Genomic DNA, 55,360 nt, shown 5'->3' with positions numbered 1-55,360 from the left:
CCTCGTACAGCTTCTCGTTCTGCTCGCGGAACAGCTCCGCGGACTCCTTCTCCCGCCCGAAGACCTTCACCAGCGAGTGGCCGGTGTACATCTCCTCGATATGGGCGTTGAGCTTGCCCGTGGTCTTCCACTGACTGACGAACTGCGGCTGGGCCCGCTTGCCGATCCTGGTGGCGACCACCACCGACACCGGGACGGTGACCAGCGCCACCAGCGCCAGCAGCGGCGAGATCCAGAACATCATCGTCAGCACCCCGACGATGGTCAGCAGCGAGGTCATGACCTGGCTGAAGGTCTGCTGGAGCGTCTGCTGGATGTTGTCGACGTCGTTGGTGGCGCGGGAGAGCACCTCACCGCGCGGCTGCCGGTCGAAGTACGACAACGGCAGCCGCGCCAGCTTGTGTTCGACGTCCTCGCGCAGCCGGAAGACCACCCGCTGGACCACCACCATGGCCACCCGCGCCTGGACCAGGCCGAGCAGCGAGGCGAACACATAGATCGCCAGCACCCACAGCAGCACATCGCCGACCGCGCCGAAGTCGATGCCCTGGCCGGGGTGGACGTCCATGGACGCGACCATGTCGGCCAGCGTGTCCTGGCCGTCGTGGCGCAGCCGCTCGACGGCCTGCTCCTTGGTGACGCCGTCGGGCAGCTCGCGCCCGATGATGCCCGCGAAGATCAGGTCGGTCGCCCTGCCGAGGATCAGCGGGCCCAGCACCGACAGGGTCACGCTGACCGCGCACAGGGCGAGCACGGCCAGCACGATCCCGCGCTCGGGGCGCAGCCTGCCCAGCAGTCGGCGGCCGGAGCCGCGGAAGTCCATGGACCGCTCGGTGGGCTGGCCGCCCATGAAGCGGGCGGGCCCGGCGGCGGGCGCCGGACCTCTGCGGGGCGCCGGGGTACTCATGCACGGCCCTTCGACGACACATACGGGAACGGCGGACGGCGGAAGCGGCGGAGGGCTCGCGACGGGCCGCTCATGCGGCTTCCCGCTCGGTGAGCTGGGAGAGCACGATCTCGCGGTAGGTCTGGTTGTCCGCCATCAGCTCGGTGTGGGTGCCGGTGCCCACGACCCGCCCGGCGTCGAGGACCACGATCTGGTCGGCGCCGCGGATGGTGGACACCCGCTGGGCGACGATGACAACGGTCGCGTCCCGCGTCTGGTCCGCGAGCGCCGCCCGCAGCCGGGCGTCGGTGGCGTAGTCGAGCGCCGAGAAGGAGTCGTCGAAGAGGTAGACCGAGGGCTTGCGGACCAGGGCGCGGGCGATGGCCAGCCGCTGCCGCTGGCCGCCGGAGACATTGGAGCCGCCCTGGGCGATGGCGGCGTCGAGCCCGCCCTCCATGGCCTCCACGAAGTCCCGGGCCTGGGCGGTCTCCAGGGCCCGCCACAGCTCCTCGTCGGTGGCGTCCGGCTTGCCGTAGCGCAGATTGGAGGCGACGGTGCCGGAGAAGAGGTACGGCTTCTGCGGGACGAGCCCGATGGTCTGCGACATCACCTCGGTGTCCAGGTCGCGTACGTCCACACCGTCGATGTGGACGCTGCCGTCGGTCGCGTCGAACAGCCGGGGCACCAGCCCCAGGAGGGTGGATTTTCCACTGCCGGTCGAGCCGATCACGGCGGTGGTCCGGCCGGGCCGGGCGATCAGCGAGATCTCGCGGAGCACCGGCTCCTCGGCGCCGGGGTAGCGGAACTCCGCGCCCCGCAGCTCCAGCAGACCGCGCCCGCCACCGGTGGCCGCGGGCGGGACCGGCACCAGCGGCGGGGCCACGCTGGTCCGGGTGTCCAGCACCTCCTGGATGCGCTCGGCGCACACCTCGGCGCGCGGCACCATCATGAACATGAAGGTGGCCATCATGACCGCCATCAGAATCTGCATCAGATAGCTGAGGAACGCGGTCAGCGCGCCGATCTCCATTCCGCCGCTGTCGATCCGGTGTCCGCCGAACCAGACCACGGCCACGCTGGAGACGTTCACCACCAGCATCACCGCGGGGAACATCAGCGCCATCAGCCGCCCGGCGCGCAGCGAGATGTCCATCAGGTCGCTGTTGGCGCCGGTGAAGCGGTCGCGCTCATGGCTGTCGCGGACGAAGGCGCGGATGACCCGGATCCCGGTGATCTGCTCGCGCAGCACCCGGTTGACGGTGTCGATGCGCTCCTGGACGCCGCGGAACAGCGGACGCATCCTGCGGATGATCAGGCTGACGATGACCCCGAGGACCGGGACGATCAGCAGCAGCAGCGCGGAGAGCGGAACGTCCTGGTTGAGCGCCATGATCACGCCGCCGATGCACATGATCGGCGCGGAGACCATCAGGGTGAAGGCCATCAGGCACAGCATCTGCACCTGCTGGACGTCATTGGTGGTCCGGGTGATCAGTGAGGGCGCCCCGAAGTGGCCCATCTCACGGGCGGAGAAGGACTGCACCCGGTCGAAGACCGCGGCCCGTACGTCCCGGCCGAGCGCCATGGCGGTGCGGGCGCTGAAGTAGACGGCGCCGATGGCGCCCACGATCTGGGCCAGGGTGACGGCGATCATGAAACCGCCGATGCGCAGGATGTAGCCGGTATCTCCCTGCACCACTCCGCCGTCGATGATGTCGGCGTTGAGCGTGGGCAGATAGAGCGTCGCCAGCGTCTGTACCAGCTGCAACAGCACGATCAGCATGATCGTTCGGTTATGGGGTCTGAGATACACCCGTATGAGTCGGACCAGCACACCGAAACAGTAAGCGAGAGCACCGGCACCGGGCCCGCCCTTTTCGGGGCCGCCGTTGGTCCCGGACCGGTGCCCGCACCCGTCATCATGGAGGCGGCAGAAGACGGGAAGGGATCGCGATGGCGATGAAGAACGCGCCCGCCGGCACCATCCGGTACTGGGCCGCGGCCCGCGCGGCGGCCGGTACCTCCGAGGAGCCGTACGCGGCGGCGACGCTGGCCGAGGCGCTCGACGCGGCCCGGCGGCGGCACACCGCGCGCCCGGAGTTCGCGCGGGTGTTGATGCGCTGTTCGTTCCTGGTCGACGGCACGCCCGTCGGCACCCGCGACCACAAGACGATCCAACTGGCCGAGGGCGGCACGGTCGAGGTGCTCCCGCCGTTCGCAGGAGGGTGACCCCGAGGTCATGAGCAACCAGCCGCACAACCCGCAGAACCCGTACGAGCCCTCTGATCCGTACGGGTCCCCGGAGACGCCGTACGGGGGACCGCAGCCGCCCGCCGATCTGTACGGAAGCTGGGACCAGGGCTGGTACGACCCGGGCCACGACCAGGCCGGGCAGCAGCAGCCGCAGCAGGGGCAGGGGTACGGCGGCCAGCACGGCCAGCACCCGCAGCACCACGGCCACCAGGCCCAGCAGCACAGTCAGCACGGCCAGCACGGCCACCAGGCCCACGCCGCCCAGCACGCCCCGCACACCCAGCAGCAGGGTCACGCCCCACACCCGGGTCACGCCCAGCAGCAGGCGTACGGGCAGCAGCAGGCGTACGGGCAGCACCCGCAGCCGTACCCGGACCCCTACGCCGCCGCGCAGCAGGGGCATCAGCAGGGATACCCGCAGCAGTCGTACACCCCCGGCTGGGACCAGCAGCACCAGCAGCCGCACCACCATCAGCAGCAGCCCGCCGCCGCGTTCGCCGCGCACGGCCCCCAGGGCCCCGCGCCCGCCACGGCGGCCCCGGCGGGCATGGCGGACCCGGGCGGTCCGGAGCACCCGTCCACCGGAGCGCCCGCCCCGTCCGAGGAGGAGTCCCGGCCGCTCACCGCCGCCGAGAAGGCCCGTGCCGAGGGCCGTCCCCAGATCCTCCACCCGGGTCTCGTCCCGGCCGCCCTGACCGCCGCCATCGCCGCGGCTCTCGCGGGGGCCGCGCCGCTGGGCCGCCCCGCGGTCGCCGTCGTGGTGGTGCTGCTCCAGGCGGTCACGGCCGCGGGCTGGTTCCGGCTGAACGGCATGTGGCCCGCCCGGCAGGGCATCGCGCTCGCCTTCGCGGGCGGGCTCGCCGCGACCGCCGGGCTGCTCGCCACCGAGCGGGTGCACGCCCCCACGGTGGTCATCGGCACGCTCGGGGTCTGGCTGCTGCTGGTGCTGGTGCTCCAGCTGCGCAGCCACAGCGCGCCGGACGAGCGGCTGTACGGCCTGACCGCCACCGTGGCCTCCACCGCCCTCGCCGTGATCGCGGCCGGATACCTGGCCACGGCCGCGGAGTCGTCCGACGCCGTGGTGGTGGGCGCGGCCGGAGTGGCGGTGGCCGTACTGGTGCGCGCGGTGCCGCTGCCGATCGCGGTGTCCGTGGTCGTGGCGCTGCTCGCCGCGGCGGGCGCGGGCGCCGGGGCCGGACAGCTCACCGGCACCGGCGCCACGGACGCCGCGGTGCTGGGCCTTGCGGCCGGGGTGTGCGCGCTGGTCGGCCACCGGGTGGCGAGCTACGACTACCCCTCCCGCTTTGTGCACATGACCGCCGGGGTGGCGCTGCCGCTCGCGGCCGCCGCCCCGGTCGTCTATGTGATCGGCCGCGCACTGGTCTGACATTCCGGGCCCCCGGCTCATCGCTCCGGTTAGGCTCACAACCTCAGGCGAGCGCCTGACCGAGAGCCAGGGGGACCCACAGCACATGCGCGCACTACGCATCACACTGATCGTCGCCGTGATACTCGGCGGTCTCTTCGTCGCCGCGGACCGCATCGCGGTGAGCATCGCCGAGTCCAAGGCCGCGGACAAGATCAAGAGCTCTCAGGGGCTGATCGGCACGCCCGATGTCTCGATCAAGGGCTTTCCGTTCCTCACCCAGGTCGTGGGCAAGGAGCTGGACGAGGTCGACATCAGCATGGAGGGGCTGACGACGGACGCGGGCAACGGCCGCAGTGTCCGGGTCTCCGAACTCGACGCCCAGCTGCACACGGTGGGCGTCTCGAGCGACTTCTCGTCCGCCACCGCGGACCGCGCCACCGGCACGGCCCACATCAGCTATGCGGACCTCTCACGCGCCGCGGGCCCCGGGATCACGGTCTCCTACGACCCGTCGGGCAAGAACCGGGTCAAGATCACCGGCAGTCTGCTGGGCTTCACCCTCACCGCGCACTCCACCATCACCGTGGTGAACGGGGACACCATCAAGCTGCACGCCGACTCCATCCCCGGCGGCACCATCCCGCGCTGGGAGGAGAAGGTCCGGGAGCGCACCGACATGGAGCGCAAGGTGGGCGGGCTGCCGACCGGGATGCGGCTGGACACGGTGAAGACCGACAAGGACGGCATGGACATCTCGGTCGCGGGGAACAACGTCGAACTGGCGGGCTGAGCCGCACGCCCGGGGCGCCCCGGCGTCCCCGGCACCCCCGCCCGCATGCGCCGAAGGACCCCGGTCCATGCAGTGAGACGATCCCGTCCGCGATAACAGATGCCCACCGCCGCCACCTGGCGCGCCGACGCCTCCTCCGGGGTGCCCTCCGATCACCATCCCACATAGCGGACAATCGCGTCTCACCATCCGACACGCCGGTGACACGCCCACCCGTCCGTCCCTACGATCGGACCCATGAAGCGACAGGCGGATCTCACGAAGCGGCGGGCAGTCGACCTGTGCCGCGTCGCCGCCATGCTCTGTCACGCCGTCTGAGACGAGGATGCGTGGCCGCCGACGAGATGCCCCGGCCCGCCCCGCCTCGGCCCGTCAGCCGGATCTTCCCGCACTTCGCTCGTACGCTCGCAACCGAGCCCGCTTCGCGCCGTCCGAGCGTGCCCTTACCGCCACCGCCGCAACTGCCCCGGAGGAGAGACACATGAGCCGCAGTGACGTCCTGGTGGACGCCGACTGGGTACAGGCCCGCCTCGATGACCCCAAGACGGTCATCGTCGAGGTCGACGAGGACACCTCGGCCTACGACAAGAACCACATCAGGAACGCCATCCGGATCGACTGGAAGAAGGACCTCCAGGACCCGGTGCGCCGTGACTTCGTCGACCAGGCCGGCTTCGAGAAGCTGCTGTCCGGGAAGGGCATCGCCAACGACGACACGGTCGTCCTCTACGGCGGCAACAACAACTGGTTCGCGTCCTACGCCTACTGGTACTTCAAGCTCTACGGCCACCAGGACGTGAAGCTGCTCGACGGCGGACGCAAGAAGTGGGAGCTGGACTCCCGCGACCTGGTCGCCGAGGTCCCGACCCGCGCGGCCACCCAGTACAAGGCCAAGCCGCAGGACGCCTCGATCCGCGCGTTCCGCGACGACGTCGTCGCGGCCATCGGCTCGCTGAACCTGGTGGACGTCCGCTCGCCCGACGAGTTCTCCGGCAAGCTGCTCGCCCCGGCCCACCTTCCGCAGGAGCAGTCGCAGCGTCCGGGCCATGTGCCCACCGCCCGCAACATCCCGTGGTCCAAGTCGGCCAACGACGACGGCACCTTCAAGTCCGACGCGGAGCTCAAGGAGCTCTACGAGGGCGAGGGCGTCGACCTGGCCAAGGACACCATCGCCTACTGCCGCATCGGTGAGCGCTCCGCCCACACCTGGTTCGTCCTGCACGAGCTGCTCGGCCAGAGCAACGTCAAGAACTACGACGGCTCCTGGACCGAGTACGGCTCCCTCGTCGGCGTTCCGATCGAGCTCGGCGCCAACAGCTGACCCCCTCCCCCCCCGACGTAAGGACAGACATCCATGTGTGGAGCCCAGGCCGGCGGTCCCGACGCCTCGACGATCAAGCCCGGTGAGACCACGATCCAGGGGTCGGTGACCCGCGACGGTGAGCCGGTGACCGGCTACGTCCGCCTGCTGGACAGCACCGGCGAGTTCACCGCCGAGGTCCCCACCTCCGCGACCGGACAGTTCCGCTTCTACGCCGCCGAGGGCACCTGGACGCTGCGCGCCCTGGTCCCCGGCGCCACCGCGGACCGCACGGTCGTCGCCCAGAAGGGCGGTCTGGCGGAGGTCGCCATCACCGTCTGACGCCACACCGCGCGTCGTACGCACGGCGGGAGGGCCGTACCCCGGGGTTGGACGCCTCGGCGGGGTACGGCCCTCCCGTCTGTCCGCGGCATCGGCTCAGGCCCGCAGGGAGCGCTGCGCATCAGCTGCCCGCGCGGCGCCCCCGGACGTATCCTGGGGATATGTACGCGCGACGCCGCCACGCATATTTCTTCCTGATGGGCGCGTGTCTGACGCTCTTCATCTCGGCGTGGGCCTTTGTCCGTCTGTGGTCGGTCCCGGCCGCCGTCGTGATGTGCATCGTCGCCATGGTTATCCCCCCGCTCGCGGCCATCGTCGCCAACCGCCGGGGCCCGGACGACCGCTGGTGGGACGAGTCGGGGGACGAGGAGTCCGACCGGTGGTGGCGGGAGCTGGACGAGCACAACCACCGCCACTGACCCGGCATCGGCCTCAGTAGACGACCGCCTGTACGCCGTCCTGCATGATCTCGCTCACGAAGACCTGGGAGCCCGCGATCCGCGCCCCCTCGATCAGATCCTTCTCCTCGATCTCCCGGCGGGCCGCGCACTGGGTGCACACCGTGATCGTGCCGCCCGCGAGGATCCCCTCGATCAGCTCCGGCAGCGGTGCCGCGTGCGGCAGCTCGAACTCCGCCGCCCGCCCCGGGAGCGCGAACCACGTGGACTCACCGGTCAGCCAGAGCGAGACCGCCACCCCGCTCGCCACGGCCACCGCCGCCACCGTGAACGCCTGAGAGCACCGCTCGGGCGCGTCCGCGCCCGCCGTCACCTTGATCACCAGCTTCTTCGCCATACGGCAAGCCTAGGGTCGGGGCCGCGCGACGCCTCCCGCCGGACCGCCGACTAGACTCGGCCCCGGTCCGTCATCCGTTCCACCGTCCCTCCGCCGCCCGCGGAGCCGGGGGACACCGTTCGAGGAGCGCGCTCGTGCTTGAGGCAGTCTTCACCACGCTGATGATCCTGGTCGCCGTCGCCACCCTTGGCTTCTGCGCACTCACCTGGAAGAAGCTGTTCCAGGGCCAGCGCTGATCCGCGCTCCCGCACCACCGCCACCGACCGCCCACCGACAGATCGCCTGAGTCCATGATCGAGATTCCCTCCGACCTCCACCCTGACCTGGTACCGCTCGTCTTCCTCCTGGGCAACTGGGAAGGGGCCGGCGTCTCGGACTTCCCGGGGGCCGAGAAGTGCAACTTCGGCCAGGAGGCGACCTTCAGCCACGACGGGCGCGACTTCATCGAGTACGTCTCGCACACCTGGGTGCTGGACTCCGAGGGCAAGAAGGTCCGCCCGCTGGAGTCCGAGACCGGCTACTGGCGGATCGACAAGGACCGCAAGGTCGAGGTCGTGATGTGCCGCGACCAGGGCATCGTCGAGGTCTGGTACGGCGAGCTGGCCGAAGGCAAGCCGCAGATCGACCTGGCCACCGACGCCGTGGCGCGCACCGCCGCCGCCGGACCCTACTCGGGCGGCAAGCGGCTCTACGGCTATGTCAACAGCGATCTGATGTGGGTCGGCGAGAAGGCCACCCCCGAGGTGGAGCTGCGGCCGTACATGTCGGCGCATCTGAAGAAGGTCGTCGACCCGCGCGAATGGGCCAAGGACCTCAAGGACCTGCCGGACGACGGCATCGCCTTCTTCCGCTGAGGCTCCACCGGCCCCCGCCTACACTGGCTTCGTGGCGACCACCGACTGGAAGACCGATCTGCGGGAGCGCGGCTATCGGCTGACCCCGCAGCGTCAGCTTGTGCTGGAAGCCGTCGACCACCTGGAGCACGCCACTCCGGACGACATCCTCACCGAGGTCCGCCGCACCGCGAGCGGGGTCAACATCTCCACGGTCTACCGCACCCTGGAGCTGCTGGAGGAGCTGGGCCTGGTCAGCCATGCCCATCTGGGCCACGGTGCCCCCACGTACCACCTCGCCGACCGGCACCACCACATCCATATGGTGTGCCGGGACTGCACGGATGTGATCGAGGCCGATGTGTCGGTGGCCGAGGCGTTCACCCGGCGACTGCGGACCGACTTCGGTTTCGACACCGACATGAAGCACTTCGCGCTCTTCGGCCGGTGCGCCGACTGCACGGCCAAGCGGGGTGCCGAGCAGGGCTCCGACGACTCCGCCAAAGGCCGAGCGGCCAAGTCGTAGGCTGAAGCTCATGAAGAGCCCTTTGCTGTCGCTGCCCGGCGCCGTCCCCGGCGAGGGCCCCGACGAAGGCGTCGCCGCCCACTACGGCGACCTGTTCCGCGAGCAGCGCACGCTCGCCGACGGATCCGGTTTTGTGGACCTCTCGCACCGCGGGGTGGTCACCGTCTCCGGAGCCGACCGGCTGAGCTGGCTGCATCTGCTGCTCACCCAGCATGTCCAGGAACTCCCCGCCGGACAGGCCACCGAGGCGCTGATCCTCTCCGCTCACGGCCATATCGAACACGCGCTCTACATCGTCGACGACGGTGAGACCACCTGGGCCCATGTGGAACCCGGGAGCCAGGGCGATCTGATCGCGTACCTGGAGAGCATGAAGTTCTTCTACCGGGTCGAGATCGCCGACCGCACCGAGGAGTACGCGGTGGTCCACCTCCCGGCCGGAAGCATCACCGAGGCCCCCGAGGACACCGTGGTGCGGGAGACTCCGCACGGCCGTGATCTGTTCCTGCCGCGCGAGCGGCTGGAGTCCTTCGCCGAGACCGCCGGACCGCCCATCGGTGTGCTGGCGTACGAGGCACTGCGCGTCGAGGCGCACCGGCCGCGGCTGGGCCTGGAGACCGACCACCGCACCATCCCGCACGAGCTGGGCTGGATCGGCAGCGCCGTCCATCTCCAAAAGGGCTGCTACCGCGGCCAGGAGACCGTGGCCCGGGTGCACAACCTGGGCAAACCGCCGCGTCGGCTGGTCTTCCTCCACCTCGACGGCAGCGAGGTGAAGCTGCCCGGCCACGGCGCGCCCATACGTCTGGCCGCGGATGGCGAGGAGGGCCGCCAGCTGGGCTTTGTCACCTCCTCCGCCCGCCATCACGAACTGGGGCCGATCGCGCTGGCGCTGGTGAAGCGGAACGTTCCGGTGGACGCGGAGCTGCTGGCGGACACGACGGCGGCGGCGCAGGAAGTGGTCGTCGAGCCGTAGCCGCTCCGCGCGGTGCGGTGGCTTTGGGGCCGTCCTTGCGGCCGCGGCTGAGTCGTGGCTGATCGCGCAGTTCCCCGCGCCCCTTTGGGCGCCCCTGCGGGGGCACCAGCAGCCTCAGCCGTAGCCGCTCCGCGGGGTGCCCCGGGATGCCGTCCTGCGTCCGCGGGCGCGCGGTGGCTGGTCGCGCAGTTCCCCGCGCCCCGGCGGGGCGCGGTCAGAGCACGTCGCTGGCGGTGTCCGCGAGTCGGCTGCGGGCGGCTCGCGCGGCCGGAAGGGTCGCCGCGGCCACCGCCCCGGCCACCGCCCCGGCGCCGATCAGCACCAGCACACCCAGCGGCGGGGCCTGGGCGATCCCCGCGCCCATCCCGCTGCTGCGGCCCTGGAGGTCGATCATCCAGCCGGAGGCGAACGTCCCGATCACCGTGCCCGCCAGGGCCGCGGCCAGGGCCGTGAACCCGGTCCCGGCCACGATCACCGCGGCGATCTGGCGCGGGGTCAGCCCGATCGCCTTGAGCGCGAGCAGATCGCGGCGGCGGTCGCGTACCGCCGCGCCGATCGTCGTCGACAGTTCGGCCAGGCCGATCAGCCCGAGCACCGCGATCAGTCCGAGGGTCACCCCGCGGACGGCGGAGAGCCGGTCGGCCGGGTTGGGGATCTCCCGCACCTCCATACGGCCGTGCGAGGCGTCGGCCAGCGAGGCGCTGACCGCCTCGGGACTGGCGCCGGGGCGCAGGCCCAGGTGGTAGAAGTCCGGCTCCAGCTTCGGGTCGCGTTCGCGGAGGGTGTCGATCGAGGTGGAGATCACCCGGCCACCCTGCTCCGGCTCGATGCTGCGCCCGACGATATGCAGCACCTGGGGGCTGCTGCCGACCGTCATCCGGACCCAGTCGCCGACCTTCACATCGAGCAGGTCGAGCAGACCCTGTCCGGCCACCGCCTCGTCCTCGCCGTGGGCGGGGCGGCCTTCGGCGACGGAGAACGGATAGGGGTGCCGGTCGGTGCCCAGCCCCTGGAGGGTGATCGTCCCGGTCTGTCCGGGGACCAGAGCCTCGGTCTCGGTGCCCGGGTAGACGGCGGTGACCTCGGGGTCCTTGCTGAGCAGGGCGCGGATCCGGGCGTCGGAGAGCCCCTCGGCGCGGGCGGCGAGCGGGGCGGCAAGACCGATCTTCTCCGGGTGGCTCTCGAACCGGTCCAGGGTGGTCCAGGTCCCCACGGCGACCGTGATCAGCAGCAGCGGCAGGGCGAGCCGCCCGATGGACGCGAGGGAGCGCACCGGACGGTGGAAGGCACCGCGCCAGCCGAGCACCAGCGCGGGCGGCAGCCGCATCCCGAGCGCCCGCCGGGCGGTGCCGGACATCCGGCGGCCGGGGTCGGTGGCGGCGCGGGCGACCGGCACCGGCGGCACCCGGCCCGCGCGCCAGGCGGCCAGGCAGGTGGCGGCGGCGATGAAGACAACGGCGCCGCCCACGATCGCGAACGGGGCCCAGCGGTGCTCCGGAAGCGCCTGCCACAGCGCCACCGCCTCCCCGATCCGGCCGGGCAGACGCGGGCCCAGCACCTCGGCGAGGACCGCGCCGCAGACCACACCCAGCAGTGACAGACCCAGATGCTGGACCAGGAACATCCGCACGACCTGGCCGGGGGCGAAGCCGATCGCCTTGAGCACCGAGATGTCCCGCAGATGGCCGCGGACCCGGGTGGTGATCGCACCGCCCACCGCCAGCGCCGCGGCCAGCAGCGCGCCGAGCCCGAACAGGCCGAGCAGCTGGCCCAAGAGCCGGTCGTCGCCCACCGCCTCGGCCCGCGCCCGCTGCCACAGGGAGATTCCGGTGACCTGGTCGGCGCCGAGTTCGGTGACCGCCCTCTGCACCGCGAAGTCGGTGTCCGTCGGGTCCTGCAACCGCAGTCCGATGGCCTGGCCGAGGTGGTCGGGGCGCGTTTCGACCGAGCCGAGGGTGGTGGGCAGCACCCAGCCGACCCCCGGGGTCTCGCCCGGGTCGAAGCCCGGTTCGGCGGTCTCCGCGACGCCCGCGACCCGCAGCGTACGGGCCTTCTCCCCGGGGGCGCGGACGGAGAGCGCATCGCCCGGTTCGGCCCACAGCGCGCGGGCGACCGAGCTCTCCAGCACGATGCCGTCGCGTGCGCCCGCGGAGAGCCAGTGGCCGTCAGTGATCAGCGGACGGGCGGTCTCCGGCTCCTCGGGTCCGGCGGCGCGCAGCTCCAGGGAGGCGCGGGCACCGCCGCGTTCGAGGGTGGCGCGGGCGGTACGGAACGGTCCGGAGGCGGCCTCGACCCCGTCCTGTTTTGCCAGTGCTGCGGCGTCGGCGGCGGCCCGGGTGTGGATCCACACATGGGCGCCGGAGGACTGGGTGAACACCCGTTGCCAGGGGTTGGCCGCATAGGCGAAGAACGCGCTCGCCAGCAGCAGCGAGACGATGATCCCGGCGGTGGCGAGCACGGTGAACAGGGCCGCGCCGCGGTGTGCCCGCAGATCGGCGTGTGCCCAGCGCAGGGTGGCCCGCACCGTGGTCAGCCCTTCAGCTCGAGGACGTCGGCCACTCCGCCGCCACGGCGTCCGCCGCCGCCCTGGAGCGCCACGTCGTCGACGACCTGGCCGTCGAAGAAGCTGATCACGCGGTCGGCGGCGCTGGCCATCCGGGCGTCATGGGTGACCAGCACGATCGTCTGGCCGCGCTGGTGGAAGCGGGACAGCAGCCGCAGCACCTCCCGGGTGCCCTTGCTGTCCAGGCTGCCCGCGGGCTCGTCGGCCAGCAGCACGCTCGGGGTGTTGACCAGCGCGCGGGCCAGGGCGACCCGCTGCTGTTCACCGCCGGACAGCTCGGCGGGCATGCTCTGCTCCTTGCCCGCCAGGCCCAGCTCGGCGAGCAGCTCCTCGCGGCCCGCCCTGGCCTGCCGCGGGGTGGACCCGGCCAGCAGCGCGGGCAGCTCCACGTTGTCGGCGACGGTGAGGTTGGAGACCAGGTTGAAGAACTGGAAGACGATGCCGATCTTCTTGCGGCGCAGTACGGCCCAGCGGGCCTCGCTGTAGGCGTCGACCTGGCGGCCGTCCAGCCAGAGGGAGCCGCTGTCGGGGCGGTCGAGGCCGCCCAGCAGATGGAGCAGGGTGGACTTGCCCGCTCCGGAGGGTCCGGTGACCGCGACGAACTCGCCGCGCTCGACATGCAGGTCGACTCCGCGGACCGCCTCGACCGGGGCGGTGCCCTCGGTGCGGTAGGTCTTGACCAGGCCCTCGGCCCGCAGGATCGAGTCCGCGGACGGCCCGGCGGCGGACCCGGTCCGGTGGGCCGATTCCTCGCGGCTCATCTCTGCTCCTCCTCCAGATCCTCCTGGCAGCGCTCCAGCCAGTCGAGGTCGGCCTGGAGGTGCAGCATGGCCCCTTCTATGAGCAGCTGGGGGATCCGGTTGTCCCGCTCCTCGGCCGCGGCCAGCCTGGACAGGTCGCGCATGGCATTGAGGTAGTGCCGGCGCTGCTTGTTGATCAGGCCGATCTGGTCGACATCCCCGGTGTGGGGGGCGAGGGCGAGCTTCATGAAGAACTCGTCCCGTACCCGCGGCTCATCCGTCGGCTCCTCGAACCATAGGGCCAACGCTTCGCGCCCGGCGTCGGTGAGCCGGTAGATGCGCTTGTTGGGCCGGGTCGACTGGGCAACATCCTCGCCCTCGATCAGACCGGACTTCTGGAGCCGGTTGAGAGTGACGTAGATTTGTCCGATGTTGGGCTGAGGGTACGCGGAGCCCAGGAGCTTCTCAAGAGCCTGCTTCAGCTCGTAGCCGTGGGCGGGTCCGCGCGAGAGTAGCGCCAGCAGCGGGAGCCGCACCCCTGCCCTCCTCCGCCGAGCCGTACATGTCCGTTAGGGGCCATTTCCGACTGTGTGCCGGATCGCCCTCGTATCTTCCTGCAACGTCTAGTATCCCGCATGCCTAACAGGTATACAGGTGGCCGGATGCCGGTAGCCGGATCCGGCCGGCTGTACGCACGCGCAAGGAGGGACCGATGCGGTGGACACACGCCGCCGGCAGGGCCCTCCTCGTCACCACGCTGCTGCTGGCGGGCCAGGCGGGCGCGCGGGGCCCGGACGGGGAACCGGCGGCCGCCGAAGGAGGCGGCCGCGGTCCGATCACCCTGGTCACCGGAGGTGACCTCACCAGCTATCTGCGCGGAGTGCTGGACGGCTGGAACCGTGCGCACCCGGCGGAGAAGGCCACGCTGATCGAGCTGCCGGACGCCGCCGACGAGGTGCGCGCGCAGATGGTCAGCGGACTGCGCTCCGGGAGCGACCGCTTCGATGTGCTCAACATCGACGTGGCATGGACCTCGGAGTTCGCCGCGGCCGGATGGATCTCCCCGCTGAACGCCGACCGCTTCCCGCTGGACCGCTTCCTGCCGCCGGTGGTGAACACCGCCACCTTCGGCGGGCGGCTGCGCGCGGTGCCGTATGTGACCAACGCGGGGCTGCTCTACTACCGCAAGGACATCCTCGCCCAGGAGCATGAGAAACCGCCCCGGACCTGGGCGGAGCTGAAGCGTCTCGCCAGGACCGCCGCCCCGGCGCACGGCCTGGACGGCTACGCGGGCCAGTTCCTGCCGTACGAGGGGCTGACCACCAATGTCACCGAGGCCGTGCAGTCGGCGGGCGGGACCATCCTCGGCGACGAGGGCGCCAAGGTCACCGTGGACTCCGCGGCCACCCGCCGGGCGCTGGACTTCCTGACCGGTGGGGTGCGGGACGGCTGGATACCCAAGGAGGCCCTCCGCTACAAGGAGGAGGAGTCGCGGCGGGCGTTCCAGAACGGCCGGCTGCTGTTCCTGCGCAACTGGCCCTATGTGTACTCGCTGGCCAACGCCCCGTCCTCACCCGTCGCCGGCAAGGTCGGCGCGGTTCCGCTGCCGGGCCCGGACGGCCCCGGCTCCAGCGTTCTGGGCGGCTCCAACCTCGCCGTCAGCGCGCATTCCAAGCACCAGAAGTCGGCCACCGACCTGATCGCCTATCTCACCAGCGAGCGGGTCCAGCGCCAGGTCCTCGCCAAGGGGGCACTGCCACCGGTGTGGGCCGATCTGTACACCGATCCCGCACTGGTGCGGAAGTACCCGTATCTGCCGACGCTCCGCAAGAGCGTGCTCACGGCCAAGCCGCGCCCCAAGAGCCCCCGCTACGACCAGGTGAGCCTGACCGTCCAGGCCGTGGTGCACGACGCGCTGGCGCAGCGGCAGTCCACCGAGCAGACGGTGGCCCGGCTGCGGCGCGAGCTCGGTGACGTCGTCCGCGAGGACTGACCCTCCGGCTGCCCTCCCCGCGCTTCCCCGTCCGGGACTCCGCTTCCTAGTTACGTGTTAGGTATGCGGGGCGCCCTGAAGTGCCGGTCAAAATACCGCATACCTGGACAGCTGTTCGTTACTTCTGTGATTTTCGTTGACACCCGTTCGCCATGCTTACTTAACATGCATGCATAACAGCCGACAATGGCGTGCGGCGCACGCCCGCTGAGAACGGGTAAACGGCACGATGCTCACAGCCACGGCCGCGAACGGCCCCTCGCCCTCCCCTGCGGACCTCTCGCAGCGGCACTGGTGGCGCGACGCGGTGATCTACCAGGTCTACATCCGCAGCTTTCTGGACAGCACCGGCGACGGCATAGGCGATCTGGCCGGGGTCCGCGCCGGACTGCCGTACCTCAAGAAGCTGGGTGTGGACGGCATCTGGCTGAGCCCCTTCTACCCCTCGCCCCAGCACGACCACGGCTATGACGTCGCCGACTACCGCGATGTGGACCCGATCTACGGCGATCTCGCCGAGTTCGACACCGTGGTGACCGACGCCCACCGGCTGGGCATGAAGGTCCTGGTCGACATCGTCCCCAACCACTGCTCCAGCGAGCACCCCTGGTTCCGGGCCGCGCTGGCGGGCGCCCCCGGCGGCCCGGAGCGGGAGTACTTCCACTTCGCCGACGGCCGCGGGGAGAACGGCGAACTGCCGCCCAACAACTGGCGCGCCATGTTCGGCGGCCCCGCCTGGTCCCGGGTCCGGGAGGCCGACGGCAGCGAGGGCCAGTGGTACCTGCACCTGTTCACCCCCGAGCAGCCCGACCTCAACTGGCGCAACCCGGCCGTCGGCGAGTACTTCCTCGACGTCCTGCGGTTCTGGCTGGACCGCGGTGTCGACGGCTTCCGCATCGACGTGGCCGCGGGCCTCTTCCGCCACCCCGAGCTCCCCGACTCCCCCGACCCGGAGGCCGATGAGCGCACCCGCGACTCGGTCAACCCGCTGGCCTGGAACCAGCCCGAGGTGCACCAGGTGTGGCGCGACTGGCGCGCGGTGTGCGACGCGTACGCGGAAGCCGACGGCCATGACCGGCTGCTGGTCGGCGAGGTGTCGGTGCCCACCGCCCGGGAGCACGCCGCCTATGTCCGCCCCGACGAGCTGCACCAGGCGTTCTTCTTCCATCTGCTCAGCGCCCGCTGGGATGTGGACGCCTTCCGGAACACCATCACCGAGGCGCTGCGCGACATCGCCGGGACCGGCTCCACCGTCACCTGGGTGCTCAACAACCACGACCAGGTCAGGACCGTGACCCGGTACGCCTCCGGCCCGGCCGGGGAGGGCGACACCACCACCGACCACGGTCCGGCGCGGGCCCGCGCCGCCGCCCTGCTGATGCTGGCGCTGCCCGGCGCCGCGTATGTCTACCAGGGCGAGGAGCTGGGCCTGCCCGAGGTGCTGGACCTGCCCGACGAGGTGCTCACCGACCCGATCTTCCGCAGGACCGGCAGCCGCCGGCACGTCCGCGACGGCTGCCGGGTGCCGCTGCCCTGGTCCGGTCTCGCCTCCCCGTTCGGCTTCACCCCCGCCGAGGGCGGCGCCCGGCCGTGGCTGCCGCAGCCCGAGTGGTTCGCCGAGCACGCCACCGACCGGGCGCTGGCCGACACCCGTTCGTTCTGGCACCTCTACCGCGACGGGCTCCATCTGCGCCGCAGCCTCCCCCAGCTCGGCGAGGGCACCCTGCGCTGGCTGGAGTCCCCGCCCCAGGTCCTCGCCTTCGTCCGGGGCGACGGCCTGGTGTGCGCGGTCAACTTCGGCACCGAACCGGCCCCCGCGCCGGTCTCCGGAACCCCCCTGCTGGCCAGTGGCGACTGCCCGGTCGGCATCCTCCCCGGCTCCACCGCCGCCTGGTGGATCAGCGACCTCGACCCCCGATAGCTCCAGCGAAAGGACATCCCCGATGAGACGCATAGTGACCGCAACCGCGACCGTCCTCGGTCTCGCGCTGACCGCGACCGCCTGCGGCGGTGGCGACGGCGACTCCGCCAAGGGCGAGCAGAAGCTCAAGGGCCAGACCGTGAACGTGGCGGGGGTCTGGACCGGTGTGGAGATGAAGAACTTCAAGAAGGTGCTGGACGCCTTCTCGGAGAAGACCGGCGCCAAGACCAACTTCGTCCCCACCGGTGACAACGTCTCCACCGTCATCGGCAGCAAGATCGAGGGCGGCAAGGCCCCCGACGTGGTGATGGTGCCGCAGGTCGGCGTGCTCAAGCAATTCGCCAAGAAGGGCTGGCTCACCCCGCTGTCGGAGAAGGTCGGCGCCAAGGCCGGAGCCACCTTCGCCACCGTGTGGAAGAAGTACGGCACCGTCGACGGCACCTACTACGGCCTGTACTTCAAGGCGTCCCACAAGTCCACGGTCTGGTACGCCCCGCAGGCGCTGGAGCAGGCCGGGGTGCAGCCGCCGAAGAGCTACGACGAGATGCTCAAGATGGCCAAGACCGTCTCCGACTCCGGGACACCGGCCTTCTCCGTCGGCGGTGAGGACGGCTGGACCCTCACCGACTGGTTCGAGAACATCTACCTCTCGCAGGCCGGTCCCGAGATGTACGACAAGCTGGCCTCGCACAGCATCCCCTGGACCGACCCCACCGTGGTCAAGGCGCTGACCACCCTGGGCAAGCTGTTCGGCGACAAGAACCTGGTGGCCGGGGGCAGTGCGGAGGCGCTGCGCACCGACTTCCCCGAGTCGGTGGAGAACGTCTTCGGCAGTGAGCCCAAGGCGGGCATGGTCTACGAGGGCGACTTCGTGGGCGGTCTGGTCTCCGGCCAGTTCAAGAAGAAGGTCGGAACGGACGCCAGGTTCTTCCCCTTCCCCGCGGTGGGCGGCAAGAAGGCCCCGGTGGTCAGCGGCGGCGACGCCGCGGTGGTGCTCAAGGCGGGCAAGAACCAGAAGGCCGCCATGGCGTTCCTGGAGTACCTGGCCAGCCCCGAGGCCGCCGAGGTGTGGGCCGAGGCGGGCGGATTCGTCTCCCCCAACACCAACCTCAAGCCCACCGCCTACAAGGACGAGACCACCCGCGCGATCGCCGAGTCGCTGGTCGACGCCGGGGACAACGTCCGGTTCGACATGTCGGACCAGGCCCCGGCCGCGTTCGGCGGGACCGTGGGCACCGGTGAGTGGAAGATCCTCCAGGACTTCCTGAAGGACCCGTCGGACCCGAAGGCCACCGCAGCGAAGCTCGAGGCCGCGGCGGCCAAGGCCTACAAGGACTGAGTGCCCGTCATGTCTGCCACTGACCGCAAGGTGCTGCCCGCGACCGCGGGCAGCACCCCGTCCGGGCCCACGCCCCGCAGCCGTGCGGCCCGCCGGCGGAAGCTCATCTCGCTGGCCTTCCTGCTGCCGGCGCTGCTGATCCTGGGCGCCCTGGTCGCCTACCCGATCCTCTTCTCGGTCGGGCGCAGCTTCTTCGACGCCTCGGGCGACACCTTCGTCGGTGCCGACAACTACACCGAGATGTTCCAGGATCCGGCGACGATGAAGGCGATCCGCAACAGCGCGATCTGGGTCATCGTGGCTCCGGTCCTGCTCACCGGTCTCGGTCTGATCCTCGCGGTGCTCACCGAGAAGATCCGCTGGGCGACCGCCTTCAAGCTGCTGATGTTCATGCCGATGGCGATCTCCTTCCTCGCCGCGGGCATCATCTTCCGCGTCGCCTATGAGCAGGACCCCGACCGGGGCGTGCTCAACGCGGTGACGGTCGGCGTCCACGACGCGTTCTCCGGGGACACCGCCGGATACCCGACGGCCCACCCGCAGAACCCCCGGACGATCCCGGCACAGAAGGACGGTTCGTACCGGACGGCGAAGACCGCCTCCCCCGGTGACACGGTCAACCTCGGTCTGGTCGGCGTTCCGCCCAAGGACGTGCCCAAGGAGGCCAAACCCGCCCGCCAGGCGTCCTCGGCCCCCGCGGCCAAGGGCGAGCTGCGGGGTGTGGTCTACATCGACTTCACCCTCGGCGGCGGCGGCAAGCCGGGCCGGGTGGACCCGACCGAACGCGGACTGCCGCAGCTCGCGGTGGAGGCGGTGCGGGACGGCAAGGTCGTCGCCACCGCCACCACCGGGAACGACGGCGCGTACCGCTTCGAGGACCTGCCGCCCGGCGACTACGCACTGCAACTGCCGAAGAAGGACTTCGCCGAGGCGTACCAGGGGATCTCCTGGCTGGGCCCGTCGCTGATCACCCCGGCGATCATCGGTGCCTATCTGTGGATCTGGACCGGCTTCTCCATGGTGCTCATCGGCGCGGGTCTTGCCTCGCTGCCGCGGGACGCCCTGGAGGCGGCCCGGATGGACGGCGCGAATGAGTGGCAGATCTTCCGGAAGATCACCGTCCCGCTGCTCAGCCCGGTGCTGGGCGTGGTCTTCGTGACCACGGTGATCAATGTGATGAAGGTCTTCGACCTCGTCTACATCATCGCGCCGGGGCCGGTGCAACAGGACGCGAGCGTACTGGCCACCCGGATGTGGCTGGTCTCCTTCGGCGGCGGCAACAACCAGGGTCTCGGCAGCGCGCTCGGCGTTCTGCTGCTGGTGCTGGTGGTCCCCGCCATGGCCCTGAACATCCGTCGCTTCCGCAGGAGCCAGTCATGACCCTCCACGACACCGCCGGACGGGAACCCGGCGCGCCCGTGGCCGCACCGGCCACCGCGACCCCCGCGAAGACACCCGCGGCTCCCCGCCGGTCCGGGCGGGGGCCCGCCGCCTGGCTGACCAAGAAGCTCAGCAACGGTCTCATCCAGGCGTTCCTGCTGCTGATGGGGCTGATCTGGCTCACTCCGGCGGCCGGGCTGTTCCTGTCCTCGCTGCGTTCGGAGGAGGACAACGCCACCTCCGGCTGGTGGAAGGCGTTCTCCAGCCCCGGATCGCTGTCCTTCGACAACTACTCGGCGCTGCTGAAGGATTCGGGCATCGTCCAGGCGTTCTGGAACACCGTGTCGATCTCGGTGCCCGCCACCGCGCTGGTCGTGGTGATCGCCGCGCTGGCCGGATACGCCTTCGCCTGGCTGGAGTTCCCCGGCCGGGACTGGGTCTTCCTGGTGGTCGTGGCGATGCTGGTGGTGCCGGTGCAGATCGGTCTGCTGCCGGTGTCCAAACTGTTCGGCTCGCTCGGTCTGTTCGGCACGATCCCCGGTGTGGTGCTCTTCCACGTCGCCTACGGACTGCCGTTCGCCATCTTCCTGCTCCGCAACTACTTCGCGGAGATCCCCCGGGAGATGCTGGAGGCGGCCCGGATGGACGGCGGCAGCGAGTGGCGGATCTTCACCCGGCTGGTGCTGCCGCTGGGCCGCCCGGCCATCGCCAGCCTGGCCATCTTCCAGTTCCTGTGGGTGTGGAACGACATGCTGGTCGCGCTGATCTTCGCCGACAATGAGTCCCAGCCGCTGACCGTGGCGTTGCAGACCCAGATGCGGCAGTTCGGCAGCAACATCGGGGTGCTGGCACCGGGGGCGTTCCTGTCCCTGATCGTGCCGCTGGTGGTGTTCTTCGCCTTCCAGAAGCACTTCGTCCAGGGAGTGATGGCGGGGTCGGTGAAGTAACGGGGGGCGGGGCCGGTGCGCCGTCGTGCGCTCCCGGCCCCGACCGCAGACTTCCCCGGGCTGACGGGGTCCTCCGCTCCGCCGGCTTCCTCAGACCTCGACGATCACCGTGAACGGGCCGTCGTTCGTGAGCGAGACCTTCATGTCCGCTCCGAACCGGCCCGTTTCCACATGTGCGCCCAACTCCCGCAGCCGTGCCACGACCTCGTCCACCAGCGGTTCGGCGATCTCGCCCGGCGCAGCCGCGTTCCAGGTCGGACGGCGGCCCTTGCGGGCGTCCCCGTAGAGCGTGAACTGGCTGATCACCAGCAGCGGGGCGGCCAGGTCCGAGCAGGACTTCTCGCCCTCGAGGATCCGCACCGACCACAGCTTGCGGGCGAGCTGGGCGGCCTTCTCGGGGGTGTCCTCATGGGTCACCCCGACCAGGACGCACAGCCCCGGGCCGACGATCTCCCCGACCGTCTCGCCGTCCACGACGACGCTCGCCCCGTTCACTCTCTGTACCACAGCACGCATACGGACCATCATGCCGTGCGTCCATCCGGGGCCGATCGGGTGGACAGCCGCTGCACAAGGTGCACCTGCGGTGGCACGATGCGTGCAGGCGGTGCAGGTGGGCAGGAACTGCGGGAATGACGCATCGCTGGAGGGGACGGACACAAATGATCACACCGGGCACCGAGCAGCACACGGCCGCCGAGGGCCTGCTGCCGCCACGACCGCCGAGCCAGCGCGGCGGCCGCCTGGCCGACTCCGTGGCGCTGACCACGACCGCCGCAGACGCCGGGGCCGCCGGGGCCGCCGGGGCCGCCGGGGCCGCCGGGCAGAGCCTGGCCGGGCTGCGGCTTCCGGAGCTACGGGCGCTGCGCCGCACCGCCCAGCGCGAGGAGGCGGATCTCAGCTATGTACGCAGGCTGTTGCAGGGGCGGATCGACATCCTCCGCGCCGAACTGGACCGCCGCCGCGACCCGGCGCCCCCGGTGGTGCCGGACGCCCCGCCCGCGGCCCTGGTGGACCTGCTGCCGGAGATCCTCGCGGATGTCCCGTCCCGGCACCGCTCCTCCGCCCGCCATGTGACCCTCGGGACCCCGCAGAGCGCGGAGTACGAGCGGCTGGCCGAGGAGATGCTCGCCGAGGTCGGCCTCTCCGACCCGGGAGCCCGTACCGACGAGGAACTGCACGGCGCGATGGGCCGTCTGACCGGGTACGAGCAGCAGGTCTCCCGGCGGCGGCAGGAGCTGCAACGCACCGCCGACGGCTGTAGCGCGGAGATCGCCCGCCGGTACCGCGAGGGCGAGGCGCAGGTGGACGACCTGCTCGGGTAGGAGCGGGCAGGAGCGGGGGTTGTACGCGGCGGGGCGGGCCGGAAAATCCGCGTGCGCCCGGTCGCGGGGCGCACCTAGCGTGGCCCCATGGCCATCGAGATCCGCACTCCGCTCGCCGACTCCGATCTGACCTCGTGGACCCTCGCGCTCAACACCGGCTTTCTGCGACCGCCGGAGGCGTCGAAGGAGGATGTGGAGCTGCGCCGGGCCCAGACGGATCTGGACCGGACGCAGGGTGCGTACGACGGGGACCGCTGCATCGCCACCTTCCGCAGTTTTGCGCAGCGGCTGACGGCGGTCGGCGGAGCCGAGGTACCGGCCGACGCGATCAGCAATGTCACGGTCTCGCCCACCCATCGCCGCCGCGGTCTGCTCAACCGGATGATGGACCACGACCTGCGGGCGGCCAAGGAGCGGGGCGAGGTGGTGGCCAGCCTGATCGCCGCCGAGTACCCGATCTACGGGCGGTACGGCTTCGGACCGGCCACCTGGGTCACCGAGTGGCGGGTGGACGTGGCGCGGGCCGGTCTTGACCCGCGGTACTCCGGGCCCGCGGACGGCGGCCGGGTCGACCTCGCCGACGGCGACGAGGTACGCGAGCTCGGCCCCACGCTGCATGAGCGGCTCCGTGCCCGGCTGCACGGGGTCATCGACCGGTCCGAGGTCTGGTGGCGGCGCAACACCGGCCTCCAGCCGACCCCGTCCTTCCCCTGGTCGGAACCGTTCTACGCGGTGTACCGCTCTCCCGAGGGCACCGTGGACGGGCTGCTGAGCTACACCGCCGATGACCGCTGGGAGGCCAAGCGGGCGCAGAACACCGCGACCGTCAGCGGCCTGATCGCGGTCACCCCGGCCGCCGAACGCGCCCTGTGGCACTTCCTGTTGTCCATCGACTGGGTCATGTACGTCAACACCGGGCTGCGCGCCCCGGACGATCTGCTGCCGCTGCTGCTGGGTGATCCGCGCGCGGCGCAGACCACCACCTGCGCCGACTTCCTGTGGCTGCGCCCGCTGGACGTACCCCGGCTGCTGACCGCCCGTACCTATCCGGCCGAGGGCTCGCTCGTCCTCGAACTGCGCGACCGGGCCGGGCTGGCGGGCGGACGCTTTTCCCTGGAGGCGGGGCCGGACGGCGCCGACTGCGCCCCGACCACCCGCGCCGCCGATCTGACCATGGACATCGCCGAGTTGGGGACGCTGTGGCTGGGCGACGAGTCGGCGGTACGGCTCGCGGCGCTGGGCCGAGTGACCGAGGAGCGCGAGGGCGCGGCGGCGCTGGCGGAGCGGCTGCTGCGGACGGCCCGCCGCCCCTGGTGCCCCGACATCTTCTGAGAGCCCGGATCGTCTGCGACCCCGACAGGAATCCGCTCAACCGGGCTTCGTTCAGTCGGATTTGAGGTACCGGTGCGGGCCCGCGCCCCTTTCGCCCATCTGGTCATAGGGGTTGGCCAGTGCGCACTTGTCGATCGACAGACAGCCGCAGCCGATGCAGTCGGTGAGGTGGTCGCGGAGGTTCTCCAGCTGCTCGATGCGCTCGGAGAGGTCCGCGCGCCAGCACTCCGAGATCCGGGCCCAGTCCTCCTTGGTGAGCACATGGTCATCGGGGAAGAGCGCGAGCACCTCCCGGATCCGGGCCAGGGGGATGCCGACCCGCTGCGAGGAGCGGACGAAGGCGACGCGGCGCAGCGTGTCACGGGTGTAGCGGCGCTGATTGCCGCTGGTACGGCGGCTGTGGATCAGCCCTTCGCGCTCGTAGAAGCGCAGCGCCGAAGCCGGGACCCCGCTGCGCCGGGAGAGATCGCCGACCGTGAGCTCATGGGTCTTCCAGGTCAGTTGCGTCATACCGCCGAGAGTAGCTTGACTTAAACCAATGTTTAAGTCCGAGGCTCTTCCCATGACCTCACAGACCGCGGTTTCCACCGCTTCCACCAGCACCGTCACCACCGCTCCGCTCCGGCTCGCCGTGGTGGTGGGCAGCACCCGCGAGGGCCGCTTCGGGCCGAAGGTCGCGCGGTGGTTCACCGAGCGCGCCGCGCTCCGCGACGACATGGACGTCGAGGTGATCGATCTGGCCGACACCCCGCTGCCCGCCGATCTCACCCATACGCCCGGCCCCGAGGAGAGCAAGGCCCTGGAGGCCGTGAGCCCCCGACTGGACGCGGCCGACGCATACGCCGTGATCACCCCGGAGTACAACCACAGCTATCCGGCGGCCCTGAAGAACGCGATCGACTGGCACTACAGCCAGTGGCGGGCCAAGCCGGTCGGCTTTGTCTCCTACGGCGGGATCTCCGGCGGACTGCGCGCGGTCGAGCATCTGCGGCCGGTGTTCGCCGAGGTCCACGCGGTCACGGTGCGCGACTCGGTGAGCTTCCACCACGCATGGGATCTGTTCGGGCCGAACGGGCGGCTGACGTCCCCCGAGGCCCCGGACGCCGCCGCCACCACGATGCTCGACCAGCTCGTCTGGTGGGGCAGGGCCCTGCGCACCGCCCGCGAGACCAGCCCGTACGGAGGCTGATCCGCGGACGGCTCCCGGCCCGGCCCCGGCCGCGGCCTCAGACCGTACGGCGGCGGAAGAGCGCTCCGGAGCAGGCGATCGCCACCGCCAGGATGCCGCCGCACCAGACCAGAGCCCGCCAGGCGCTGTCGCCGACCGGCTGGTCCAGCAGCAGCGCCCGCAGGGTCTCGATCACCGGGGTGACCGGCTGGTTCTCGGCGAAGCCGTGCAGCCAGCCGGGCATGGTGCCGATCGGCACAAACGCGCTGCTGGGGTACGGCAGGAACATCATCAGGAAGGTGAAACCACCCGCCGCCTCCGGCGATCTGGCGATCAGACCGAAGCAGGCCGACAGCCAGGAGATCGCGAGGATGAACAGCAGCAGGACCCCCGCCACCGCCGACCACTGGAGCGGATCCGCGTCCGGCCGGAAGCCGATGAGGAAGGCGACCCCGAAGACGATGGCGGTCGCGACCGCGTTGCGCAGGACGCTCGCGGCCACATGGCCCGCCACGATCGCGGTGCCTCCGATGTCCAGCGAGCGGAAGCGGTCGATGATGCCACCGGTCATGTCGTTGCTGACGGTGACCGCGGTGTTGGCCGAGCCGAACCCCGCACACAGCAGCATCACCCCGGGGACGACATAGGTGACGTACTCCGTACCGGTGTTGATGGCGCCGCCGAAGAAGTAGACGAAGACCAGCATCAGCATCACCGGCAGCAGCATCGCGGTGATCACGGCGTCGAGATTGCGCCTGCTCAGCCGGATGGCCCGGCCGGTGAGAACGATCGCGTCAGACACCGCTGGTCTCCTTGTCGTGGGTGGTGGCGTGCCCGGTCAGGGCCAGGAAGACGTCGTCGAGCGTCGCGCCGCGCACGGTGAAGCGGTCCACCGCGCGGCGGCCGGGGTCGAGTTCGTCGAGCAGTGCGCGGATCTGCGCGGCGCTGCCGTCGGTGGCGACGCCGAGGGTCAGCCGGTCGGCGTCGCTCCGCACCAGCCGGGCGCCGAGGCGGCGTGCGGTCTCCTCGAACGCGTCGGGGCCGCCCAGCACCAGTTCCAGCCGCTGTCCGGCGACCCGCTCCTTGAGCTGGGCGGAGGTGCCCTCGGCCACCACCCGGCCACCGTCCACCACGGCGATCCGGTCGGCGAGTTGATCGGCCTCCTCCAGGTACTGGGTGGTGGGAAAGACCGTCACCCCGTCCCCCACCAGCCCCTTGACCACCTCCCACATCGCCTGGCGGCTGCGCGGGTCCAGCCCGGTCGTCGGCTCGTCCAGGAAGATCACCTCGGGGCGGCCGACCAGCCCGGCGGCAAGATCGAGACGGCGGCGCATCCCGCCGGAGTAGGTGCCGACGGTGCGGCGTCCGGCGCCGGCGAGGTCGAACCGCTCCAGCAGTTCCTGGGCGCGGCGGCGGGCCTCGGCGCGGCCGAGCCGGGTCAGCCGCCCCATCATGCGCAGGTTCTCCTCGCCGGTCTGGTTCTCGTCGACGGCCGCGTACTGGCCGGTGAGGCTGATGGCGCGGCGCACTTGGTGGCGTTCGGCGACCACGTCGAAGCCCGCGACCCGGGCGCGCCCGGCGTCGGGGGCGGTGAGGGTGGCCAGGATGCGCACGGTGGTGGTCTTGCCCGCCCCGTTGGGGCCGAGCAGGGCAAAAACACTGCCGCGCGCGACGCTCAGATCGACGCCTCTGAGGACGCTCACCTCCCCGTAGGACTTCGTCAGGCCCCGCGCCTCGATGGCCGGTTCGCTGGTCATGGCCCCCCGCTCCTCTTCTGCGTATGCCATACACACTACTGCGTAGGGTATACACAGTTTCTAGGATGGCAGTCAACCGGGCGGATACCAGCGGATGAGACAGACGGAGGTCTGAAGGCCATGGCCACGGAGCGGAACGGCGGCGGCACCGGCCTGCCGACCAGCATCGAGGCCGCCTGGGGGCGGCGCGAACGCCCCGCCAAGGGGCCGCGCCCGGGGCTGACCCTGGCCCGGATCGTCGACGCCGCCGTGAAACTGGCCGCGGCGGACGGCCTCGGCGCGGTCTCCATGAGCCGGGTCGCGGCCGACCTCGGCGTCTCCACCATGTCGCTGTACCGCTATGTCTCGGCCAAGGACGAACTGCTGCTGCTGATGGAGGACGCGGCCTTCGGCACCCCGCCGCCCGGCCCCGGCCCGGACGAGCACTGGCGGACCGGGATCAGCGGCTGGGCCCGGTCGCTGCGCGCCGCGCTCATCCGCCACCCCTGGGCGGTGCGGATCCCGATCAGCACCCCGCCCTGCACCCCCAACTCGGTGGCCTGGATGGAGCACGGGCTCGCCTGTCTGCGCGGCACCGGCCTCGGCGAGGGCGAGAAGATCTCCACCCTCATGCTGGTCAGCGGCTTCGTCCGCAATGAGGTACGGCTGATGGCCGATCTCCAGAACGCCGCCGAGCGCTCGGGGAACAGCCCCGAGCAGTCGATGCTGGCCTGGGCCCGGCTGCTGGAGAAGCTCACCGACGCCGAGCGCTACCCCGCGGTGACGGCGGCACTGCGAGCGGGCGAGCTGTACACCCCGGGCGGCCCGGACGACGAGTTCATCTTCGGCCTGGACCGGATCCTCGACGGAGTGGAGGCCCTGGTCAGCGCCCGGAGCTGAGCCACCCACCGGCCCGACTGGCCAGATCCTTGCACATCATGTCCGTCCGGCCACTCGTTGCCGCCGGGCCGGTTTTCCACGATGGACGCATGAACGTGCTGTGGATATTCGCCCATCCCGAACCGCGCTCCCTGAGCGGCGCCCTGCGCGACGAAGGACTGCGCGCGCTGCGGGAGCTGGGCCATGACACCCGGCTGTCCGATCTCTACGCGATGCGCTGGAACCCCGTCGTCGACGGCAAGGACTTCCGCCATGACGGCGAGCAGCGCCTCATCGTCGGCACCTCCTCCCAACGCGCCTACACCGAGGGGACGCTGAGCGAGGACATCCGCGCCGAACAGGAGAAGCTGGCCTGGGCCGACGCGCTGATCGTCCAGTTTCCGCTGTGGTGGTACGGCATGCCCGCGATCCTCAAGGGCTGGTTCGACCGCGTCTTCGTCAAGGGCTTCGCCTACGGGGTGACCGGCCCCGACGGCCGCACCCTGCGCTACGGCGACGGCGCGCTGTCCGGCAAGCGGGCCATGGTGGTGCTGACGGCCGGGGCGCCCGAGGACTCCATGGGCCCGCGCGGGATCAACGGCGACCTCGGACAGCTGCTCTTCCCGCTCCAGCACGGCACCCTCTGGTACAGCGGGATGTCCGTCCTGCCGCCCCATGTCGTCTACGGCGCGGACCGGCTGTCGCCGGACGCCTACCGGGCCCGCGCCGATGAGCTGCGGCAGCGGCTGCGCACCCTGCCCACCACCGAGCCGCTGCCCTTCCGCCGCCAGAACGGCGGGGACTACGACGAGCGGCTGGTGCTGCGCCCCGAACTGCTGCCGGGGCGCTCCGGCCTCGCCGTGCACTACGTCTGAGAGCCGCGCCTGCCGAGGAGCTCCATGTCGTCCTCGTCGAGGACCAGCCGCGCCGCCGCCATGTTCTCTTCGAGATGGGCGAGCGACGCGGTGCCGGGAATCTGCACGACCGAGGGCGACCGGGCCAGCCCCCAGGCCAGCGCGATCTGGTGCTCGGTCGCGCCGTGCCGCCGCGCGACCGTTCGCAGACCCTCCCCCTCCAGGGCGGTGTGTCCCCCGCCGAGCGCGAAGAACGGCAGATAGGCGATCCCGGCCTCCGCGCACAGGTCGACCAGCGCGGCGTCCCCCTGGTCGAGCACCCCGAACCGGTTCTGCACCGCCGCCACCGGTGCGACGGCCCGCGCCTCGGCCAGCTGCTCCGCGCTCACATTGCTCAGCCCGAGCTGCCGGATCAGCCCCTCCTCCCGCAGCGCGGCCAGCGCCTCGAACCGCTCACCGATGGACACCCCGCCCACCGCCCCGAGCCTGCCCACCCGCAGATGGACCATGTCCAGTGCGTCGAGGCCGAGCTGACGCAGGTTCTCCTCCACCAGCCCCCGTATCTGCCCGGGCGCGGCCTCCGCGTACATCTCCCCGTCCGCGTCCCGCAGCGGGCCGACCTTGGTGGCGATGGTGACGTCCGCCGGATAGGGATGCAGCGCCTCGCGCAGGATGTCGTTGGCCCGGGCGCGGGGCGAGAAGTAGAACGCGGCGGTGTCGATGAACCGCGCGCCCAGCTCCACGGCCCGCCGCGCCACGGCGACCGCCGTGTCCCGCTCGACCACGCGGGTCCAGCGTCCGGGCAGCTGCATCGCGCCGAAGCCCAGCCGGGGCACGGCGATCTCGCCGCCCAGCGCGAACGTGCCCGGCAACGAAGGTGAAGGTGCTGAAGGTGAGGTCATGGGGCAGCATGCGCAGCTTTCCGCGCGAATCACAAGATCGCCAGGGCGTTCACCCCGCTGCCGCGTGGCACACACCACTATTGCAAGCATTTGCTTGCAATAGTTAGCGCCGATGGGGCAGCATCGAAGCATGGCATCACTGAACGTCGGCAATCTCGGCGAGTTCCTGCGGGAGCAGCGCCGCAGCGCGCAGCTCTCGTTGCGGCAGCTCGCCGACGCGGCCGGGGTGTCCAATCCGTACCTGAGCCAGATCGAGCGCGGGCTGCGCAAGCCGAGCGCCGAGATCCTCCAGCAGCTGGCGAAGGCGCTGCGGATATCCGCCGAGACCCTGTACGTGCAGGCGGGGATCCTCGACGAGCGCGATCGGGAGGAGGCGGAGGTGCGCAGTGTGATACTCGCCGACCCCTCCATCAACGAGCGGCAGAAAGCGGTGCTGCTCCAGATCTACGAGTCCTTCCGCAAGGAGAACGGACACCCGACCGCCTCGGACAGCACCCCCACCGCAGACGCCGACGTCGCCCCACCCTCGACCTGATCCGGGAGGACCATCAGATGGCCATCACCGACGACGTACGCAAGACCCTCACCGACCCGACCCCGCTGTACTTCGTGGCGGGCACGGCCGACCTCGCCGCCCAGAAGCTCAAGGAGGTGCCGTCGCTGGTCGAGAAGATCGTCGCCGAGGCCCCCGAGCGCATCAACGCGGTGCGCAACACCGACCCCAAGGCCGTCCAGGACCGGGTCACCCAGCAGGCGAAGGAGGCGCAGGACAAGCTGACCGAGCTGCTCGGCACGCTGGACACCGACCTCAAGCGGCTGCGGGACACCGCGCAGGACCTCGCCCTCCAGGGCGTCGGCCGGGCCGCCGAGCTCGCCGTCAAGGCGCGGGAGCGCTACGACGAGGTGGCCGAGCACGGCCAGGAGGTCGTGAAGACCTGGCGCGGCGAGGCGGCCGACGAGGTCGTGGACATCGCCAGCGCGATCGAGCCCAAGGACGACAAGCCCACCAGTGCCGCTGCGCAGACGAAGACCACGTCGCAGTCGGTCACGGTGGACTCCTCCAAGGAGGCGCCGAAGCCCGCGGCCAAGCCCGCCGCGCAGAGCGGCCCGGCCAAGAAGGCCCCCGCCCGCAAGCCCACCACTGGCAAGAAGACGGACCCGAAGTCGGCAGACTGACGCACGAGCGTCCCACGGGAGGGCCGGGCTCGCCCTGCGTGCACGGCCCTCCCACCGGGTACGGTGGCCCGAGAGACGCTCCCCTTCATCTCTTCTAGGCGGTGGACAGCGTGCTGGTGCAAGGTTTCGGCGAGTTGCTGTACTGGGTCTCCTGGGGCCTGCTCCTTTTCAGCCTGTTCGCCTTCGTGGACTCCGCGATCCGCCGGGAGGACGCCTACCGGGCGGCGGACAAGCAGACCAAGCCCTTCTGGCTGATCATCCTCGGTCTCGCGGCCGCGGTGAACTTCTTCATGGGCATCATGAGCTTCCTGCCGATCATCGGGCTGATCGCGACGATCGTGTACATCGTGGACGTCCGGCCCGCGCTGCGGCAGGTCTCCGGGGGCGGCGGTGGCCGCTGGAACCGGGGCCGCGGCTCCAGCTCCGACGGCCCGTACGGACCGTTCAACGGCCGGTGACGCGGGCCCTTCGACGGCCGGTGTCGGCCGGTGACCGGGCCCCGTCGACCGCCACGGCCCCTTCGACGGCCGGTGAGCGGCTGACGGGGCCGCCCGACGGCCCCCGCGCGGCGCGCCTCAGCCGCGGTCGAGCAGCAGCACCGCGAGATCGTCGGTCAGCTCTCCGCCGTTGAGCGTCCGCACCTCGGTGACGGTCGCGTCGAGCAGATCCTCACCGCGCAGCCCCTCGCCGAGCTGGCGGGCGACGATCTCGACCATCCCCTCCTGCCCGAGCCGCTGCACACCGGGTCCGACACGGCCCTCGATCAGCCCGTCGGTGTACATCATCAGGCTCCAGGCGCCGCCGAGCAGGATCTCCCGGCGCGGCCAGCGGGCCTTCGGCAGCAGGCCCAGCGCCGGGCCGTTCTCATCGGTCGGCACCAGCCGGGGCGCCATTCCGGACCGGATCACCAGCGGTGCGGGGTGTCCGGCCAGACAGACCCCGGCCCGCCGCCCGTCCGGGGCGATGTCCACGGTGCACAGGGTCGCGAAGAGCTCGTCGTCCGGGCGCTCGTTCTCCAGCACCTGCTGGAGAGTGCCCAGCAGCTCGTCGCCGCAGAGCCCGGCGAAGGTCAGGGCGCGCCAGGCGATCCGCAGCTCCACCCCGAGGGCGGCCTCGTCCGGGCCGTGGCCGCAGACATCGCCGATCATCGCGTGGACCGTGCCGTCAGGGGTGCGCACGGTGTCGTAGAAGTCGCCGCCGAGCAGGGCGCGGCTGCGGCCGGGCCGGTAGCGGGCGGCGAACCGCAGCCCCGAGTCCTGCAACAGCGGGGTGGGCAGCAGTCCGCGCTCCAGCCGCGCGTTCTCCTGGGCGCGCAGCCGGGACTCGGTCAGCTGGCGCTGGGCGAGGTCGGAACGTTTTCGCTCCACGGCGTAGCGGATGGCACGGCTGAGGATGCGGCCGTCCAGCTCGCCGCGGAAGAGGAAGTCCTGAGCACCCACGCGGACCGCCTCGGCGGCGCGCTCGGCGTCGTCCTCGGCGGTGAGCACGAGCACGGCGTGCGAGGGCGCCAGTTTCAGCACCGCGCGCAGGGTGTCCAGCGCGTCCGCCCCCTCGCGGCCCGGACCCGGCAGGGCCAGGTCGAGGAGGATGCACTGCACACCGTCGGTGAGCAGCCGGGTGGCCTCGGTGAGGTTGCGGGCCGTGCGGATACGGACCCGATTGCCCTCGGTGTCCAGCATGTCGGGGACAGTGAAGGCACCGGACGGATCGTCCTCGATCACCAGCAGGGTGAGCCCGCTGTCGGACAGCGGGGCGGGGCGGGCCTCAGTGGCCGACGCCTCCCGTTGCCTCGGCACGGGTACGGACATCGCTCGATTCCTTCCCTCCCCCCGAGGACGCGGCGCCCGCCACCGATCGGCGGACCGCACAATCCCCGGCACGCACACCGACTGGTCGGTTTCGGAGGTCTCACAGGCGCGGTGCCGGATACTGCCAGGCGACCTTAGCGCCAGGGCCCTGCTCTACGGAACGTCCTTCAGGCATCGACTTTTGTCATATGCCGCACGCCATGCGGCACTTGGCAGACAACGGGAGAATCACGGAATGACGAACATCACGCTGGTACTGGGCGATATCACTCAACAGGACACCGATGCCGTGGTGAACGCGGCCAATTCGTCGCTTCTGGGCGGGGGTGGGGTGGATGGCGCCATTCATCGCCGGGGCGGATCCGACATTCTGGACGAATGCCGCGCACTGCGCGCCTCCCACTACGGCAAGGGACTCCCGGCGGGCCAGGCGGTCGCCACCACGGCCGGCCGGCTGCCCGCCCGCTGGGTGATCCACACCGTCGGCCCGGTGCACTCCACGAGCGAGGACCGCTCCGCGACCCTCGCCTCCTGCTTCCGGGAGTCACTGCGCGTCGCGGACGAACTCGGCGCCCGCACGGTCGCCTTCCCGGCGATCTCCACCGGCGTCTACCGCTGGCCGCTCGACGACGCGGCACGGATCGCGCTGGAGGCGGTCCGCGCCGCGGATACCTCGGTCACCGAGGTCCGCTTCGTCCTCTTCGACCAGGCCGCCTACGACACCTTCGAAGCGGCCCTGCGACTGCGGGACTGAGCACCGGCTACACCCCGCCCGGGCGCACCACGCCCAGGATCGGCATGGAACCCGCCCCCGCCACCGTCACCTGGCGGCCGGGGCGCGGGGCGTGCACCATCGCGCCGTTCCCCACGTACATCCCGACATGGCTGGCGTCCGGGAAGTAGATGATCAAGTCGCCCGGGCGCATGTTCCCGACGCTCACCTTGGGCAGCAGCCGCCACTGCTCCTGCGAGGTCCGCGGGATCGACCGCCCGGCCACCGCCCACGCCCGCTGCGTCAGCCCCGAGCAGTCGTAGGTGTCGGGGCCCACCGCGCCCCAGACGTAGTTCTTGCCGATCTGGGCCGAGGCGAAGGCCACCGCCCGTTTGCCCGTCGCGGTCGCGCCCGCGCCGAGCTCCCGCAGTATGCCGGTGTCCAGCCACTTCGCCTGGGAGGCGCGGGCCTTGTCCTCCTCCAGCCGGCGCAGCCGCTCCCGCTCCTTCTTCTCCAGCCGGGACTCCATCCGCTGCGCCTTCGCCAGCTTCGCCGTGATCTGCTTCTTCGCCGACGCCTTCTTCTTCCGGCTCCCGTCCAGCCGCTCCCACTCCTTGGACGCGGACTCGGCATAGCGGTCGAGCGCGACCCGGGTGCGCTCCAGCCGGCTCATCAGGCCGTGGGTCGCCTGCTGGCCCTTGCGGGCGAGGGTGACACCGTCGAGGAAGTCGCCGGGATCGCCGTTGAGGAGCAGCCGCGCCTCGGCGGGCATACCGCCGCCGCGGTACTGGGCACGGGCCATCGCCCCGGCCCGTTCGCGTAAATCCGCCATCTCCTTCTGCGCCTTCACCACGGCCCGCGCGATCTTCACGATCGCCCTCTCCTGCCGTTTCTGGCGCTCCCGCGCCAGGTTGTAGGCGTCGGTGGCCCGCTCGGCCTTGCGGTAGAGGCCCTCGATCTCGGAGCGGACCTCCTCGAGACTCTTGCCGCCGGGCCCACCCGACCCGCCCGGGTCCGGCCGCGGTGCCGGTTCACCCGGCGCCGCCTGCGCCGCCTCCGGCACCGCCGTCATACCCAGCGCGCATACGAGCGCGGTGGCCGCGGCGGCGCTCGCACCCCTCCCTCTCCCGTCCCGCCTCACCCGCCGTCTCCTCTCGTCCGCCGAGGCCGTACGCACAGCCGTGCCCATCGCGCACCAGACCTGACGTACCGGCACGTAGAGCGGGATAGTGACATGCCGTACCGCAATCCGACAGAGACACGCGCGAGTTACCCCGCAGCCGCCCGGATCCGGGGCGCGGCAGGCATTCCGTACGGAAGTCACACGGCTGTCATCCGGACGACGCACCCGCGTAGGGCGGTGGCGGGGCGCACGCGGCACGGTGGCGCGCCGGTCGGCGCCCCGCCATCCGGTGGCCGCGGGGGAGCAATCCGGCCAGGTCCACGGCGGTGGAGCCGGGCCTTACGCCATGGACGGAGTGCCCGGGAGGCCGTCTGTCCGGGCCGCGACCACGCCGTGACCTGGCCGTGACCTGGCCACCACACTGACGGCCGAGGTTCACCATCCGTTAACTCACCCCCTGAGGCCGCTTCACCTGTTCTGCCTAATTTCAGCCCTACTGGGAGTGAGCCGGGGCTTGAATCCGGCCCGCTCACACAAGCGCCGCTCAACAGTGCGCATCATCCGTCTCGCGCGCCGTCCCCACCGGCGGCAACTGGAAGGAACTCCCGAAAGTGAAGCAGCTTCAGCGCAAGAACCGGCTTCGCGCCGTCGCCGCCGGTGCCCTCGCTGTCTCCAGCGCCCTGGTCCTCACCGCCTGTGGCTCGGACGACAACTCCGGTGGCGGTGGCGGCGGCAAGGCCGCCAAGGCCGGCAACATCAAGTGCGACGGCAAGGGCAACCTGCTGGCCTCCGGCTCCTCGGCGCAGAAGAACGCCATGGACCTGTGGGTCAAGAACTACGGTGCCGCCTGCAAGGACACCAAGATCAACTACAAGGCCACCGGCTCTGGCGCGGGTGTCCAGGAGTTCCTCCAGGGCAAGACTGCCTTCGCCGGTTCCGACTCGGCCCTGAAGCCCGACGAGGTCAAGAACTCCAAGAAGGTCTGCACCGGCGGCCAGGGCATCGACCTGCCGATGGTCGGCGGCCCGATCGCGATCGGCTTCAACGTCCCCGGTGTGGACAAGCTGGTCCTCGACGCCGAGACCCTCGCCAAGATCTTCGACTCGAAGATCACCAAGTGGAACGACCCGGCGATCCAGAAGCTCAACAAGGACGCCAAGCTCCCGAGCCTGAAGATCCAGGCGTTCCACCGCTCCGACGAGTCGGGCACCACCGACAACCTCACCAAGTACTTCAAGGCCGCCGCCCCCTCGGCGTGGCCGCACGAGCCGGGCAAGGCGTGGGAGGGCAAGGGCGGCCAGTCGGCCGACGGCTCCTCCGGTGTCTCCTCCCAGGTGAAGCAGGTCTCCGGCGCGATCTCCTACTTCGAGCTGTCCTACGCGACCGCCAACAGCATCAAGACCGTGGACCTCGACACCGGCGCCTCCGCCCCGGTCCAGGCCACCGTCGAGAACGCCACCAAGGCCATCTCCGAGGCCAAGATCAAGGGCACCGGCAAGGACCTGGCCCTGGACCTGGCGTACGACACCAAGGCGGACGGAGCCTACCCGATCACCCTGGTCACCTACGAGATCGCCTGTGACAAGGGCAACAAGCCCGGCACCCTCGCCGCCACCAAGTCCTTCCTGAACTACGTCGCGAGCGAGGACGGCCAGATCTCCCTGAAGGAGCTCGGCTACGCGTCGCTCCCGACCGAGATCGCCACGAAGGTCCGCGAGACCGTCAAGAGCCTCTCCTGACCCGAATGCGGCCGGCTCCACCGCGTGAACGCGCGGCGGAGCCGGCCGCATCGTCCGGTGCACCGCCGCACGCAGGAGCCGGTCCCGATCGGCTCCGCAGACCGGAGAACCCATGAAAACGGACATAGAACCCACACACACGCCCGCCGGGACACCACCCCGGATCAAGGCCCGTTCCACGGGCCGCGCCGGTGACAAGATCTTCCTCGCGCTCTCCCGGGGATCCGGTATCGCCCTGCTGGTGATCATGGCGGCCATCGCGGCCTTCCTCTCCTACCGCGCCGCCATCGCGATCTCCAAGGACGAGGCGAACTTCCTCACCGCCTTCGAGTGGAACACCGGCACCGAGCCGATGAAGTTCGGCATCGCCGTCCTCGCCTACGGCACGGTCATCAGCTCGATCATCGCGATGGCCATCGCGGTCCCGGTCGCGGTCGGCATCGCGCTGTTCATCTCGCACTACGCCCCGCGCCGGCTGGCCGCCCCGGTGGCGTACGTCATCGATCTGCTCGCCGCCGTCCCCAGCATCGTGTACGGCCTGTGGGGCGCGCTCTTCCTGGTGCCGCATCTGACCGGGCTGTACACCTGGTTCGACGAGTACCTGGGCTGGACCGGGATCTTCAGCTACCAGGGCGGCGCCGCGCGCTCCCTGTTCACCGTCGGCATCCTGCTGGCGATCATGATCCTGCCGATCGTCACCAGCGTGAGCCGCGAGGTGTTCCGGCAGGTCCCGAAGATGCACGAGGAAGCCGCGCTGGCGCTCGGCGCCACCCGCTGGGAAGTCGTCCGGATGGCGGTCCTCCCCTTCGGCCGCTCCGGCATCATCAGCGCCTCCATGCTCGGCCTCGGCCGGGCGCTGGGCGAGACCATGGCGGTCGCCACCGTGCTGTCCCCCAGCTACCTGATCAACGCCAGCCTGCTGGACCCGGGCGGCGGCACCTTCGCCCAGAACATCGCCAGCCACTTCAAGGAGGCGAACGACAACGGCCGTGATGCGCTGATCGCCTCCGGTCTGGTGCTGTTCGTCATCACCCTGCTGGTGAACGGCGCCGCGCGGATGATCATCGCCCGGCGCAAGGAGTACTCGGGGGCCGCAGCATGAGCAACGCCACGATCACCAAGAACGAGGCGGGCGCCTCGTCCCTCCGTCAGGCCCGGCTGCCGCGCTGGACGCTCCCGGCCCTGGTCGTGGTCTCGGCCGCGGCGGGCGCGGGCATCGGCACCGCGGCGGGCCTCGGCAACACCCTCCAGTGGGGCCTGATCGCGGCCGTGCTGTTCATCCTCGGCTCCTACGGCCTCGCCGCCGCGGTCGAAGGCGGCCGCCAGGCCAAGGACCGGCTGGCCACCAGCCTGGTCTGGGTCTGCTTCGTGCTCGCCGTCGTCCCCCTGGTCTCGCTGATCTGGGAGACCGTAGAACGCGGCAAGACCGTGCTCGACGGCTACTTTCTGAACCACTCCATGGAGGGCGTGCAGACGATCCTGCCCGGCGGTGGCGCGTACCACGCGATCATCGGCACCCTGGAGCAGGTCGGCATCGCCACCCTCATCGCCGCCCCGATCGGTCTGCTGACCGCCATCTATCTGGTGGAGTACGGCCGCGGGCGGCTGGCGAAGGCCGTGACGTTCTTCGTCGACGTGATGACCGGCATCCCCTCGATCGTGGCCGGTCTGTTCATCCTCAGCTTCTGGATCATCATCCTGGGCTTCAGCTACTCCGGCTTCGCCGGCGCGATGGCGCTGGCCATCCTGATGATGCCGGTGGTCGTCCGCTCGACCGAGGAGATGCTCAAGCTCGTCCCGAACGAGCTGCGCGAGGCTTCGCTCGCGCTCGGCGTGCCCAAGTGGCGCACCATCCTCAAGGTGGTGCTGCCCACCGCCGTCGGCGGGATCACCACGGGTGTGATGCTCGCGGTCGCCCGTATCGCGGGTGAGTCCGCGCCCATCGTGCTGCTGGTCTTCGGCGCCGCCGGGATCAACAACAACCCGTTCGATGGCGCCCAGTCCTCGCTGCCCTACTACATCTACGAGCAGTGGCAGCTCGGCAACGAGGCGTCCTTCAACCGGGCTTGGGCCGCGGCACTCGTGCTCATCGCCTTCGTCATGATCCTGAACCTGGTCGCCCGCGGTATCGCCCGCTGGAAGGCCCCGAAGACCGGCCGCTGAGGCCACGAAGAAGAGAAGTGATTCACATGGCCAAGCGCATCGACGTCAGCGGCCTGACCGCCTACTACGGAAGCCACAAGGCCATCGAGGACATCTCGATGACCGTCGAGCCCCGCTCGGTAACCGCGTTCATCGGCCCCTCCGGCTGCGGCAAGTCCACCTTCCTGCGCACCCTGAACCGGATGCACGAGGTCACCCCCGGCGGCCGGGTCGAGGGCAAGGTGATGCTCGACGACGAGAACCTCTACGGCTCCGGTGTCGACCCGGTCTCCGTCCGGCGCACCGTCGGCATGGTCTTCCAGCGCCCGAACCCGTTCCCGACGATGTCCATCTTCGAGAACGTCGCGGCCGGACTGAAGCTGAACGGCTCGTACAAGAAGAGCGAGCTGGCGGACATCGTCGAGCGGTCCCTCAAGGGCGCCAACCTCTGGAACGAGGTCAAGGACCGGCTGAACAAGCCGGGCGCCGGACTCTCCGGCGGTCAGCAGCAGCGGCTGTGCATCGCCCGCGCCATCGCGGTCGAGCCCGATGTGCTGCTGATGGACGAGCCCTGCTCGGCGCTGGACCCGATCTCCACCCTCGCCATCGAGGACCTGATCGGCGACCTCAAGGAGCGCTTCACGATCGTCATCGTGACGCACAACATGCAGCAGGCGGCGCGGGTCTCGGACCGTACGGCCTTCTTCAACCTGGCGGGCGTCGGCCAGCCCGGCAAGCTCATCGAGATCGACGAGACCGAGCGGATCTTCTCCAACCCGTCGGTGCAGGCGACCGAGGACTACATCTCGGGCCGCTTCGGCTGACCCACGACCCCTCGCGATCCGGCGAGGAGGAGGCGTCCTGCGGTGCTGCATGGCGGTGCCACCGCATGACGAAAGGCCCGCCCCTGGCTCCCGGGGGCGGGCCTCCTATGTGCTCGCCGCGCTGCGGCGCGGGCCGACGGGCGTACGGCGAAGCCCGCGGGACGTGGATGACAACGCCCGCGGGCCGCGAGGGACAAGGCCGTCAGCCGAAGGCCAGATTCACGATCCAGTAGCTGCCCGCCGCCACACCGGCGGCCGCGGGCATGGTGATGAACCAGCCGAGGATGATGTTCTTCGCGACGCCCCAGCGCACCGCGCTGATGCGCTTGGTGGCGCCCACGCCCATGATCGCCGAGGTGATCACATGGGTGGTGGAGATCGGCGCGTTGAACATGAACGACGCGCTGTACATGACGGACGCCGCCGTGGTCTCGGCCGCGAACCCCTGCGGCGGGTCCAGCTCGATGATCCGGCGGCCCAGCGTGCGCATGATGCGCCAGCCGCCCGCGTAGGTGCCCAGCGAGAGCATCGCGGCACAGGCGATCTTCACCCACACCGGAATCGGATCACCCTGGTCCTCGACACCGGAGATGACCAGGGCCATCACCACAACACCCATGGTCTTCTGGGCGTCCTGGAGACCGTGGCCCAGCGCCATGCCCGCCGCCGAGACGGTCTGGGCTATCCGGAAGCCGCGCTTGGCCTTGTGCGGGTTGGCCTTACGGAAGATCCAGAAGATGATCACCATCACGAAGTAGCCCAGCACCAGGCCGACGATCGGCGAGATCACCATCGGAATGACGATCTTCTCCAGCACGCCGTCCCAGTGGACCGTGCTGGCACCGGCGAGCGCCGCGCCCACCAGACCGCCGAACAGAGCGTGTGAGGAGGAGGACGGCAGCCCGAAGTACCAGGTCACCATGTTCCAGGTGATCGCGCCCACCAGTCCGGCGAACAAGATCATCATGCCTTGTTTGCCCGTCGGGGTGGCGATCAGGCCCTCGCTGACGGTTTTGGCGACCCCACTGCCCAGGAAGGCACCGGCGAGGTTCATCACCGCGGCCATCGCCAGCGCCGCCCGCGGGGTCAGCGCGCGGGTGGAGACCGAGGTCGCGATGGCGTTCGCGGAGTCGTGGAAGCCGTTGGTATAGGTGAAGAAGAGCGCGACCGCGATGGTCACGACAAGCGCGAAGGTGTCCATGCCGGGGCTCAGGACTCCTTGACGGCGATGGTCTCGACCGTATTGGCCACATGCTCGAAGGCGTCGGCCGCCTCCTCGAGCACATCCACGATCTGCTTGAGCTTGAGCACCTCGATGGCGTCGTACTTGCCGTTGAAGAGGTGGGCCAGCAGCTTGCGGTGGATCTGGTCCGCCTGGTTCTCCAGCCGGTTGACCTCGATCCAGTACTCGGTGAGGTTGGTCATGGTGCGCAGATTCGGCATCGCCTCCGCGGTCAGCTCAGCCGCCCGCGCCAGCACCTCGATCTGCTGCTCCACACCCTTGGGCAACTCCTCGACCTGGTAGAGAACGACCAGGTCGACGGCCTCCTCCATGAAGTCCATGATGTCGTCGAGGGACGAGGCCAGACGGTAGATGTCCTCGCGGTCGAACGGCGTGATGAAGGAGGAGTTCAGCTGATGGAAGATCGCGTGGGTGGCGTCGTCTCCCGCGTGCTCCGCGGCCCTCATCCGCTCCGAGATCTCGGCACGAGCGGCGGAGTCCGCCCCGAGCAATTCCATCAGGAGCTTGGAGCCGGTCACGATGTTGTCCGCGGAGGCGGCGAACATGTCGTAAAAGCTCGTCTCCCTGGGGGTCAGACGAAAGCGCACTGGGGATCCTCGGGATGCAGCGGATGGGGACTCGACGATGCTAGGCGCATCTTCCGGCCACGGTAACCGGCGGTCCCAGTGTCGCCCATCAGGGAGAGTGCTCTTCACAGGGGCCGGAATCGACCGGAAAACCCGGTAGCATATACCCAGTGGGGGTATACGGGGACATAGAGTGAACAACGGGAGGACTCCATGACGACCACGGCAGCCGACACCGGCTCGCCCCTCGAGGGCGGGACCGGGAGCGAGGCATCCGGCCAGGCGTCGGGACCGGCTCCCGAGAGCCACGGCGGCCATGGGTACGCCAAGCAGAAGGACCAGCACCTCAAGCGGCTGCGCCGGATCGAGGGCCAGGTCAGGGGCTTGCAGCGGATGGTTGAAGAGGACGTCTACTGCATCGACATACTCACCCAGGTCTCGGCGAGCACCAAGGCGCTCCAGTCCTTCGCCCTCCAGCTGCTGGAGGAGCATCTGCGCCACTGCGTCGCCAGCGCGGCCGTGGAGAGCGCCGCACAGGGCGAGACCGAGGGCGGGAGCGAGGTCGACGCCAAGGTGGCCGAGGCCACAGCGGCCATCGCCCGGCTGCTGCGGACCTGACCGGGGCGGCCGGTGCGACCTGGCGCTCCGCCGGGGACCGGGCCCATCAGCGGCCCGCCGCGGGCCGCACCGCACCCTCGCCGGACGGAGCGCTCCGCGCCCGCCGGCGAGGCGGTGACAACTCTCACCCGGCGTCCGGGACCTCGGCTTCCGAATCCTGCTCCGCACCCGGAGCCCGGTCGGCACCCCGGTCGCTCCGGGGGCTGTCGACCCGGGCACGCTCGGCCGGATCTGATCGGTCGGCCTCCACCCGGAGAACCTCGTCGATACGGTCCGTGCTGAGCCTGTCCTCGTCCGCGCTCGACGCAGCGATCATCAACTCACCATAGAGATCGATCTCGACGAGGGCCACGGGGTCCGGGCCCGACGAGCCGCGACGCGCAACCACGTGTTTCACCTCCTCCTGCGAGCACCTGCGAGCACTTTCGAGCAGCGGCTTCCCAGCGTAGGGATCGGTACACACTCCGCGCATGGCACGGATGGGCCATTTCGAAGGGCAGAGCGGGCCCCTCCGACTACTTCTGAGGCGATCCGACCTTCCCTGTGTAGATATCCGCGGGCTTGGGCAGCTCGACCAGGGCCGGCGCCCCGAAGTCGTACAGCTCGGTCGTGGAGGACACCCCCACCGCGCTGCCGGTGGCCCCCTGCTCCTGGGCCGCGTCCCGGCCGCTGACCTGGCTGCCCACGGTGAAGCGGTGGCGCACCTCACGCAGCCGCCCGAGGCCGTCGAGATACGCGTCGAAGGCGACCGTGCCCTCGTCGAACCCCTTGGCCGCGGCGGTCAGCGCACCGCGCGCGCCCTCCGACGCCACCCGCGCGGCGCGGCCGATGTCGGTGGTGCCGCGGTAGTGGCGCACCAGGGCCCCGTCGAGCCCCTCCTCGCCCACCAGGCTCGCCTTCCGCACCCCGCGCAGCAGTTCGGCGGCGGCCAGCGGGTCCGTGGCTCCTCCGGTGACCAGATTGCCGTCCGGAATGTCGGTGGTGTCCACCCGTACCCATTTGTCGCTGGGGATGCCCGCACCGCGATTGCGCATGAAGAGCGCTCCGGAGGCGAGGAGTTCGGTGATCGGCGCATGCTCGGCGTCCCCCATCGGGTCGCGCGGCAGCAGCAGCCGCAGCCGCCCCCGCCGCTTCTCGAAGTCGTACGCCCCGGCGCCCCGGATGGACACGCGGGTGCCACCCGTGGCCGTCTCCATGGTCGTACGGACCCGTGAACTGCCCTCGCGGACCAGGACGTCCGCCGCCCGCCGCAGCACCGCGACCGCGGTCTCGTCCGGGGCGACACCGCCGGGGCGCTCATCGGCCGCCGTCTCGGAGGAACAGCCGCTGACTGTCGCCAGGAGCGCAGCCAGCAGACCGCCCGCCACGACCCCGGCGACCACTCTCACCCGTCTCCGTACGCCGAGTCCGCGCTGCTGGAACTCCATCGACCGCCGACCCCCTGGCCACGCTCGTCCATGCTTGGTACTTGTTCGTTTAACGATCCGGTCGGGCGGCCCGTCACGGCCCGGTAGCGTGGTCATGTGCTCGACTCAGGTGACACGGGCCCCGGCGCGGACGACGGCGGCCCGGGCGACACAGGCGCCGACGGCCCGCTCACGTCCACCGTGGAGCGGGGTTCCTTCTGCCTCGCCCGCTGCACCTGCGGCTGGTCCGGCCCCGCCCGTCGCGCCCGCGGGCTGGCGCGCGACGACGCGGCCGCGCATACGACGACCCGTCACTCCGTGCCGGACGTGCTCTGAACTCCGCGCCGGACGTGCTCTGACGACGACGTTCCCGGCTTCCCTCGACGGCGGCGTTCCCCGGCGCCTTGCCCTGTTCTCCCTGACGGTCGCAGGCTCCCCTCCTCACGGCCGTCCCACCGGCTGCCTGTTGATGGCCCCTTGATGGCCAAAACGTCGAACTCCCGCCCGGACAAACGGAACCACCTCACCCGGTCCTCCCCTCTGACCAAGTGACCGGGCCCGCTGAGCGGCGGCCTGGTCCGCGTTTCGGACACAGGTCGACAGGGAGGGGACACCGCCATGAACCGGCGGAAACTGCTGGCAGCGGGCACCGGACTCACGGTGACGGCCGGCTGGGCCACCGCATGCAGCAACGATTCCGGACGGGCCGCCTCCTCCCGTTCCACCTCCGGGGCGGACGTCCGCTCCGCCGCCGCCTCCGGCCGCCCCGGCGCCCTCGCCGGAACGGCGCGGGCCGCGGACTGGACCGCGCTGGGCAGGGACCTCCAGGGCGATCTGGTGCGCCCCGGCGACTCCGACTTCACCTCGGCCCGGCGGCTCTACAACACCCGGTTCGACCATCTGCGTCCGGCCGGTGTCGCCTATATAGAGAACACCGCCGACATCGCCGCCTGTCTGGCCTTCGCCCGGCGCCACAACACCCCGGTGGCCATCCGCAACGGCGGCCACAGCTACGCCGGATGGTCCAGCGGCGACGGCCGTCTGATCATCGATGTCTCCGCGCTGCGCTCGATCCGCACCACCTCGGGCGAGGCCCGGATCGGCGGCGGCGCCAAGCTCATCGACATCTACACCACGCTGGGCGCCCGCGGTGTCACCGTCCCCGGCGGCTCCTGCCCCACGGTGGGCATCTCCGGTCTGACGCTGGGCGGCGGCCATGGTGTGGTCTCCCGGGCGTACGGGCTGACCTCGGACAGCCTCATCGGCGCGAAGATCGTCACCGCGGACGGCAAGACGCTGGACGTCTCCAAGAACCGCGAGACCGATCTGTTCTGGGCCCTGCGCGGCGCCGGCAACGGCAACTTCGGCGTGGTCACCGAACTCCGCTTCCGCACCCACCAGACCCACGACGGCGTCACCGCGTACATGTCATGGCCATGGTCGAAGGCGGCGAAGGTGCTGAGCGCCTGGCAGAAGTGGGGCCCGGACCAGCCGGACGAAATATGGTCCTCGCTGCATCTGTCCGCCACCCCCGGCCACACCCCCACCGTCTCCGTCAGCTGCTTCTCTTTGGGCACCTACGGCGACCTCCAGAACGCCGTGGACCGGCTGGCCGACGGCCCGGGCGGCCCCGGCCCGGCCACCCGGGTCACCCTGCGCCGCCGCGACTACGTCGAGGCGATGCGGATGTACGCGGGCTGCAGCGAGACCTCGACCACCAAGTGCCATCTGCCCGGCGGCCACCCGGGCCAGAGCAACTCCGGGGTGCTCCAGCGCGAGACCTACGCGGCGCGCTCGGACTTCTACGACCGCTCGCTGAGCGCGGCGGGCGTCCGCGCGATGCTCGACCAGGTCGAGCGGTTCGGACGGCGCACCAGCGGCGGTGGCGCGGTCAGCATCGCGCTCACCGCGCTGGGCGGGGCGGTGAACCGCGTATCGGCCCAGAGCACCGCGTTCGTCCACCGGCGCTCGCGCTTCCTCGCGCAGTACACCGGCTCCTGGGCGGCGGGCGGCTCGGGCGACGCACAGAACTCCTGGCTGGCCAGTACGCACTCGGCGATGCGGCGGTACGCCTCGGGGGCGGCGTACCAGAACTACACCGACGCGTCCCTGAGAGACTGGCGGAAGGCGTACTACGGATCCGCCGCGGACCGGCTGACCCAGCTGAAGAAGCGTTACGACCCGGACCGGCTCTTCAACTTCCCGCAGGCGCTCTGACGCCCGCACACCGGCCGAACACGGCAAAGGCCCGGCGGTTCATCCGCCGGGCCTTTGCCGTGTGTACGCCGGGTGCCAGGGCCTAGGCCGCGAGGTCCTTGTTGCCGCGCTCGCCGCCCGGCGACCGGCGCTCGGGCACCTCCGGCAGCCCTTCCCCGGCCGCGGATCCGACGGCGTGGGCGGCGCGGCCGTCCCGTACCAGCCAGCCCGCGCGGGAGCCCGCGATGGCGGTCGTCAGCGGGGTGAGCAGCATCATCGCCAGCGGCGCCAGCAGCAGTGTGACCGCCGTGCCCAGCGCGAACCCGCCGACCACGTCCGTGGGGTAGTGCACGCCCATGTAGACCCGGCAGAAGCCTTCGAGCAGCGCCAGCGCTATGGCACCCACCCCGAAGGCGCGGTGGGCCATGAAGACGCCGACGGCAATGGCCATGGTCAGCGTCGCGTGATCGCTGACGAAGGAGTAGTCGGTCTTGCCCGCGACCAGGACGTCGAGCCCCTGATGGTCCTTGAAGGGGCGGGGCCGCTGGACGATGCCCCGGATGGGGATGTTGGCCAGCAGCGCGAGTCCGGCCGCCAGCGGCGCCCATATCAGCCCCGCGACGGCGGACGGCGCTTCCTGCGGACGCTTGCGCACGCTCCACCAGGCGCCGAGGGCCACCAGGACCAGCCCGATGACGATCCCGTACTCGCCGACGAACTCCATGACGCGGTCGAACCAGTGGGGGGCGTCCTTCGCGAGTCCGTTGATGTCGTAGAGCAGGCTGACATCGGGGTTCGACCCGTCCTGTGCGAGTCCAGCCATGTGCCATGACCCCTTATCTCTTGCCTGTTGCTACATGCCGTTGACGGCCCCCGTGGTGGTGACGACCGGTGGCCGCCGTGACCGGTGCCGGAGAACCGGCCGCCCGTCCACGTCGGACCACGCTGATCCCATGCATGGAATCGATCCACTCCCAGGAAACGCCCACTTTCCGCCGGGCGTTCCGTTCTCAACCCAACGATCACCGGGACGTTATCGAAGGGTGACCGATCGTCGCAGCTCAGGGGGAATCTTTACGCGGAGTTCGCCCGTGGCAACGCTTTTGCGCCATCTTGTGTCACCCGCGTCGCGCCGATGTAGTCGGGGGTGTCGATCTTGTCGAATCTGATCACCGCGCCCGTGTACGGAGCGTTGATCATGTATCCGCCGCCCACATACATCCCCACATGGTGGATCGATCTCGGATCGTCGAGATCGTAGGCGAAGAAGACCAGGTCCCCGGGGATCAGCTCGTTCCGCTTGGGGTGGGGCCCGGCGTTCCACTGGTCATTGGCAACGCGCGGGAGATCGATCCCGACGGTCTTGTACGCCGCCTTGGTGAGCCCCGAGCAGTCGAACCGGCCGCCCTGCTCGGGCGTACCGTTCCCGCCCCACAGATACTCCTTGCCGAGCTGCTTCTGCGCGAAGTAGATCGCCCCGGCCGACTGCTGCGAGGGGCGCACCCGCTGGACGGGGGCCTCGAAGCTCTTGGCGAGGGTGGTGATCGTCTTCACGTAGTTCCGTGTCTCGCGGTACGGCGGCACCCCGCCGTGCTTGATCACGGCATAGGCACCGGCGTTGTACGAGGCCAGCATGTTGTGCGTGGCGTTGCCCGGCACGTCCTTCACATACTTGGCGAGCGAGCAGTCATAGGCGGCCGCCGACGCGATGGCATCCTTCGGATCCCAGATGTCCCGGTCGCCGTCCTTGTCGCCGTCCACCCCGTGGCTGGCCCAGGTGGCGGGGATGAACTGCGCTATCCCCTTGGCGTTGGCCGGGCTCTGCGCCTTCGCGTTCCACCCGCTCTCCTGGTAGAGCTGCGCGGCCAGGAGCGCGGGATTGATGGCGGGGCAGCTATTGCCCCACTTCTGGACGAGCGGCTGGTACGCGGCCGGGACGGCGCCCTTGGCCAGCCCGACGGTCCCGCCGCTGCCGCCGCCGGTGAGATCCGCGGCGACCATATAGGTGCCGACGACCAGCAGACCGACGAACGAGGACGTGACCCCGAGACCGACACTGACGCCCAGCCAGACCTTGCGCACCCGGCCATCCTCCCCCATCGACCCCCCGTACGAACGCGTTTCCGCACGCACGGCGAAATCCAGCCGCTTCCCAGCCGAAACCTTACGGCGGCCCCGCGGCACGCGCCCCCCATGCCTCGCCGCTCCGCCCTCTGCCGCCTTCCACCAGGCCGTGGAACGCGTAGAGTCCGGCGCGTCCGAGCCGCCCGAACCACATCCGGGGGAAGCAGAGATGACGCAGCTCGACTGGCAGCGGGCCCCGGCCGGCGACGGCGAGCCGGGCGCCGCCCGCCTGGAGGTGGCCGTGGACCCGGACGGCCGGATCCACCTGCGGGAGAGCGACGCCCCGCAGACCGTCGTCATCACCACCCCCGCCAAGTGGATCGCGTTCGTCAAAGGGGTCAAGGCCGGCGAGTTCGACGACTTCACCGAGGGGTGAGGACGGGTGACGAGCCGTCGGGGCGACTCCGGACGGGTGGACCGGGGGCGCCGAACGGCGTGCCCGACCGGCGTGTCGGGGGACGCAGCACTGGGCCCGATGGCGGTCACTGATCGTTGCCCGGCGCCCAGGTGCGTGATACACAGAGTAACCATAGGGCCTTGTTTTGACGCGCCTCGCCCACCGGACAGACCGCAGTGGTCCACAACACGTGCGAGATCCGCCAAGAAATGCCGCCAAGTCGACATGCGGAAGCGGAATCGTCAGCGAAGATAGAGACTGACCCACGCCATGACGGCGAGGCAGATACAACTACCCATAAGGGGCGGTGAGTTCAAATGTTCCTAGCGGCCGAAAAGGGCGACATCAACACCATCATCGGCGGAATCGCCCCAGACTGGGGCCCCTTCGGGAGCCTTGGCAGCGAGGCCCGCGTGATGATCGAGGTCGTGATGGCCATCGCGCTGCTGCTCTGCTTCGGCATCGCGATCTGGGGCGCTGCCAAGCAGCGGATCGGCGCGACGGCACTGCGCGACACCTTCAGCGCGGAGCAGGGCAAGGGGCTGATCGTCGCCGGCCTGACCGGTGTCTTCATCATCGGTTCACTGGGCACCCTCTTCACGATCGTGTACGGCATGGCCATCTAGCCCCGCCCCGGAGCGGCGGAAGCGCCGGGCAGAGGAGCGCGGAACCGGCGGACGAGCCGGAACACGGAGCGCGCTCCGCTCTTCGAGCCCCGGAGCCGCCCCTCGTATCCGGCGTACGCCCCCGTTCCCGAGCCTCCGCCCCCGATCCCCTCTACCGGCCCCCACTCCCGTTACCCGAGGCTGCTCCCCGATGCCCGCTCCGATGCCCGCTCTCCTCGCTGAGGTCGTGTCAGCTTGATGTCCACTCACACCACCGCGCCCGAGCGTCAGTCCACGCCGTTACCGTCGTACAGGGGTGGAGGAAGAGCGACCATGGTCGACGCGGCCGGTACGGGCGGCCGGATCGGCCCGGTCGGCGGCAGGCTTGGCACGGGTGAAGGGGCGTACGCACGATGAGTCTCGGCGGCGACGACGGATACGGCGGCGACTACGACGGCCACGACACGGGCCGCGCCCGCGGCGCGGCCTCCGGCGACCACCTCACACGCACCCGCCTACCCGAAGGCGACGGCGACCCCTACGGCCCACCCCGCCGCGGCGCCGGCCGCGCGGCCAAGCCCAGCCGCAATCTGGTCACCGTGGTCGGCGTTGTCGTCCTCCTCCTCGCCGCCATCGCCTTCGTCAACCGCGGCGGCGGCAAGGACAACGACTCCGACAGCGGCACCACGGGCGGCACCAGCGCCGACAGCCAGCCCACCGCCCCGACGGGCCAGCGCCCGGTCGAGGGCAAGAACAGCGTGACGGGCATCGCGTCCGGCTTCCCGAAGACCGAGCAGGGGGCGCAGAGCGCGGCGGCGAATTACGCGGTGGCGCTGGGATCCGATGGCATGTTCAAGCCCACCCGCCGCGAGGCGATTGTGAACACCATCTATGCCCCGGATGTCGCGGCCACGCGGCTCAAGAAGCTCGACAAAGCGTTCTCCAACAGCAAGATCCTCGCCAATGCCGGTCTCGATTCCGACGGCAATCCCCCGGACGGCATGACCTTCGTCTCACGCGTCAACCCCGTAGGCACCAAGGTGGAGAAGTTCAAGAACGGTGAGACCCGGGTCTCTGTCTGGGACTCACGACTCTTCGGCCTCGCGGGGGAAGGGTCCAAGACCCCGGTCGCCGAGAGCTGGTACACGGATACGTTCGACCTGAAATGGATCAAGGGTGACTGGAAGATCGTCCAGTACGCCCAGAAGAGCGGCCCGGCGCCTGTCGGCCAAGACCAGACCGCTTCCTCCGCCGAGGACATGGCCAACGCCGTAGAGGGATTCGGAGGGTTCACGTATGCCCGCTAGTCGCCGCCGCGCCCTCTCAATGGGTGCGGCAGTCGCATCCGTACAAGCCGCTTGCGTACTGCTTGCCACTCACGCAGCAGCTGCCCCGACTCCTCGCCCGTCGGACACCAGCGACGGTTGTGACGGCATTGATGACGCCCAGCTCAAGGATTTGTGCAAGGGCGATGGTGGCGGGGGGTCATCCGGCTCCGACCCCTCCAACCCCCTCGACCCCGCCGCCTCCCTCGCCCGCGGCTGCGCCGACGCCGCCGCCTGGCTCGTCGGCAAGCTCTCCAAGCTGGTCAAAGAGACAGCCAACGTCGACTTCACCAACGAAGCCTTCCTCCGCCAGTACGCCGTCGTCTTCGCCGCCTCGACCGTCCTGACCCTCATCCTCTGGCTCCTCGCCGTTGCCAAGCGCGCCATCCGTGGCGTCCCGCTCGGGGAGGCGCTCTCCGAAGCCATAGGTTTCCTCTGGCTGACGGTCCTGGCCTCCGCCTTCACCCCGCTCATCCTCTATACGGTCGTCACCGCGACCGACGCCGTCACCGAAGCCATCGCCTCCGGCACCGGTGCGGACAACGACGCCTTCTTCGGCTCGTTCTCGGAAGCCCTCAAGAAGGACGAGGACATCGGCGGCGGCCCCATCATGCTCATCGTCGTCTCCCTCGTGACGATCCTCGCCGCCGGCGTGCTCTGCCTCGAGCTGGTCATCCGCGCCGCCCTGCTCTACGTCGGCGCCCTGCTGGGCACCGCCGTCTACTCCGGCCTGGTCGACAAGAACATGTGGAGCCACGTCCGCCGCTGGGCCGGAATCATGATCGCCGTGATCCTCGTCAAGCCGGTGGTCGTGACGGTCCTCGCCCTCGCCGGGGCGCTCTCCACCTCCGGTGACGAGCCCGACGCCTTCTCAGCCGTCGTCTCCGGCCTCTCCATCATCATCCTTGCCATCTTCGCCAGCGCGATGATCTACCGCTTCGTGCCCGGCTTCGGCGACGAGATCGTCAAGGCCCGCAGCGCCAGCGCCGACCCGGCCTCCCGCCAGGCCGCCGCCATCATCAGCTCCCCCGCCGCCCTGGTGAAGCAGGGCATCAACACCCACAGCGCCCGCGGCGGAGGCGACAGCGGCTCGGGCGGCGGCTCGGCGCAGTCCAAGCCCGCCAACCCCGTCTCCGGCGGCGTGGCCGCCCACAGCACCCGCTCTGCCGGAGGCGGCGGCGGAAGCAGCAGCGGCAGTCCCGGCGGAGGCGGCGGAGCCTCCGCCACCAGCCGTACCGGCCACCCCGGCGGCAGCCGTGGCAGCGCCCCCCGCACCCCCAACCGCAGCTCCGGCAACACCCCGGGAGGTGACCGGCGGTGACGCTCGACGTCCAGACGCATCCCGTCCACGCGCCCCGACGCACGTATCTGATCGGCCGCGCCCGCCCCAACGCGATCGTCGGCAAGAACCGCGAGACCGGCGAGATCGCCCTGATCATCGGGGGCGCGTTCGTCGGCATGATGTGCGGGCTGGTGGTGCAGGTGCTCATCGTGCGCATCGTCGCCCTGGTCGGCTTCCCCACCCTCGCCCTCGCCGCCGTGTACGTGCCGTACAACGGCCGTACCTTCTACCGGTGGTTCGAGATCAACCGTTCCTACAAGCGTGCCGTCCGCAAGGGCACCACCGCCTACCGCTCCTCCGCCGCCGAGGTCGGCACCCGGTTCGACGGCCGTGAGGTCGAGGTCGGCCCGCCCCCCGGCATCGGCCGGATCAGCTGGCTGGCCGCCCCCTTCGGCCCCGACGAGATCGCCGTGCTGCTGCACGCCGACCGCCGCACCGTCACCGCCGCCATCGAGATCGAGGGCCCCGGCGTCGGTCTGCGCGACAGCGAGGACCAGGAGGCCCTCGTCGACCGGTTCGGCACTCTCCTCAAGCATGTGGCCAACGGCGATGGCTTCGTGACGCGCCTCCAGATGCTGGCCCGCACCCTCCCCGCCGACCCCGACGCCCACGCCAAGGACGTCGAGCGCCGCGGCGACCGCGATGCGCCCCACTGGCTCAAGGACTCCTACGACCAGCTCCAGTCCATGGTCTCGACCTCCTCCGAGCAGCACCGCGCCTATCTCGTCGCCTGTATGCACTACACCCGCGAGCTGGCCGCCGAAGCCCAGGCCATCGCCCGCGCCACCCGCCACAGCTCCGGCGGCCGCCGCCTCGACAAGGACGCGGGCCTGGCCGTCGTCATGGCGCGTGAGCTGACCGACATCTGCGCCCGGCTCGCCGAGGCCGACATCCGCGTCCGCCAGCCCCTGGGGCAGGGCCGGCTGGCCTCGTTGATCCACTCCATGTACGACCCGGACCACCCCATCGACCACATCCAGGCCATGACCAAGCGGAACGCCTGGCCCGCCGAGCTGGACGCGATGGAGCCCACCTACCTCCAGGCCAAGACGCGTGAGTCCAGCACCCGCGACCCCTGGTGCCACGCCACCGCGTGGGTGAAGGAGTGGCCCATGACGCCCGTCGGGGTCAACTTCCTCGCCCCGCTCCTCGTCCACACCCCCGACGTCATCCGTACGGTCGCGGTCTGTATGGACCTTGAGCCCACCGAGATCGCCATCGAGCGGATGCTCACCGAGAAGACCAACGACGAGGCCGAGGCCAGCCGCGCCGCGAAGATGAACCGCACCGTCGACCCCCGTGACATCGCCGCTCACGGCCGTCTGGACCAGCGCGGCGAGGACCTCGCCAGCGGCGCCGCGGGCGTCAACCTCGTCGGTTACATCACCGTCTCCTCCCGCTCACCGGAGGCACTCGCGCGTGACAAGCGGACCATCCGGGCCTCGGCGGGGAAGAGCTATCTCAAGCTGGAGTGGTGCGACCGTGAGCACCACCGGGCTTTTGTGAACACGCTGCCGTTCGCGACCGGCATCCGCCGATAGAGCCAACAGATCCAGTAGAGCAGTTAGAGACGACTGGGACGACAGGGACGATAGGGGCTCCGCCGTGGCCGATCCGATGAGCGCTCTCACCGAAGCGTTCACCACCTTTCTGTTCGGAAAGGTGGAGACCACGCGGCTGCCCGTCCGCACCTCCACCGGGCAGGCACAGGCCGTCTATCTCCCCACCGCGGCACCCGGCCTCGGGGACTCCGGCGTTGTCATCGGGCGCGAGGTGTACTCCGGGAAGGGCTATATCTACGACCCTTTCCAGCTCTACGGACAGCAGCTGCCCGCCCCGCACTGGCTGGTGCTCGGTGAGTCCGGGAACGGCAAGTCGGCCCTGGAGAAGACCTATGTCCTGCGCCAGCTGCGGTTCCGCGACCGCCAGGTCGTGGTGCTGGACGCTCAGGGCGAGGATGGTGTGGGCGAGTGGAACCTCATCGCCGAGGAGCTCGGCATAACGCCCATCCGGCTCGACCCCATGGCCGCCCTGGACGGCGGAATCCGGCTCAACCCCCTGGATCCGTCGATCACCACCACCGGTCAGCTCGCCCTGCTCCGCACCATCATCGAAGTCGCGATGGGCCACGGGCTCGACGAGCGCTCCGGATTCGCCCTGAAGGTCGCGCACGCGTACGTCAACGAGACCATCGTCGACCGTCAGCCGGTCCTCACCGACATCGTCGAGCAGCTGCGGCACCCCGAGGCCGAGTCCGCCGAGGCGATGAACGTCGACATAGACGATGTACGGGCCTGGGGCCTGGATGTCGCCCTCGTCCTGGACCGGCTGGTCGACGGTGACCTCCGCGGCATGTTCGACGGACCGACCACGGCCGGAATCGACCTCGACGCGCCCCTTATCGTCTTCGACCTCTCCCATATCGACCGCAATTCGATCGCGATGCCGATCCTCATGGCCATCGTGGGCGTCTGGCTGGAGCACACCTGGATCCGGCCGGACCGCAAGAAGCGCATCTTCCTGGTCGAAGAGGCGTGGCACATCATCAACTCGCCGTTCGTCGCCCAGCTCTTCCAGCGGCTGCTGAAGTTCGGCCGCCGGCTCGGTCTGTCCTTCGTCGCCGTTGTCCACCACCTCTCCGACGTGGTCGACGGCGCGGCGGCGCGGGAAGCCGCGGCGATCCTCAAGATGGCGTCCACCCGCACCATCTACGCCCAGAAGGCGGACGAGGCACGGGCGACGGGGCGGGTGCTGGGCCTGCCCCGCTGGGCGGTCGAGATCATCCCGACCCTCTCGCCCGGTATCGCGGTCTGGGACGTCAACGGCAACGTACAGGTCGTCAAACACCTGATCACCGAGGCCGAGCGGCCCCTCGTCTACACCGACCGGGCCATGACGGAGGACGCGCTGGCCGTCCAGATGGCGGCCGAAGCGGAGGCCGAGGAGCGGGCCGCGGCGGCGGTCGAGGCAGCGGAGGCGGATGCATACGGCGGACCGTCATACGGATCCACGGTGGCATGACATGACAGCGGGGCTGAACCGCGGCGGACCCGCGGATCACGGGAGACCTCCGGGCCCGGAGCACGGCATTCCGGACGGGCTGCTGGTCGGCGTCATGGCATTCCTGCTGGGCTTGACCTGTCTGGTGTGGTCGGCGACCGGCCTGGCCGGGCTCTTCGCCCACGGCTCCTGGCCGGACGGCCTGACCTTCGTGCGTACGCCTCTGGCGCTGCGTCATCTCGTCGAGGAGCCGCACAACCTCGCGGCGGCATGGCCCGACACCCCGAAGGCGCAACTGTCGGGGTACGGGCTCTTCTGGGGGCTCTTCATCAGCGAGCTGATGGTGCTGATCGTGCTGACGATCTTCACGGTCGGCACGGTGACCCGCTACCGCGCGGTCCGCGCCAGACGCCGCGCCGAGGCCGCACAGGCCGCACAGGCCAAGAGGGAAGCCACGGCCGAGGCGAAGGCGGCTGAGGCGGAGCGGCCGGGAGCGGTGAACGGCGGACCCGAGCCGACCTCATCCGCGCGGCCGCCGGGGAGGGCATACGAGACCGCCGGGTACGGCTCAACGGACCCTGGCCCCGGCAGCCCCCGCGACGCGACAACGGCACCGCCCGCGGGCGGCCCGACGCTCCCGGTCCCCGGCGGCCCCCAGCCGCCAGACGTGGTCCACGCCCCCGCGGTCTCCGCCCCCACCGCCGAGCGGCCGCCCCCGTGGGACGCACCCACCACCGACGGGGGCGCCCCGGACCCCACGGTGGCGGGACAGCCGCTGCCCGCACCCCGCCCCGACTCCGCGACCGCAGCCCTCCCCAACGGGGAGCTGAGCCGGTCCCGGGTGCTCTTCGGCGCACAGCGCGGTACGTCGGCCACCGAAGCCGTCCTGGAGGCCGTCGGCCCCGTCCTGGTGGTCACCAGTGACGCCGCGCTCTGGTCCTCCACCAAGGACGCCCGGGCCAAGTTCGGCCCCACCCATGTCTTCGACCCCTCCCATCTCCTCGACACCCCGGCCCGGCTGCGCTGGAACCCGGCTGCGGACTGCGGGTCCCGCGATATCGCGGCCACGCGCGCCGCGGCGCTCCTCGCTCCCGTACGCCCCGCGCACGCCATGGACAGGCCCATGGCGGAGGCCGCGGAGACGCTCCTCCGCTGCTGGCTGCATGCCGCGGCGGTGGACGGCCGCCCCTTCCGCCATGTGCACCGCTGGGCACAGGGCAACTCCGCACATGAGCCCGTACGCATCCTGCGGACGAACCCCAAGGCGGCGGGCGGTACGGCGGGGGAGCTGGAGGCAACGCTCACCGCGCACCCCGAACGGCGCGATCTGGCACAGGAACTGACGGCACGTGCGCTCAGCGCGCTGTCCTCCATCCACATCCGGGACGCCTGCAATCCGGGACGTGCCGATTCGCTCGCGCTGGAGTCATTCGTGGGCGAAGGGGGAACGCTCTATGTGATGGGCGAATCCATCGAGGATCCGCGGACCCATCCGGGTGCGATGCCCTTGCTGACCGCACTCGCCTCGCACGTGGTCGAGCACGGCCGGCGCATGGCCGAACGGTCATCCTCCGGTCGGCTCGACCCACCACTCACCCTCGTCCTTGACGACATCGCCGCCGTGGCACCACTCCCGGCGCTTCCCGATCTACTGACCCAGGGAACGGCCCAGGGCCTGCCCACGCTGGCGCTGATGCGCTCTCAGGAACAGGCACGGGCACGGTGGCCGCATCGCTCCCTGGCGACCCAGGAGCAGGGCTAGTACACGAGGACAGGACACCAGCGGCGCTGCGCTGGCGCCCCTGGCACCCTGGCGCGCTGGCGTCAAAGACAGGTGAACTCCAGCGCATTGAATGGGTCGTGAG

General features: G+C 70.6%; 57 protein-coding genes (1 of these 57 cut by a window edge). 38 read left to right on the top strand and 19 right to left on the bottom strand.

The features are described from left to right. Together JK363_RS34505 and JK363_RS34500 are read right to left on the bottom strand one after the other, a co-directional pair. Positions 1–907, bottom strand: partial view of an ABC transporter ATP-binding protein gene (locus tag JK363_RS34505; RefSeq protein WP_307821983.1) — the 5' portion only. The gene continues 1,061 nt to the left of window position 1, outside the view; 907 of the gene's 1,968 nt are visible here — the first part of the coding sequence; its start codon is at positions 905–907; its stop codon lies beyond the left edge, outside the window. Between the two features lie 70 nt (positions 908–977). After that, positions 978–2,669, bottom strand: a complete 1,692-nt coding sequence (locus JK363_RS34500; RefSeq protein WP_215911557.1) for an ABC transporter ATP-binding protein — start codon at positions 2,667–2,669, stop codon at positions 978–980. Positions 2,670–2,839: 170 nt separating this feature from the next. Here JK363_RS34500 and JK363_RS34495 point away from each other — a divergent pair, with 170 nt between their 5' ends. The 7 genes from JK363_RS34495 (at position 2,840) to JK363_RS34470 (ending at position 7,359) form a co-directional block, all read left to right on the top strand. Beyond that, positions 2,840–3,115, top strand: coding sequence for a MoaD/ThiS family protein (locus tag JK363_RS34495; RefSeq protein WP_201881380.1), 276 nt, complete (start codon positions 2,840–2,842; stop codon positions 3,113–3,115). A gap of 10 nt (positions 3,116–3,125) precedes the next feature. After that, positions 3,126–4,526: a hypothetical protein gene (locus tag JK363_RS34490; protein ID WP_201881379.1), complete on the top strand. Its 1,401-nt coding sequence runs from the start codon at positions 3,126–3,128 to the stop codon at positions 4,524–4,526. 85 nt (positions 4,527–4,611) lie between these two features. Further along, positions 4,612–5,298, top strand: a complete 687-nt coding sequence (locus JK363_RS34485) for an LmeA family phospholipid-binding protein (RefSeq protein WP_201881377.1) — start codon at positions 4,612–4,614, stop codon at positions 5,296–5,298. A 237-nt stretch (positions 5,299–5,535) separates the two neighbouring features. After that, the gene (locus tag JK363_RS44800; protein WP_362448143.1) at positions 5,536–5,616 is read left to right on the top strand and encodes a putative leader peptide; all 81 of its coding nucleotides are present in this window, start codon (positions 5,536–5,538) and stop codon (positions 5,614–5,616) included. A gap of 163 nt (positions 5,617–5,779) precedes the next feature. Then, complete coding sequence (locus tag JK363_RS34480; RefSeq protein ID WP_201881376.1) at positions 5,780–6,619, top strand: sulfurtransferase; 840 nt, start codon at positions 5,780–5,782, stop codon at positions 6,617–6,619. Between the two features lie 33 nt (positions 6,620–6,652). Beyond that, positions 6,653–6,940: a DUF1416 domain-containing protein gene (locus tag JK363_RS34475; RefSeq protein WP_201881375.1), complete on the top strand. Its 288-nt coding sequence runs from the start codon at positions 6,653–6,655 to the stop codon at positions 6,938–6,940. 161 nt (positions 6,941–7,101) lie between these two features. Continuing rightward, entirely contained in the window at positions 7,102–7,359 is a 258-nt protein-coding gene (locus JK363_RS34470; protein WP_201881374.1) for a DUF3099 domain-containing protein, read from the top strand. Between the two features lie 13 nt (positions 7,360–7,372). Here the strand turns inward: JK363_RS34470 and JK363_RS34465 are convergent, their stop codons facing one another. Next, complete coding sequence (locus JK363_RS34465; RefSeq protein WP_201881373.1) at positions 7,373–7,735, bottom strand: DsrE family protein; 363 nt, start codon at positions 7,733–7,735, stop codon at positions 7,373–7,375. Positions 7,736–8,025: 290 nt separating this feature from the next. Between JK363_RS34465 and JK363_RS34460 the strand changes: the two genes are divergently transcribed. From JK363_RS34460 to ygfZ, 3 genes are read left to right on the top strand one after another with little or no spacing between them, the layout of a single operon-like run. Continuing rightward, entirely contained in the window at positions 8,026–8,589 is a 564-nt protein-coding gene (locus JK363_RS34460) for a heme-binding beta-barrel domain-containing protein (RefSeq protein ID WP_201881372.1), read from the top strand. Positions 8,590–8,620: 31 nt separating this feature from the next. Further along, complete coding sequence (locus tag JK363_RS34455; RefSeq protein ID WP_201881371.1) at positions 8,621–9,094, top strand: Fur family transcriptional regulator; 474 nt, start codon at positions 8,621–8,623, stop codon at positions 9,092–9,094. Positions 9,095–9,104: 10 nt separating this feature from the next. Continuing rightward, a complete protein-coding gene (gene ygfZ / locus JK363_RS34450) occupies positions 9,105–10,070 on the top strand; it encodes a CAF17-like 4Fe-4S cluster assembly/insertion protein YgfZ (RefSeq protein ID WP_201881369.1) in 966 nt (321 codons plus the stop codon). A gap of 214 nt (positions 10,071–10,284) precedes the next feature. Here ygfZ and JK363_RS34445 read toward each other — a convergent pair whose 3' ends face one another. From JK363_RS34445 to JK363_RS34435, 3 genes are read right to left on the bottom strand one after another with little or no spacing between them, the layout of a single operon-like run. Continuing rightward, complete coding sequence (locus JK363_RS34445) at positions 10,285–12,594, bottom strand: FtsX-like permease family protein (RefSeq protein ID WP_201881367.1); 2,310 nt, start codon at positions 12,592–12,594, stop codon at positions 10,285–10,287. Positions 12,595–12,599: 5 nt separating this feature from the next. Continuing rightward, the gene (locus tag JK363_RS34440; protein WP_201881364.1) at positions 12,600–13,394 is read right to left on the bottom strand and encodes an ABC transporter ATP-binding protein; all 795 of its coding nucleotides are present in this window, start codon (positions 13,392–13,394) and stop codon (positions 12,600–12,602) included. Further along, positions 13,391–13,909, bottom strand: a complete 519-nt coding sequence (locus JK363_RS34435; RefSeq protein WP_201881362.1) for a PadR family transcriptional regulator — start codon at positions 13,907–13,909, stop codon at positions 13,391–13,393. The genes JK363_RS34440 and JK363_RS34435 overlap by 4 nt, the downstream gene beginning before the upstream one ends. A 176-nt stretch (positions 13,910–14,085) precedes the next feature. Here JK363_RS34435 and JK363_RS34430 point away from each other — a divergent pair, with 176 nt between their 5' ends. The 5 genes from JK363_RS34430 to JK363_RS34410 all read left to right on the top strand — a co-directional run bounded on the left by JK363_RS34430 (position 14,086) and on the right by JK363_RS34410 (position 20,953). Continuing rightward, positions 14,086–15,366 (top strand): ABC transporter substrate-binding protein, encoded by a 1,281-nt coding sequence (locus JK363_RS34430; protein ID WP_201881360.1) that lies wholly within the window; start codon positions 14,086–14,088, stop codon positions 15,364–15,366. Between the two features lie 229 nt (positions 15,367–15,595). Then, complete coding sequence (locus tag JK363_RS34425; protein WP_201881358.1) at positions 15,596–17,287, top strand: glycoside hydrolase family 13 protein; 1,692 nt, start codon at positions 15,596–15,598, stop codon at positions 17,285–17,287. A 22-nt stretch (positions 17,288–17,309) separates the two neighbouring features. Continuing rightward, positions 17,310–18,626, top strand: a complete 1,317-nt coding sequence (locus JK363_RS34420; RefSeq protein WP_201881355.1) for an ABC transporter substrate-binding protein — start codon at positions 17,310–17,312, stop codon at positions 18,624–18,626. Positions 18,627–18,635: 9 nt separating this feature from the next. Continuing rightward, positions 18,636–20,006, top strand: a complete 1,371-nt coding sequence (locus tag JK363_RS34415) for an ABC transporter permease subunit (RefSeq protein ID WP_201881353.1) — start codon at positions 18,636–18,638, stop codon at positions 20,004–20,006. A 164-nt stretch (positions 20,007–20,170) separates the two neighbouring features. After that, a complete protein-coding gene (locus JK363_RS34410; protein ID WP_236076332.1) occupies positions 20,171–20,953 on the top strand; it encodes a carbohydrate ABC transporter permease in 783 nt (260 codons plus the stop codon). A gap of 90 nt (positions 20,954–21,043) precedes the next feature. Here the strand turns inward: JK363_RS34410 and dtd are convergent, their stop codons facing one another. After that, positions 21,044–21,469 carry a D-aminoacyl-tRNA deacylase gene (gene dtd / locus JK363_RS34405; RefSeq protein ID WP_201881350.1) on the bottom strand — a complete coding sequence of 142 codons (426 nt, stop codon included), beginning with the start codon at positions 21,467–21,469 and terminating at the stop codon, positions 21,044–21,046. Between the two features lie 146 nt (positions 21,470–21,615). On the opposite strand from dtd, the gene JK363_RS34400 reads away from it, so the two are divergent. Both JK363_RS34400 and JK363_RS34395 read left to right on the top strand, forming a co-directional pair. Beyond that, a complete protein-coding gene (locus JK363_RS34400) occupies positions 21,616–22,278 on the top strand; it encodes an RsiG family protein (protein WP_201881349.1) in 663 nt (220 codons plus the stop codon). Positions 22,279–22,365: 87 nt separating this feature from the next. Beyond that, on the top strand, positions 22,366–23,610 hold the full coding sequence (locus JK363_RS34395) for a GNAT family N-acetyltransferase (protein WP_201881348.1): 1,245 nt from the start codon (positions 22,366–22,368) through the stop codon (positions 23,608–23,610). 51 nt (positions 23,611–23,661) lie between these two features. Here JK363_RS34395 and soxR read toward each other — a convergent pair whose 3' ends face one another. Continuing rightward, on the bottom strand, positions 23,662–24,120 hold the full coding sequence (soxR, locus tag JK363_RS34390) for a redox-sensitive transcriptional activator SoxR (RefSeq protein WP_201881347.1): 459 nt from the start codon (positions 24,118–24,120) through the stop codon (positions 23,662–23,664). A 52-nt stretch (positions 24,121–24,172) separates the two neighbouring features. Here soxR and JK363_RS34385 point away from each other — a divergent pair, with 52 nt between their 5' ends. Further along, positions 24,173–24,799 (top strand): NADPH-dependent FMN reductase, encoded by a 627-nt coding sequence (locus JK363_RS34385; RefSeq protein WP_201881346.1) that lies wholly within the window; start codon positions 24,173–24,175, stop codon positions 24,797–24,799. Between the two features lie 37 nt (positions 24,800–24,836). Here the strand turns inward: JK363_RS34385 and JK363_RS34380 are convergent, their stop codons facing one another. Then, positions 24,837–25,580 carry an ABC transporter permease gene (locus JK363_RS34380; protein ID WP_201881345.1) on the bottom strand — a complete coding sequence of 248 codons (744 nt, stop codon included), beginning with the start codon at positions 25,578–25,580 and terminating at the stop codon, positions 24,837–24,839. Continuing rightward, positions 25,573–26,535 carry an ATP-binding cassette domain-containing protein gene (locus JK363_RS34375; RefSeq protein ID WP_201881344.1) on the bottom strand — a complete coding sequence of 321 codons (963 nt, stop codon included), beginning with the start codon at positions 26,533–26,535 and terminating at the stop codon, positions 25,573–25,575. Before JK363_RS34375 ends, JK363_RS34380 begins: the two co-directional genes overlap by 8 nt. A 120-nt stretch (positions 26,536–26,655) precedes the next feature. Here JK363_RS34375 and JK363_RS34370 point away from each other — a divergent pair, with 120 nt between their 5' ends. Next, on the top strand, positions 26,656–27,414 hold the full coding sequence (locus JK363_RS34370; RefSeq protein WP_201881342.1) for a TetR/AcrR family transcriptional regulator: 759 nt from the start codon (positions 26,656–26,658) through the stop codon (positions 27,412–27,414). Between the two features lie 89 nt (positions 27,415–27,503). Next, positions 27,504–28,268, top strand: a complete 765-nt coding sequence (locus JK363_RS34365; RefSeq protein ID WP_201881340.1) for an NAD(P)H-dependent oxidoreductase — start codon at positions 27,504–27,506, stop codon at positions 28,266–28,268. On the opposite strand, the gene JK363_RS34360 is transcribed toward JK363_RS34365, so the two are convergent. Beyond that, a complete protein-coding gene (locus JK363_RS34360) occupies positions 28,259–29,149 on the bottom strand; it encodes an oxidoreductase (protein WP_201881338.1) in 891 nt (296 codons plus the stop codon). The genes JK363_RS34365 and JK363_RS34360 overlap by 10 nt on opposite strands. 130 nt (positions 29,150–29,279) lie before the next feature. Between JK363_RS34360 and JK363_RS34355 the strand changes: the two genes are divergently transcribed. From JK363_RS34355 to JK363_RS34345, 3 genes are all read left to right on the top strand, one after another. After that, a complete protein-coding gene (locus JK363_RS34355; protein WP_201881336.1) occupies positions 29,280–29,684 on the top strand; it encodes a helix-turn-helix domain-containing protein in 405 nt (134 codons plus the stop codon). 17 nt (positions 29,685–29,701) lie between these two features. Next, entirely contained in the window at positions 29,702–30,325 is a 624-nt protein-coding gene (locus JK363_RS34350; protein ID WP_201881334.1) for a hypothetical protein, read from the top strand. 110 nt (positions 30,326–30,435) lie between these two features. Continuing rightward, complete coding sequence (locus tag JK363_RS34345) at positions 30,436–30,783, top strand: DUF2516 family protein (protein WP_201881332.1); 348 nt, start codon at positions 30,436–30,438, stop codon at positions 30,781–30,783. A gap of 117 nt (positions 30,784–30,900) precedes the next feature. On the opposite strand, the gene JK363_RS34340 is transcribed toward JK363_RS34345, so the two are convergent. After that, a complete protein-coding gene (locus JK363_RS34340; RefSeq protein WP_201881330.1) occupies positions 30,901–32,133 on the bottom strand; it encodes a PP2C family protein-serine/threonine phosphatase in 1,233 nt (410 codons plus the stop codon). Between the two features lie 235 nt (positions 32,134–32,368). On the opposite strand from JK363_RS34340, the gene JK363_RS34335 reads away from it, so the two are divergent. After that, positions 32,369–32,887, top strand: coding sequence for an O-acetyl-ADP-ribose deacetylase (locus JK363_RS34335; RefSeq protein WP_201881328.1), 519 nt, complete (start codon positions 32,369–32,371; stop codon positions 32,885–32,887). Positions 32,888–32,894: 7 nt separating this feature from the next. On the opposite strand, the gene JK363_RS34330 is transcribed toward JK363_RS34335, so the two are convergent. Then, complete coding sequence (locus tag JK363_RS34330) at positions 32,895–33,986, bottom strand: C40 family peptidase (protein WP_307821982.1); 1,092 nt, start codon at positions 33,984–33,986, stop codon at positions 32,895–32,897. 593 nt (positions 33,987–34,579) lie between these two features. Here JK363_RS34330 and pstS point away from each other — a divergent pair. The 4 genes from pstS to pstB all read left to right on the top strand — a co-directional run bounded on the left by pstS (position 34,580) and on the right by pstB (position 38,673). Then, positions 34,580–35,707, top strand: coding sequence for a phosphate ABC transporter substrate-binding protein PstS (gene pstS / locus JK363_RS34325; RefSeq protein ID WP_201881326.1), 1,128 nt, complete (start codon positions 34,580–34,582; stop codon positions 35,705–35,707). 112 nt (positions 35,708–35,819) lie between these two features. Beyond that, a complete protein-coding gene (gene pstC, locus JK363_RS34320; protein WP_201881325.1) occupies positions 35,820–36,809 on the top strand; it encodes a phosphate ABC transporter permease subunit PstC in 990 nt (329 codons plus the stop codon). Beyond that, positions 36,806–37,870: a phosphate ABC transporter permease PstA gene (gene pstA / locus JK363_RS34315; RefSeq protein WP_201881324.1), complete on the top strand. Its 1,065-nt coding sequence runs from the start codon at positions 36,806–36,808 to the stop codon at positions 37,868–37,870. Before pstC ends, pstA begins: the two co-directional genes overlap by 4 nt. Positions 37,871–37,896: 26 nt before the next feature. Then, a complete protein-coding gene (gene pstB / locus JK363_RS34310; protein WP_201881323.1) occupies positions 37,897–38,673 on the top strand; it encodes a phosphate ABC transporter ATP-binding protein PstB in 777 nt (258 codons plus the stop codon). 202 nt (positions 38,674–38,875) lie between these two features. On the opposite strand, the gene JK363_RS34305 is transcribed toward pstB, so the two are convergent. Then, complete coding sequence (locus tag JK363_RS34305) at positions 38,876–39,874, bottom strand: inorganic phosphate transporter (protein WP_201881322.1); 999 nt, start codon at positions 39,872–39,874, stop codon at positions 38,876–38,878. 8 nt (positions 39,875–39,882) lie between these two features. After that, on the bottom strand, positions 39,883–40,503 hold the full coding sequence (locus JK363_RS34300) for a DUF47 domain-containing protein (protein WP_201881320.1): 621 nt from the start codon (positions 40,501–40,503) through the stop codon (positions 39,883–39,885). A gap of 192 nt (positions 40,504–40,695) precedes the next feature. Here JK363_RS34300 and JK363_RS34295 point away from each other — a divergent pair, with 192 nt between their 5' ends. Continuing rightward, positions 40,696–41,100 (top strand): metal-sensitive transcriptional regulator, encoded by a 405-nt coding sequence (locus JK363_RS34295; RefSeq protein WP_201881318.1) that lies wholly within the window; start codon positions 40,696–40,698, stop codon positions 41,098–41,100. Between the two features lie 124 nt (positions 41,101–41,224). Here the strand turns inward: JK363_RS34295 and JK363_RS43115 are convergent, their stop codons facing one another. Further along, positions 41,225–41,488 carry a hypothetical protein gene (locus JK363_RS43115; protein ID WP_201881441.1) on the bottom strand — a complete coding sequence of 88 codons (264 nt, stop codon included), beginning with the start codon at positions 41,486–41,488 and terminating at the stop codon, positions 41,225–41,227. 127 nt (positions 41,489–41,615) lie between these two features. After that, positions 41,616–42,527: an SCO4651 family lipoprotein gene (locus JK363_RS34285; protein WP_201881316.1), complete on the bottom strand. Its 912-nt coding sequence runs from the start codon at positions 42,525–42,527 to the stop codon at positions 41,616–41,618. Positions 42,528–42,623: 96 nt separating this feature from the next. On the opposite strand from JK363_RS34285, the gene JK363_RS34280 reads away from it, so the two are divergent. Together JK363_RS34280 and JK363_RS34275 are read left to right on the top strand one after the other, a co-directional pair. Next, positions 42,624–42,842, top strand: coding sequence for a hypothetical protein (locus tag JK363_RS34280; RefSeq protein WP_201881439.1), 219 nt, complete (start codon positions 42,624–42,626; stop codon positions 42,840–42,842). 282 nt (positions 42,843–43,124) lie between these two features. Beyond that, positions 43,125–44,723, top strand: a complete 1,599-nt coding sequence (locus JK363_RS34275; RefSeq protein WP_201881314.1) for an FAD-binding oxidoreductase — start codon at positions 43,125–43,127, stop codon at positions 44,721–44,723. 82 nt (positions 44,724–44,805) lie between these two features. Here the strand turns inward: JK363_RS34275 and JK363_RS34270 are convergent, their stop codons facing one another. Next, positions 44,806–45,525, bottom strand: a complete 720-nt coding sequence (locus tag JK363_RS34270) for a phosphatase PAP2 family protein (RefSeq protein WP_201881313.1) — start codon at positions 45,523–45,525, stop codon at positions 44,806–44,808. 251 nt (positions 45,526–45,776) lie between these two features. Then, complete coding sequence (locus tag JK363_RS34265; RefSeq protein ID WP_372444910.1) at positions 45,777–46,784, bottom strand: C40 family peptidase; 1,008 nt, start codon at positions 46,782–46,784, stop codon at positions 45,777–45,779. A gap of 211 nt (positions 46,785–46,995) precedes the next feature. Between JK363_RS34265 and JK363_RS34260 the strand changes: the two genes are divergently transcribed. The 7 genes from JK363_RS34260 to JK363_RS34230 all read left to right on the top strand — a co-directional run bounded on the left by JK363_RS34260 (position 46,996) and on the right by JK363_RS34230 (position 55,257). Beyond that, a complete protein-coding gene (locus JK363_RS34260) occupies positions 46,996–47,202 on the top strand; it encodes a DUF397 domain-containing protein (RefSeq protein WP_201881311.1) in 207 nt (68 codons plus the stop codon). Positions 47,203–47,540: 338 nt separating this feature from the next. Next, positions 47,541–47,849, top strand: coding sequence for a DUF8827 family protein (locus tag JK363_RS34255; protein WP_201881310.1), 309 nt, complete (start codon positions 47,541–47,543; stop codon positions 47,847–47,849). A gap of 392 nt (positions 47,850–48,241) precedes the next feature. After that, the gene (locus tag JK363_RS34250; protein WP_201881309.1) at positions 48,242–49,135 is read left to right on the top strand and encodes a hypothetical protein; all 894 of its coding nucleotides are present in this window, start codon (positions 48,242–48,244) and stop codon (positions 49,133–49,135) included. Beyond that, a complete protein-coding gene (locus tag JK363_RS34245; protein WP_201881307.1) occupies positions 49,125–50,474 on the top strand; it encodes a hypothetical protein in 1,350 nt (449 codons plus the stop codon). The genes JK363_RS34250 and JK363_RS34245 overlap by 11 nt, the downstream gene beginning before the upstream one ends. After that, entirely contained in the window at positions 50,471–52,036 is a 1,566-nt protein-coding gene (locus tag JK363_RS34240) for an SCO6880 family protein (protein ID WP_201881306.1), read from the top strand. Before JK363_RS34245 ends, JK363_RS34240 begins: the two co-directional genes overlap by 4 nt. Positions 52,037–52,112: 76 nt before the next feature. Beyond that, positions 52,113–53,516, top strand: coding sequence for an ATP-binding protein (locus JK363_RS34235; RefSeq protein ID WP_215911559.1), 1,404 nt, complete (start codon positions 52,113–52,115; stop codon positions 53,514–53,516). A 1-nt stretch (position 53,517) separates the two neighbouring features. Beyond that, entirely contained in the window at positions 53,518–55,257 is a 1,740-nt protein-coding gene (locus JK363_RS34230) for a P-loop NTPase family protein (protein WP_201881303.1), read from the top strand. Positions 55,258–55,360: the final 103 nt, after the last annotated feature.

It is taken from the genome of Streptomyces coffeae, assembly GCF_016741875.1.
GTDB classification, from domain to species: domain Bacteria; phylum Actinomycetota; class Actinomycetes; order Streptomycetales; family Streptomycetaceae; genus Streptomyces; species Streptomyces coffeae.
The sequence above is the reverse complement of the archived record's forward strand: the minus strand, read 5'-3'. Positions and strand labels throughout refer to the sequence as shown.

Bases quoted from the DNA above. Each gene is read 5' to 3' on its own strand.
- JK363_RS34270 (WP_201881313.1), bottom strand. From the start codon at position 45,525: ATGGCTGGACTCGCACAGGACGGGTCGAACCCCGATGTCAGCCTGCTC.
- JK363_RS34430 (WP_201881360.1), top strand. From the start codon at position 14,086: ATGCGGTGGACACACGCCGCCGGCAGGGCCCTCCTCGTCACCACGCTG.
- JK363_RS34305 (WP_201881322.1), bottom strand. From the start codon at position 39,874: ATGGACACCTTCGCGCTTGTCGTGACCATCGCGGTCGCGCTCTTCTTC.
- pstA (WP_201881324.1), top strand. From the start codon at position 36,806: ATGAGCAACGCCACGATCACCAAGAACGAGGCGGGCGCCTCGTCCCTC.
- JK363_RS34425 (WP_201881358.1), top strand. From the start codon at position 15,596: ATGCTCACAGCCACGGCCGCGAACGGCCCCTCGCCCTCCCCTGCGGAC.
- JK363_RS34365 (WP_201881340.1), top strand. From the start codon at position 27,504: ATGAACGTGCTGTGGATATTCGCCCATCCCGAACCGCGCTCCCTGAGC.
- JK363_RS34340 (WP_201881330.1), bottom strand. From the start codon at position 32,133: ATGTCCGTACCCGTGCCGAGGCAACGGGAGGCGTCGGCCACTGAGGCC.
- pstC (WP_201881325.1), top strand. From the start codon at position 35,820: ATGAAAACGGACATAGAACCCACACACACGCCCGCCGGGACACCACCC.
- JK363_RS34485 (WP_201881377.1), top strand. From the start codon at position 4,612: ATGCGCGCACTACGCATCACACTGATCGTCGCCGTGATACTCGGCGGT.
- JK363_RS34385 (WP_201881346.1), top strand. From the start codon at position 24,173: ATGACCTCACAGACCGCGGTTTCCACCGCTTCCACCAGCACCGTCACC.
- JK363_RS34355 (WP_201881336.1), top strand. From the start codon at position 29,280: ATGGCATCACTGAACGTCGGCAATCTCGGCGAGTTCCTGCGGGAGCAG.
- JK363_RS34260 (WP_201881311.1), top strand. From the start codon at position 46,996: ATGACGCAGCTCGACTGGCAGCGGGCCCCGGCCGGCGACGGCGAGCCG.
- pstB (WP_201881323.1), top strand. From the start codon at position 37,897: ATGGCCAAGCGCATCGACGTCAGCGGCCTGACCGCCTACTACGGAAGC.
- JK363_RS34295 (WP_201881318.1), top strand. From the start codon at position 40,696: ATGACGACCACGGCAGCCGACACCGGCTCGCCCCTCGAGGGCGGGACC.
- JK363_RS34490 (WP_201881379.1), top strand. From the start codon at position 3,126: ATGAGCAACCAGCCGCACAACCCGCAGAACCCGTACGAGCCCTCTGAT.
- JK363_RS34285 (WP_201881316.1), bottom strand. From the start codon at position 42,527: ATGGAGTTCCAGCAGCGCGGACTCGGCGTACGGAGACGGGTGAGAGTG.
- JK363_RS34255 (WP_201881310.1), top strand. From the start codon at position 47,541: ATGTTCCTAGCGGCCGAAAAGGGCGACATCAACACCATCATCGGCGGA.
- JK363_RS34500 (WP_215911557.1), bottom strand. From the start codon at position 2,669: ATGCTGATCGTGCTGTTGCAGCTGGTACAGACGCTGGCGACGCTCTAT.
- JK363_RS34440 (WP_201881364.1), bottom strand. From the start codon at position 13,394: ATGAGCCGCGAGGAATCGGCCCACCGGACCGGGTCCGCCGCCGGGCCG.
- JK363_RS34480 (WP_201881376.1), top strand. From the start codon at position 5,780: ATGAGCCGCAGTGACGTCCTGGTGGACGCCGACTGGGTACAGGCCCGC.
- JK363_RS34275 (WP_201881314.1), top strand. From the start codon at position 43,125: ATGAACCGGCGGAAACTGCTGGCAGCGGGCACCGGACTCACGGTGACG.
- soxR (WP_201881347.1), bottom strand. From the start codon at position 24,120: ATGACGCAACTGACCTGGAAGACCCATGAGCTCACGGTCGGCGATCTC.
- JK363_RS34360 (WP_201881338.1), bottom strand. From the start codon at position 29,149: ATGACCTCACCTTCAGCACCTTCACCTTCGTTGCCGGGCACGTTCGCG.
- JK363_RS34245 (WP_201881307.1), top strand. From the start codon at position 49,125: ATGCCCGCTAGTCGCCGCCGCGCCCTCTCAATGGGTGCGGCAGTCGCA.
- JK363_RS44800 (WP_362448143.1), top strand. From the start codon at position 5,536: ATGAAGCGACAGGCGGATCTCACGAAGCGGCGGGCAGTCGACCTGTGC.
- JK363_RS34350 (WP_201881334.1), top strand. From the start codon at position 29,702: ATGGCCATCACCGACGACGTACGCAAGACCCTCACCGACCCGACCCCG.
- JK363_RS34410 (WP_236076332.1), top strand. From the start codon at position 20,171: ATGGGGCTGATCTGGCTCACTCCGGCGGCCGGGCTGTTCCTGTCCTCG.
- JK363_RS34395 (WP_201881348.1), top strand. From the start codon at position 22,366: ATGGCCATCGAGATCCGCACTCCGCTCGCCGACTCCGATCTGACCTCG.
- JK363_RS34420 (WP_201881355.1), top strand. From the start codon at position 17,310: ATGAGACGCATAGTGACCGCAACCGCGACCGTCCTCGGTCTCGCGCTG.
- ygfZ (WP_201881369.1), top strand. From the start codon at position 9,105: ATGAAGAGCCCTTTGCTGTCGCTGCCCGGCGCCGTCCCCGGCGAGGGC.
- JK363_RS34460 (WP_201881372.1), top strand. From the start codon at position 8,026: ATGATCGAGATTCCCTCCGACCTCCACCCTGACCTGGTACCGCTCGTC.
- JK363_RS34465 (WP_201881373.1), bottom strand. From the start codon at position 7,735: ATGGCGAAGAAGCTGGTGATCAAGGTGACGGCGGGCGCGGACGCGCCC.
- JK363_RS34250 (WP_201881309.1), top strand. From the start codon at position 48,242: ATGAGTCTCGGCGGCGACGACGGATACGGCGGCGACTACGACGGCCAC.
- JK363_RS34230 (WP_201881303.1), top strand. From the start codon at position 53,518: ATGACAGCGGGGCTGAACCGCGGCGGACCCGCGGATCACGGGAGACCT.
- JK363_RS34235 (WP_215911559.1), top strand. From the start codon at position 52,113: ATGAGCGCTCTCACCGAAGCGTTCACCACCTTTCTGTTCGGAAAGGTG.
- dtd (WP_201881350.1), bottom strand. From the start codon at position 21,469: ATGCGTGCTGTGGTACAGAGAGTGAACGGGGCGAGCGTCGTCGTGGAC.
- JK363_RS34400 (WP_201881349.1), top strand. From the start codon at position 21,616: ATGATCACACCGGGCACCGAGCAGCACACGGCCGCCGAGGGCCTGCTG.
- JK363_RS34495 (WP_201881380.1), top strand. From the start codon at position 2,840: ATGGCGATGAAGAACGCGCCCGCCGGCACCATCCGGTACTGGGCCGCG.
- JK363_RS34475 (WP_201881375.1), top strand. From the start codon at position 6,653: ATGTGTGGAGCCCAGGCCGGCGGTCCCGACGCCTCGACGATCAAGCCC.
- JK363_RS34370 (WP_201881342.1), top strand. From the start codon at position 26,656: ATGGCCACGGAGCGGAACGGCGGCGGCACCGGCCTGCCGACCAGCATC.
- JK363_RS34375 (WP_201881344.1), bottom strand. From the start codon at position 26,535: ATGACCAGCGAACCGGCCATCGAGGCGCGGGGCCTGACGAAGTCCTAC.
- JK363_RS34415 (WP_201881353.1), top strand. From the start codon at position 18,636: ATGTCTGCCACTGACCGCAAGGTGCTGCCCGCGACCGCGGGCAGCACC.
- JK363_RS34470 (WP_201881374.1), top strand. From the start codon at position 7,102: ATGTACGCGCGACGCCGCCACGCATATTTCTTCCTGATGGGCGCGTGT.
- JK363_RS34335 (WP_201881328.1), top strand. From the start codon at position 32,369: ATGACGAACATCACGCTGGTACTGGGCGATATCACTCAACAGGACACC.